Genomic DNA, 57,671 nt, shown 5'->3' with positions numbered 1-57,671 from the left:
AGCTACGCGCACTCACCCGAATCACTGACCAGTGTCAGTTCATCGGGATGCGTTTGCTTGCTGCCTACCTGCAACGCCAATGGCTTTGGGTATACGCACTCAGTTTGCTGAGAAATAACGATAAAAAAAAGGGGCGCTGAAATTAATCTTCAGCGCCCCTTTTTGTTGGCTTGCGTTTACGCCATTAGTGCGCGCCGCCGCCGCCCCCACCGGATGTAAATGGTGGTCTTGCGAACCAAACTAGTGCCAGTAGTAGCAGGAACACCCCCGCAGAGAGCCAGAAGATCTCGTTTGCTGAGATAATCAACCCCTGATTGGTGATCTCCCGCGCCAGATAAGCCGAGGCTTGCTGCTGATTCATCCCCAGTTTTTCCAACTCCTGATAAGCCTGCGTCGCATTCGGGTTAAACGGGTTAACAAACTCCGTTAGCTGCGAATGGTGCATCGACTCTCTTTGCGTCCACAGGGTGGTGGTGATTGAAGTACCAATCGACCCGGCCAATGTTCGCAAGAAGTTAGATAAACTGGATGCCGCTGCCATGCGCTCTGGCGGTAAGCCGGAGAGCGTAATGGCCGTCAGTGGCATAAAGAAGCAGGCAATGGCAAAACCTTGCACAAACTGCGGCCACGCCGAGGCGCCAAAATCCATCCCCGGTTCGAATGTATATGCTCGCCAGTAGAAACAAACCGCATACATGATGAAGCTGAATGTCACTAGCTGCCGCATATCAATTCGATGGGAGAAACGGCCAATAATCGGCGACAGCAGTACCGGCAATATCCCGACGGGTGCGGAGGCCAAACCGGCCCATGTGGCGGTGTAGCCATAGACCTCCTGTAGCAGCTGCGGCAGCAAAACAATGGCGCCGAAGTACAACATATAGGCGAGGCTGATACACAGGCAGCCAATGGTAAAGTTTCTCGATTTGAATAGTGACAAATCGATCACCGGATGGTCGTCGGTTAGCTCCCAAACGATCAGGAAGGTAATGGCAATCACCGCGATGACCGTCAAGACGATAATCTCGGTCGAGTTAAACCAATCCAGCTCCTTGCCCTGATCAAGCATGATTTGCAAGGCACCGATACCGACCACCAATAACACCAGCCCCACGGTATCGATGGGCTTGATTTCGGTTTTGGTCTCTCGCCCTTTCAGGGTGCTGCCCGCCATCAGAATTACCACCAACCCGATCGGGATGTTGATAAAGAAGATCCAGCCCCAATGATAGTTGTCGCTGATATAACCGCCGAGGATCGGCCCAAATATCGGGGCCACGACAATCGTCATCGACCACAATGCCAGGGCCATACTTCGCTTCGCTGGCGGGTAGTTATTTAGCAGCAAACTTTGTGATAGCGGGATCAATGGCCCGGCAACCAGGCCCTGGATCACCCGGAAGAAGATAAGCATCCCCAGACTGTTTGAGATGCCGCACAGCCATGAGGCTAGCGCAAACAACCCCGTCGCCCAGAGGAACAAGCGCACTTCACCGATGCGCTTGGCTAACCAGCCGGTAATGGGGATTGAGATAGCATTCGCCACCCCAAAAGAGGTAATCACCCAAGTGCCTTGCGAGTTGGACGAGCCAAGATCGCCAGCAATCGTCGGGATCGCCACGTTAGCAATGGTGGAGTCCAGCACCTGCATAAAGGTCGCTAATGATAGCGCAACCGTCATCCAGGCAAGTTGGGCACCTTCAAGCGGTTTTTGTGCCACAGCGGCCTCCGCACTTAACCTGCGTTTGCATGCACATTAACCTGCATTCGCATGAATAATGTCGCTAATCATTTGATTCACTGGCGCTAAATCCAGTGACAACGCATTGGTGACAAAGGCAGGATCTTTACGCACGATTTGCGCTAACACTTGACCATCGGGATTGGCGGTGTCCACTCTCACGGTGGTAGATAGGCCAATACGCAGCGGGTGCTCAGCCAGTTGCTGCTCATCCAGTGAGATACGAACCGGCAGGCGCTGAACCACTTTGATCCAGTTACCGGTGGCATTCTGTGCCGGTAACAGGGAGAAGGCGCTACCGGTTCCCATATCCAGGCCGACCACTCTCCCCTGATAAACCACATCATCACCGTAGAAATCGGTCACCACAGTCACGGATTGGCCGATGCGCATATTGGCTAACTGGGTCTCTTTAAAGTTGGCGTCAATCCACATCTGATTCGCCGGGATAACCGCCATCAATGGTGCACCATTCGCAATCTTGGCACCCACCTGCACACTGCGGCGTGAAACATAGCCAGTGATTGGGCTAACAACCTTGGTGCGTTGCAGCGCTAGCCAGGCATCACGTAGCTTGGCCGCAGACTGTTCGATCGCCGGTTGTTTTTCCAGCGGCGTATTTAGCACCAGCGCTTGATTGGCGTTGTATTGTTGAATAGCCACATCCAGCGATGCTTGTGCTGCATCTACCGCATCGCGCGCATGTTGCAGCTCTTCACGGCCAATCGCATTAACAGAACCCAACACCACACGGCGGCTCAGATCATTTTGTGCTTTGCTCAGCTCGGTTTTTTTCAGGGCAATATTGGCCTGATATTGTTTGCTATTAATGATGAGCTGGTGGGTTTGACGCACGCTGTTGGCCAGCGCGGTTTTTGCCTGCTCATAGGCTTGTTCGGCATCTGTTGGGTCTAGGGCGACCAGTACATCGCCGCTTTTGACCAGGTCAGTATTTTCAAAGTTGACACTGACCACGCTGCCAGACACTTGCGACATGATCTGCACCTGATTGCCTGAAACATAAGCATTATCAGTCTGTTGGTGATGACGCAGCACCAGGAACCAGTAGATCAGATAGGCCACGCCAATAATGATAAAAATCACCGTCAGTGAGAGCAGCACGCGTTTACGTTGCATCTTTTTATTCTGCGGTTGTGGCGGGGTTTGGTTTTCCGCGTTCGTACTCATGGTGTTCTCCAAGCCTTATACCCGTCATTTCTCAAGTCGCCTTATAGCGCATTGAAATCTATAGGGAAAAATTTAATTTATATTGTTTTATTTTGTGAACTATCCCTGACAGGGGCTTGAACGTCGCCACCTACCAGTAAAAGAGATGGCGAACAAGGGCGTGAGTCTCCAGCTATGTGGGGATGACATAGTTATTTACCTGGCTATCTGGATAGAAACGTTGGAGTTACTGTTCCGATATTTCCATTTGATCTAAACGGGACAGTAACTTACGCGTCAGCGTTTCAAGCTGCTGCTGCTCGTCAGCGTCGAGTGTTGACCAAAGAAAATGCAGACACTTATGTTGTGGGGGCAGCAGTTGATTGAGAAATTCAACGCCCGCCTCGGTCAGATGCAAGTGCAAGCAACGACGATCATTTTGGCTTTCGCGGCGTTCAATCCAGCCTTTTTTCTCCAGTTCGTCAGCGATGCGAGTTGCATTGGTGCGCGAAGATCCCAGTGCAGCACTTAATTCTGACGGTTGGATACTGCGACTTTCCTGTGCATCCAGCGTAATTAGCGCCATAAACAGGGTTTCGTTAATTCCTTGCGCTTTTAGCATTTTGTTGCGGTTTTCGAGTAATTTACTGTGCATATGCATACACAATCGCGTCAGTAGGATCTCCTGATAAGGGAAATCTTTCTGGCGTTTGGCACGAAAATTAAGCATCTGTTCTATGGGACTAAATGAACTTTCCATTATGAGGAGCCTCATTAATTTCAAATGGTACAGTAACGATAGTTACTAATAATGTAAACGGTATAATTCGATAAAAATTTAGCAATTAGTGTTATTCAGTCACTATTTGTTAGTAATTAGCACCACTAATTGTAATGGTATTGTGTTTCAGCTCACAATTCAGGCAAATGGTTACACCAAAATCATGAGTAGCTTGAATGTCAGACCGTAGCTGAGAGCGCCAAGTAAGGTGGCGAAGATAATACTGTTGGTTTTATAAAAGCATCCACAGATCACTAAAAAACCAATAAGAGTGGGCACTAACTTCTGCGGATTATGCATGATTTCCGGAGTACTGGAGACCACTAACAAGGCGCAAATAGAGGCGATACCGATGCTGTCGAGCAGCAGTGAGACTCTCCCTCGTTGCAAGCCCGCTTGTTTGCGCGCTGGCCCTAAGCGCAGAGGCAAATACCGAAACAGGTAGTTTACCGTTCCCACCACTAACCCAATGATCAGAACATCCGTATTCATGGTGCTGACTCCTGTTGGCTACTCTCGGGCAGTTCGCTGACCACTTCGGGGGCGGGTTGAAGCAGGGCAGCCAGACAGCCGCCGCCAATGCCCGCCAAAATGGCGACCGGAATGGAGAATAGCAATGCGCCCAGTAATGCCCCGCTCAGAGAGGCGATCACAGTCAAACTGTATTGGCGCTTAAATGAGGCCAGCAGAAAACTGAGGAACAGCGCCGGTAACATAAAGGAGAGCGAAGCTTCAATTGCCGGGAAATTCTCCAGCGGGCCATTGCCAAACATCGCCCCGATAGCGGTTCCCGCCACCCATGAGAGCCAGGAGGTAAAGGCGATACCGAGCATCCAATTTTCGCTCCAGCGCCGTTGCTCTTTCATCAGTTTGGTGGTGGCAGCAGCAAAGACTTCATCGGTCAAACCAAAGGCCCACAGGGCGGTCTTCTTACCGGAGAGTTTTGCTAAAATGCGGTGTTTAAGTGCGGGGCCATACAAGAGGTGGCGAATATCCATTGCCATCACGGTCAGTGCTGAAACCCACAATGACATTCCGGCGCTCAATAGCGCGGTGATAACAAATTGGCTGGCTCCGGCATATATGATGCAAGAAAAGAAAATAGCTTCCCACGGGGTAAAGCCAAGTTTTACCGAACTGAGACCAAAGGCGAATGCCACGGGCAGATAGCCGATAACGATGGGCAGACTATCAGTAATCCCTTCGGTAAAGGTGGCGGTCGACTGAGTCGCCGGCGGGGCGTCGGTGATTTGGCTTGGCATAACTATGGGCCACAAAGTAAAAAAACATGTTATGTAACATTAACAGAGTGGGAATTGTCTTAATACCCTATAACCCAAATTTATATCTGCATTGATTATTAGTTGGCTAACTAATAGTGATCACTCGACCCGCTGATCAGCTGGCGGATCAAATCGTTTACCGGCCAGCCAAGTGGTGATATTCAAGATGCACAGCACCAAACCGGCGGTGGCCACTCCATACCAGCCGGCGTGTTGATAGGCTGCGGCGGAGATCAGAGAACCCAAAGCCCCACCAATAAAGTAAGTGGTCATATAGCCCGCAGTTAACCGATTTCTGGCTTCCGGCATCATGCGATAGATCACGCTTTGGTTGGTAACATGCACCCCTTGCACCGCCAAATCCAGCACCACAATCCCGATAATCAGCGCGATGATAGAGTGTTGCCCCAAGGCGATCGGTATCCACGATAGCAGCAGTAATCCCAAACCGACGCTGGTGGTAATGCGAGCTTTTCCCTTATCGGCCAACTGTCCTGCTTTGGTGGCCATCAATGCGCCAGCCGCGCCCACCAAACCAAATAGCCCAATGGTCGCCTCGGAATAACCGAAGGGTGGTGCGGCCAACAGGAAGGCCATTGAGGTCCACAACACACTAAAGTTGGCAAACGACAATGCGCCGAGTAGCGCACGGGTGCGCAGAACTGGAGTACGGATAAATAAGGAGAAAATGGAACCGAGCAACTGACCATAATTCAGGCCGGAGTGCTGCTTATAGCGTGGCAAGTAGCGCCACAATACCAACGCCATGATAAACATCAGGGCGCTGGCGACCCAATAGATCGTGCGCCAGCCGCCAATTGAGGCCAACGCGCCCGCCACAGTCCGTGCCAGCAAAATCCCCAGCAATAGGCCGCTCATGATAATGCCGACCACTTTGCCACGTTTTTCTGGTGCCGCCAGTGTCGCCGCCAACGGCACCAATAGTTGTGCCACCACCGAGAACAAGCCGGTGAGGGCGGTGCCGACAATCATCATGGTGAGATTTTGCGACAGTGCGGTAATCAACATGCCGCCAGCAGCCAGCAGGGTCATGCCGACAATCAGTCCACGGCGTTCAAACATATCCCCTAGTGGGACCAGGAACATTAACCCAACGGCGTAACCGAGCTGAGCTGCCGTGACGATAAACCCCGCCTGATTGACCGAGAGATTAAAGGCTTGCGCAATGGTTTCCAGCAGTGGCTGGGCATAATAGTTGCTGGCAACCGCCAGTCCGGTGGCGACCGACATCAACACTATCAATGCGGGGCTTAAACCGGCGTTTTCGGTTTTTTGTGTCATGAGGAATTATTTTTAAATTGAGAAGGCGAACAGTATTAGATAATTAAGAATGATAAACCAAGAGATAATTACTATTTGAGTAATTTCATTTCTGGATAGCGCATTTCGCATTGTTGTTAAGTGAAATATTGTTGTTAAGTGAGATATTGTTGTTGCTGATGAGTGGGATGATTTGAGGCCGATTTTTATGTCAGAAATAGAGCTGCGTTCAGAGCAACAGATTTCATTGCGCAGTAAAAAATTACCGCAGTAAAAATTTGTCGGTATCGCGCCAGGCGGGGAATGCCTCGCGATAGGCTTGCAAGGCCTCCAAAGACAATTCAGCATCTAATTGCGCAGCTTGCTCAGGTTCTGCATATGCCAGAGCCTCACCCTGCATATCCAGAATCACACTGTCGCCCTGATAGTGATGGCCGTTGTTGTCATCACCGACGCGATTACAGCCCGCGACGTAAGCCTGATTTTCTATCGCCCGGGCCGCCAGCAAGGTTTGCCACTGTTTGGTGCGGGCGGCTGGCCAGTTCGCCACATAGAGTGCTAAATCATAATCTTGCTGATTGCGAGCCCACACCGGAAAGCGCAGGTCATAACAGATTTGCGGCAGAATTCGCCAGCCGCGCCACTCCACCACTTTGCGTTCGGTGCCCGCCTGATAATAGTGGTGTTCACCAGCCATGCGAAATAGATGGCGCTTATCGTAGTGATGAACCCTGCCACTCGGCTCGACCAGCAAGAAACGGTTAACGGCACCGCCAGCTATTTTCAGCGCTACACTACCGCCGATCAACGCCTCGGTTTGGCTGGCCCAGTGAGCTAACCAGGTGACGATTTCGGCCTCCGGTAGCGTATTGTCAGCCGCATTCATGGCAAAACCGCTGGTAAACATCTCTGGTAGCACAATCACATCGCGCTGGCGCAGTGGCTCCAGCAGCAGCTCAAAGTGTCGCAGATTCGCCTGCGCATCCAGCCATACCAGTGGCTGTTGCAGCAGCGTCAGTTTTAAAGTTGACATAATCGCTCCGCGGCGGCGTCCAGCGTAGCCTCCTGTTTGGCGAAGCACAGCCGGATCAGTTTGTGGGGGAAGGGGGCTTCGCAGAATACCGATAAGGGGATCGCGGCCACACCCACCTGTTCAGTTAACCATATGCAGAATTCAACATCATTGAGGTCTGAAATCGCGCTGTAATCGGCCAACAGGAAGTAGGTTCCCTCGCCTGGCAATATCTTCAGGCGGCTGGTGGACAGGGCGTTGATAAAGCGGTCACGACGGGCGCGGTAGAACTCGGGCAGTTGTTGCCAGTGTTCAGGCTCGGCATTCAGCATATCGGCCAGCGCAAGCTGCACTGGCGTGCAAACTGAGAAGGTCAGATATTGGTGAATTTTGCGTACTTCAGCACTGATGGCGGCGGGGGCGACGCAATAGCCCACCTTCCAACCGGTCATATGGAAGGTTTTACCGAACGATGAAACGGCGATCGCCCGCTGGCGCAATTGCGGATGCGCCAGGACACTGGCATGGCCCGAGGCGCTAAAGCAGATGTGCTCATACACTTCATCGCTCAGCACATAAATATTGCGCTGTGCAATCACTTGCCACAGCTGCTCAAAATCGGCTGCGCGCCATACGGTCGCCGACGGGTTATGCGGTGTATTGACGATAACCAACCGCGTGCGTTCAGAAATCAGATCAGCAAACTCAGCCCAATCAGTGGTAAACGCCGGAGGCTTGAGCGCAATGCGCTTGAGGATGCCGCCCGCCAGTTTCACCACTGGCGCATAGCTGTCGTAGCTCGGATCAAAGCAGATAACTTCATCGCCGGGGCGAACCAACGCGGTAATGGCGGCAAACAGCGCTTCGCTGGCACCGGTGGTAATGGTGACTTCGCTGTCAGCATCGGGCCGCCAGCCATAGAGGTGAGCCGTTTTTTCAGTGATAGCACTGCGTAGCGGTGCCACGCCGGTCATGGGGGCATATTGGTTGGCACCTTGGTTAACATGATAGGCCAATCGCTGTTTTAGATAGTCTGGGCCATCAAAATCAGGGAACCCCTGCGACAAGTTAATTGCCTGATGTTTTTGCGCCAAGGCACTCATTTGCGTGAAGATTGTGGTGCTTTGTGCAGGCAATTTACTGTCTGGAATAAAAGATAAGTTGCTCATGGCAGGGGACGACTCCTGATGCGGTATGTTGCTGTCAGCTGTATGTTGCCGTAAATATAGCACGATGTTAAGATTTGGCAATCAAGACGCTTAGATGTATAAACGGCTAAATGATGTAATTTGCTAAGCATAGATAAAAATGTGCTTAGCATTATCGTCGGGCTGATTGCCGTGGCAACATAGCACGGCACACCAACATCAAAACAGGGATATGCAATGACAGAAAATGTACAACTTGGCGCGCTGTTAGCCACCTGCCACTGGATCGGCGAAAAGGGCTGGTGCCCGGCGACTGGCGGTAATATGTCCCTGCGGCTGGATTTAGCTCAATGTTTGGTGACGGAGTCGGGTAAAGATAAAGGTAGCCTGACCGCTGACGATTTTTTGCTGGTAGAAACCGCGAACAACCATGTTCCCAGTGGTCGCCCCCCCTCGGCGGAGACCGGCCTGCATACCTTGCTTTATCGTCTGTACCCTGAAATCAATGCAGTGCTACATACTCACTCGGTGAATGCCACTGTGCTATCACGGGTCGAGCGCAGCAATGAATTGGTGCTGCAAGGCTACGAAATGCAAAAATCGCTATCGGGTCAGCGCAGCCACTTGGATAGCGTGGTGATCCCGATTTTTGATAATGACCAGGATATTTCCGCCCTGGCGCAACGGGTTGCAGCGCTGGCAGACAACCGCCCGCTGCAATATGGTTTTTTGGTCCGTGGTCATGGCCTCTATTGCTGGGGGGCGAGTGTGGCTGAGGCTCGCCGCCATTTGGAAGGGCTGGAGTTTCTGTTCCAGTGTGAACTGCAACGTCGGTTGCTAGAAGTCAACGTGCAAAAAGTGGAGGCAAAATGATTCAGGCGATTGTGACCGATATTGAAGGCACCACCACTGACATCCGTTTTGTCCATCAAGTGCTGTTCCCCTATGCCCGCCAACGGCTGACACCCTTTTTGCTTGAGCATCAGCAGGATGTAGATATTGCTGCGGCGCTGGCGGATTTACGCCGCGAATTGGCGCAGCCGGAGGCTGATATTGAAACACTGGCTGTCGCCTTACACGGTTTTATGGATGAAGATCGCAAGTCTACCGCGCTGAAAGCCATTCAGGGCATCATCTGGCGCACCGGTTATCTGCAAGGGGATTTTCGCGGTCATCTCTATCCGGAGGTCGCTCAGCAATTGGCTGATTGGCAACAGCAGGGCGTGGGGCTGTATGTCTACTCCTCCGGCTCGGTCGCGGCGCAGAAATTGCTGTTTGGTTACAGTGATGCGGGGGATTTACGCCCACTGTTCAGCGGCTATTTTGATACCCATGTCGGGGCCAAGCGTGAGATCGGATCTTATCAGAATATCGCCAGTCAGTTAGCTATCGCGCCGCAAGCTTTGCTGTTCTTGTCCGATATTCGTCAGGAGCTGGATGCGGCACAACTGGCGGGCTGGCACACCTGCCAGTTAATTCGTGACCTCCCCGATAGCGAGAGCCATCACCCCCAAGTAAACCGTTTCGATCAGATTGATTTAACGACTTTAAATCGCGAGCAGAGGATATGACAGCATGAGCGGATTAACGATTTTCAGTGATCAACAGCCCGACCAGCCGCTATGGCAGAGTTGTGATGCGGATGAAATTCAGCAGCAATTGACGGCGATTGGTGTGCGCTTTGAGCGCTGGCAGGCGGATCGTGAACTGGGTGAGAACCCGCAGCCTGAGGCCGTGATCGCGGCTTATCAACATGAAATTGACCGGCTGGTGGCGGAAAAGGGCTATCAGAGCTGGGATGTGATCAGCATGCGGCCCGACAATGCGCAGCGCGAACTGTTGCGCGAGAAGTTTTTGTCCGAGCATACCCACGGCGAAGATGAAGTGCGTTTCTTCGTTGAGGGCTGTGGGCTATTTTGCTTGCATCTGAATGGCAAAATTTACCAAATTCTATGTGAAAAGAGTGATTTGCTGTCAGTGCCAGCGGATACTCGCCACTGGTTTGATATGGGGTCAGCACCGAATTTTACCGCGATTCGGGTATTTGATAATCCAGAAGGTTGGGTGGCACATTTTACTGGCGATAAGATAGCCGATGCTTATCCCCATTTAGCATAAAGAGATAAAATCCACTTAATCGCCCCGGGATCTGGCGGGGCGACGGCCCCGATGGGCGCTCCGACGGTTCACTCACTGGCATGGTAAACCCGCAGGGTCCATTCGGCATATCTCCCCGCCTATCCGCTCTCTTATCAACCAGAGAGCGATAATGGCTAGTTAGCGCTGAGGCTGGAAGAAGCCTGCGGCTACTTGTTCTGGCGTGATAACGCCGCTGTCTAATACCCAACCACTGATTAATGCCGCCGGAGTGACATCAAATGCCGGATTGTACACGGGGGCACTCTCTGGAGCCCATTGGCAACTGCCAAAGCTCCCGGTAACACCCATCACTTCACTGGCAGCACGTTGCTCAATGGGGATCGCCGCGCCATTAGGACAGGCGGGATCATGGGTGGTGTGGGGGGCGGCCACATAGAAAGGAATGCGGTGGTAGTGAGCCAATACTGCCAGACTGTAAGTACCGATTTTATTCGCCACATCACCATTGGCGGCGATACGATCCGCACCCACCCAAACTGCATCCACTCTGCCCTGAGCCATCAGGCTGGCGGCCATCGAATCACAAATTAATTGATACGGAATGCCCAGCTGACCCAACTCCCAGGCGGTTAAGCGCCCGCCTTGCAATAAAGGTCGGGTTTCATCAACCCATACCTGACGAATATTGCCTTGCTGATGTGCGCGTAGTAATACGCCAATAGCGGTGCCGATGCCCGCAGTTGCTAGCCCGCCAGTGTTACAGTGGGTGAGCAGTTTGCTGCCCGATTTAACCAATGTCGCGCCATGTTGAGCAATGCGCTCACACAATTCGCGGTCTTCATCCACCAGACGCAATGCCTCGTGGGTCATGGCCTCGACCCAATTTGGTTGTAATAGCGCCTGTTGCATCCGCGCCAGATTATTCATCAAATTAACGGCGGTCGGGCGCGACTCCCGCAGTGCAATCAATGCCTGTTCAAGTTGCGCCTGCGATAAGCCGCGCTCGGCCAGTAAAGCCAGCAATAGGCTGGCGGAGAGGCCAATCAGGGGAGCGCCACGGACCCGTAGCGCTTGAATATGCTCAATCAGCAACTCTAGGGTATCGGCTGACAGCCACACCTGACGTTGGGGCAGTGCTTGCTGGTCAAGTATCCAAAGTTGGCTATCAACAATTCTTAAGCTGGTTGTTTGTAAATCAAGCTTGTTAAGCATCTGCATTGTCAGTTAAATCCATGTTGCGTTATTGCATCTGGGTTCTTATTCTGCCAACATGCCATACGGATGTATAGACGTCTATACCCTTCTTTCTTGAAGTTACAGTGTTGTTAGCCGCTCTCATTCACCCGCAGCACTGACTTGAGTCAGCTCCGCGGGATCCATTCGTTTGCTGCCTGGCTGTATCACCAATAAATGTGGGTAAATTTTTTTACGCCTAAATAAAGAGTAATTTTGCTTTAACACAGAATAATTTCACGGCTCAGCAAATGGTTGGCGGTGAGTGGATCAGAATCAGGATAGAACAAGAGGTTAAAGATGTCGCGCTACTATACCTTTACTGCTACGGATGCCGTTGAATATGCTCGCCAATTTGGTCAAGTGGCTGATCCACTGACCTTGGTCACTGCGGATGAAATTGGCGATGGTAACCTCAATCTGGTGTTTAAAATCCGTGATGCTGCGGGCGTCAGTCGGGTGATTGTCAAGCAGGCGCTGCCCTATGTGCGCTGTGTCGGTGAGTCCTGGCCCCTAACCTTGGATCGCGCGCGTATTGAAGCCGAAACCCTGCTGACACATCGCCAATTTTGCCCACAACACACGGTTAATGTGCTGCATCACGATGCGGAACTGGCGGTCATGGTGCAGGAAGATCTATCCGACCACGAAATCTGGCGTAGTGAACTGATTCAGGGAAAATATTACCCGCAGGCGGCTTCGCAACTGGGCGAGTATCTGGCGCAAACCCTCTTCCATACCTCAGATTTTTATCAGTCGGCGCCAGCCAAAAAAGCGGCAGTGAGTCGCTATACCAACCCTGAGCTATGCCAAATCACTGAAGATCTCTTCTTTACCGACCCCTATATTGACCATGAGCGTAATCATTTCGATCCTGCACTATTAGCGGATGTGCTGGCGCTGCGGCAGGATAATGCGCTCAAATTGGCAGTGGCGTCGCTCAAACATCGTTTCCTTAGCAAGGCTGAGGCGTTGCTGCATGGTGATATTCACAGCGGTTCCATTTTCGTTGCTGATGGTCGCCTAAAAACCATTGATGCTGAATTTGGTTTCTATGGCCCTATCGGGTTTGATATCGGCACTGCGCTGGGGAATTTACTGCTCAATTACTGCGGATTACCTGGGTTAGCAGGACCGCGGGATGCGGCGGCGGGACGTGAGCAGCGGCTGAGGGATATCCATTTGATTTGGCAAACCTTCGCTCACCGTTTTGTGGCGTTAAGTGAGGAAAAAACCCAGGACTCAGCACTGGCGATACAAGGGTATGCACAGCAGTTTCTACAGCAGGTATGGCAAGATGCGGTGGGGTATTGCGGCAGTGAATTAATCAGGCGCACCATCGGCTTGGCCCATGTGGCTGATCTGGATAGCATTATTGATGATGAGATGCGCAGAGCATGTCAACGCCATGCGCTGAATCTGGGGTCTACCTTGATATTGGCCGCACCACACATTGTTAGCATTGATGATTTAATTGCTCGCATTAGGCAGAATGGATAATGAAAATACTTTCCTGAGCAATATTATCGTCATCTTCATTATAATATAAATACCCTGCATAATAATGCGGGTTTTTATATTATGGTGACTTAAGTTAAAGTTAATATAGCTCTCTCCTTATTTGTAAAAACAATAATTTTGTTTTTTAATATTATTTCCCTCTGTTTGTTTTTTTTAATAACTTATTCGCATATAAAAATTGCCTGGCTTTTTATAACCTAATTTAAATCTAACCTGTATTTTAATTATATCAATATGTTATGTGATTTTCTTGATGGATAAAATAGGAAGCATATATTTCAATATTCATTTAAAATCATAACTTATTATTTTTCTATATTAATAATTATATATCTAACTCAAATAACTGTTTGTGATAAATAAGTTTGGTCCATTAGTCTTAAACAGCAAGATATAAACCATATTTTTGTAATGATTTATCATAATTGAGTTGTTTTTATTTCTATGGTTTAACTATGTTGCTTAATATGTTTGCTAATTAAAAATAACACACCCTGTGGGCCAGTGCTAAATAATTATGAGTGTTATTATTTTTGCTGGTGTTGTTCTTATTTTAAATGGGCTTATTTTATGCAATATTTTCACTTTACAGAAAAATCATTAAGTCAGGCAAAGCTCACTGTTTTTTTGTTTATTGTTGTTTTTTTTTGCTTATCATTTTTTATTATCTCACCACTGGTCGCCGCACCTAAAATAATCAATGTACCGAATGCGGGTGCAATCGGGAATGAAATTAGGCAAACGACAGTAGAGCCACAACTTGCTCCACATGAAGCCGAGATCCAATTACCGCCATTAACGCCAACCTCACCATCAGATCGTCTTGTTGTATCGGGCCAGATCATGTTGCGTGAGGTTAAGCTTGAAGGCGAAACACCGTTAATGAGCTCCAGTGATAAGGATTTACAAGCCGTCGTTAGCCCTTGGCTAGGCCGAAAATTAACATTTTCTGATTTACAGAATATGGCATTGGCGATAACGCGTTTTTATCGCCAAAAAGGATGGGTTGCCGCCCTGGCAATATTACCGCCCCAAACTGTTCGTGACGGAACTGTTTTAGTTCGCATTATTTCAGGTCGGTTAGATAATCCTGAGGTGAATAATCAGAGTCGATTAAATACCCAATTTGCAACGGCTGTGATTGAAAGTAATAGTTGTAGCAAAGAAATGGGTTTTTTCGGTGGAAAAGATTGTGCCGCATCTCCGGCAGAATTATCCCGCCTAGAGCGTACTGCGCTTATTTTAAATGAAATACCTGGCGTTGATGCTTCTTTGTCATTAAAACCAGGGACTCAGTCGGGAACCACACGAATTTATGCCGATATTATACCAGGCCAGCTAGCAAACGGATATTTTGGTGTTGATAATCAAGGTAATGATTATTCTGGTCATAATCGGTTATTAGCGGGAGGTGCACTCAATAACCTGACAGGTTGGGGGGACCAATTACGGGCCGATTTAATTTTATCCAGCTCTGCTGATGTTTTTAATGGTTTGCTGGATTACAGTTTTCCTATTAATACTTATGGGTCCCGTGCGGCAATAAATTATAGCTATCTGGATTATACATTGAAGGGGCCTTTTGAGATATTGGATGCACGTGGACACTCTAATACTTGGGGCATCAACTTGCTCCATCCGTGGATACGAGCATCTACTGCCCGTATTGATGCGAACGCCGGTTATTACCAAGCCAGAATGCGTGATTCACTTATTCTACTGCCGGAACAAAAACGCAATATTAATGCGGGTGAGTTTGGTATTAATGGCACATTTAGCGCATTACCCCATGGGTTGAGTAATTTCTATTTACTCGGCACCGCCGGGCATCTATCACTGGATGATGAATTTAGTCAAAGTATAAATTCTCTTACCGGAATTAGCGGTACTTTTGCCCGCTTTAATTATCGTGTTGGTCATGATCAGGGTTTTGGTGCTTATTTTTCATTCTTTAACCAATTTACCGGACAAATGGCCAGTAAGAATCTCGATAGCTCCCAAAAACTCTTGTTGGGAGGGCCATTGGCTGTTCGCGCCTATGGTATTGGTGAGGGCGCCGTGGATAAAGGCACCCTGTTTACGACTGAATTACGCGCTCACTGGCAGCCTCCACTTCCCTCATGGGCTGGCGCGGGGAACCAAGTCACGTTTGCAGCATTCTTTGATCAAGGATGGGGCTCTTATTATCGCCAGCCTGTCGAGGGTATTTCTGAGAATAACATCAACTTATCTGGTTTTGGTGCCTATATCACCCTTGCTCGCCCGGTAGATTACTCCTTAAACCTAACCTGGGCACATCGAACTGGCCAGGCTGCGACGAGTCATCCGGATAACCACCAACTTTGGCTTAGCGCTTACAAGATGTTTTAGCGCTTATCGGCATCTTTGTCAGATTTAATGGACGTGAATAATGAACAGTAAATTATACAAACTTGTTTTTTGTCGTCGGTTGGGATGCTTGATTGCTGTCGGAGAGTTTACCCGTTCCTATGGCAAATCATTTTCGTCTACAGGTGGGCGATCAATTAAAGATAAAAATGCCAGGGCCGGAATATTAAGTCGCTTGGCCATCATGACGGGGTTAGCGCTCGGCACTTTCCCTATATTGGTCTTGGCACATCCCTCATTGCCTGTTAACGGCCAAATTGTTATCGGTCAAGGGGGGATAGATGTAAATAACACCACTCTTACCGTGGTTCAGCAAAGCGATAAACTGGCGATCAATTGGGGCAGTTTTGATATTGCACAAGGGAATAGTGTTATTTATAACCAGCCGGGGCAGCAGAGTATTGCACTGAACCGAGTACTGGGTCGGGATGCATCACAAATATATGGCAACTTAAAAGCAAATGGTCAGGTCTTTTTACTTAATCCAAATGGAATTCTATTTGGTAAAGGCGCACAAGTTGATGTTGGTGGGTTAGTCGCCAGTACTAAATCCATGTCTAATCATGATTTTATTCGCGGATGCTATACGCTGACCAGCGAAAAAAATGAAGGTCAGGTAATTAATCAGGCCAATCTGCGTACCACACCAGGAGGCTATATCGCGCTGGTGGGGCAGAGGGTTGATAATCAATCTTCAGGTGTTATCAACTCGCCGCAAGGGAAAGTGGTCGTCGCAAGCGGAAGTCGCGTCACACTTAATCTGGATCACGGGAACTTGCTCGGTGTGCAAATTCAGGGTGAACAGGTCAGTACTTTGCTACGCAATGGTGGGCTGATTCAAGCTGATGGCGGGGTTATCCAATTGACCGCTCGCGGCAGAGAGATGGTTATGGATACCGTAATTGACCATACCGGTATTCTACAGGCGCGCAGTTTGTCTGAAAAAAATGGTGCCATTTATCTTGATGGTGACAGTGAGGGGGTGGTGAGTCAGAAGGGGCTGATAGATGTCAGTAGCCCACAAGGGCGTGGAGGGAGTGTTGTTTTGCAAGGAGAAAACATTCATTTGGCTGCTGGTAGCAAGATTGCAGCCCATGGAGCCGAGGGCGGTGGGAAAGTGCTGGTCGGGGGCGATTGGCAGGGAAAAAGTCATCGGATAAAGAAAGCCCACTCAGTTGCCATGGATAAAGGTGCAGATATTGATGTTGCAGCCACCGGCAAGGGGCCTGGCGGCACCACCGTGCTATGGTCAGAATATTACACCGGTTTTTATGGTGATATTAATGCGCGCGGTGGGCCACAATCAGGTGATGGTGGTCGGGTCGAAACCTCCAGTCGACGTAATTTGCAAGCCTTTGGTCAGGTTGACGCCAGCGCTATTAATGGCGGTCGGGGCCGTTGGTTACTCGATCCGGCGGAGGTGAGCATTGTCGGCAATGGCGCTGAAAGTGGTTCATCGATGCGGATGGGGGATATTCCTGCTGGGTATGTCACCAATGCGCAGGTTTTCGTCCCGACGACTAATGTTGCCCAAATATTAAACACCAGTATCAATTCTCAACTTAATGCTGGCACCAATGTGACTATTACCACCAGTAATAGTAGTTTACTAAGCTGCCGATGGTGCAATATTACGTTAAGTGCTGATATTAATAAAACTGCTGGTGCCGATAGTACACTGACACTGCATGCTGATGGTAATATTGAAGTTTATAATAATATCACTTCAAATATGGGTAAGTTAAATGTTAACTTATTATCAGGTAATTCTACAGTAGACTCGGTTATCACATTAAATAATAGTCATGTCTTATTAAATGGCGGGGATTTGTTGGCAAAACATGCTGATCAAAATCACACAGCACGTATCTCCATTTTGGGGGGGAGATATGAGGTCGGCAACCTAACCCTTGATGGGAATACTGGGGTGGCATCCCAGGTTGGTGTTAACATCAGTAATAGTGCTACTGTTTTTGCAACAGGGAAAATAGATATCATCGGTGAAAGTAGTAATACTAATGGGCAAGGGTGGCGTGGCATTGATATATCTGGTGGTTCAACCCTAACGGGTGCCAGTAATATGGCATTTAATTTTAAGTCTAATTCTAAGACTTCGTGGATGGGATCATTCTCTAATGCAACTATTACCAGTGATAAAGATATCACATTCCAGGTGAATGGTAGTGCAATAGGTGGCGTGGATATCATTAATTCAAATATTTCTTCCAGGTCTGGCAATATTTCATTTAATGTAACGGGTAATATTATTACTTCTGGCTTGGATGGACTTAGGATTAATGGTTCACAGGTTAGTGGAAAAAACATTAAATTTGAAAGCAATATCACAGGCGCTGATGGGGTTTTACTCAAAAATAGTAATATCACAGCAACCTCCGGTGATATTAGTGCTAATGTTACCACTAACAATAAAGGGGTTTTTATATTAGGTAACACTAATATCAATGCCAGTAACAATATCAATCTGACAGCAAAAACCAGTAACTCTACGTTTGCGGGTGCAGATGCAATAAAAATAATCGGCAATTCCAATGGTGAGTATGTAAATATTACTTCCGGCGGTCATATATCTATGGTGGCGGTTAATACAGGAAAAGAGATCGGCAGTACAATTGCTGCAGATTATGCCAATATAAAGGCTCAGGGAGGAGACTTTAATTTAAATATTAGTGGTGTCAAAGGTAGTCCTATTACTAATGTCAGTATCAGTGCCAACAATATTTCACTTAGCGGCAACATCAGTGATAATGATGCGGTAGTGATGACCAACACATTTCTTACCGCTAAAGGTGATATTAAGAGTAACTTGAGTGCCCCTGCTAATAAAGCATTGTATTTTAAAGGTAATGGCGGGATGGTGGCTGACCAGAATATATTATTAGTGGTCAAAAGCGCTAAAGAAACTGTGGAGACAGTAACAATCAATGGGACTCCATCTAATCGAATGAATGTCACTGCGGGAAAAGATATATCAATAATCTCCAGTGATTATGGAAATGCTTCAGGGGGCGGAATTGGTATTGCGTATGTTAATGTTGAAACGAAAAGTGGAAACTTTACCGCAGAGAATAATGGCTCAAAAAGCATAGGGGTGGCCAACACAAATATTACAGCAAATGAAATTAATTTTGTGTCCAACTCGACTGATTTTACCGGATTGCTGGTGCGGGAGTCTAATGTTACAGCAACAACAGGTAACATTAATGCCAATGGAACATCACAACGGGAGGGTGTTCGGATTAACTCTAATACCATTTTTAATGCTAAAAAAGATATTAATCTGACGGGGATAGCCAACGGTAATGGTGAAGGGATTGACATTCAAGGGAGCTCTAATTCTTCACGCAATAATCTTATTGCACAAGGAAATGTTACCTTAAACGGTAAGACGGGTTCTGGTGCTTCTATACGACCATCAATCTCTCTATTAAATACGAATCTGACATCAACTGAGAATAACATTGATATCAATGGTTCATCAGAGGGGGCGAGAAATGTTTATTTTACTGATGTGGATCTGAATGCTACCGCAGGTAATATTTCGGTTTATTCTGAAACAATGTCCGCTTTACCGGCTACAGCAAGTACGGCATTAAGCTTTGGGGGTAATATCAGCATAAAAGCCAAAAATAGCACGGTGATCGGCAAAGCATTAAATACGGTATTGGGCTCAGGCGTTGGTTTTAGAGCAAATAACAGCTTATCTGTTGAAGGGAATGTTACTTTTCAAGGTGAGACAGAAGGCATCGGTGCGACACACAATGGCATTGCTTTTTATGGTGAAAATACCCTTAATGTTGCTAAAGGCAGTCAATTATCTTTCTTCGGTGAAAATAAAGGTGCACAAAATACCGCAGACGGAAATGGCATAACCTATTTAAATCCCCAAAAACTAACTGTTAATAATAATGGCTCTTTAATCATTAATGGGCGATCAACCAGTGGTTCGGGCGTTAGCTTCCCAACTAGTAATAATACACTGATATTAAGTGGTGACGGTGACACGCTAATTAAAGGTAGCAGCGTTACTGGCGGCGGAGCCGTTATTTCCGGTGTGGTCAATAATAGTACTGGTTCCGTCACTATTGAAGGAGCCAGTACCGAGGGTGTTGGGGTTCACCTTTTTAGTGGGGAACACCAAATTAATCGTATTAATGTGACTGGGTGTTCAACCCAGGCCGAAGGTCTGCGCATCAGTGGTAATGCAACTATTATCGATACCGTATTAACCGGAAAATCAGTTAATGGTAGTGGTGTGATAATTGATTCACTGCCGGGATCTAGTGTTGCTACCCATACCGTCTTGAATAATGCCGCGCTCAATGGCAGCAGCACCAACGATAAAGGGGTGGAGGTAACCAGCAATATAAACGGTGTTAACCACAGTCGAATTAATGGAACTGTTGATGGATTGGGTTATGGCATTGATATTGGCGAGAACTTATCAGTCACTGGCACCAGTGAGGCAGATTTACTGATGTTGCAAGGTGTGGCGACAACAATAGCCGGTACTGGGATAAAACTTAATGGTAATAATGACTTAAGTAACACCAGCTTAAATGGCTCGGCGGTTGATGGTATTGCCTTAGATATCATAGGTCCATTTACTAACAGTAGGAATACGGAGCTAAAGGGTATGGCTTCCGGTTCTGGTATCGGTGTGCAGATCAATGGTTTGCTTAGTGACAGTGTTGTCAATGGTGCTTCTGCAAGCGGCGTTGGTATACAACTTAATGGCTCGCTCGACAATAGTCGTATCAATGGCAAATCGTCCAGTGGCAGTGGGGTGAAAATCAGTGGCAACAGTGTGCTTAACAACACTGCGCTAATAGGCAATAGCGCGGATGGCAAGGGGGTAGACGTCACTGCCAATTTAACGGGCAGCAATGGCAGCTCAGTGCAGGGAAATGTGGTCAATGGCACGGGCGTGATAATTGATATCGATGCCATTCTCACTGGTGGTGGCTCAGACGATCTGCTGGCTGTCAGCGGCAATGCGACTGGCGAACAAGGCCACGGTGTGAGATTGGGCGGCAATAATACGCTGGACAACACCACATTGAGTGGTAACGCCACCAATGGCTCGGGGGTCAATATCACCGGGCCGCTGACCAATAATGGCACGACCGCGATTACTGGCCTGGCGGAGAACGGTAGCGGTGTGCGGTTGGATGGCATCATTAATGGCGTCACCGTCAACGGCACCTCCACTAATGGTCGCGGCATCTACGTGGATAGCGACACCATACTGGATAACGCCACCCTCAACGGTAACAGCGCCAACGGCACCGGGGTGGCGATCGCCGGTGATCTGGCGGGCAGCAATGGCAGCGCGGTGCGGGGCGAGACCACTGACGGCACGGGAGTTTATGTGGTCAGTGATGTGGCAGTCACGGGCGGCGGTGAAGATGACCCACTGGTGGTGAGCGGCAATGCCACCGGTAACAGCGGCATAGGGGTGCAGTTGGACGGCAATAATACGCTGGATAACACCACACTGGCGGGGAGTGCCACCAACGGCACGGGGGTGGATATTGACGGCCCGCTAACCAACAAAGGTAATAGCACGGTCGATGGTAATGCCACCAATGGCGATGGGGTGGAACTGAACGGCACTCTCACCGGCGGCATGGTTAACGGCACTTCCGACAGTGGTCTCGGCATCAACGTGGATGGCGATACCACACTGGATAACACCATCCTCAACGGCAACAGCGCCAACGGCACCGGGGTGGCGTTCGCCGGTGATCTGGCGGGCAGCAATGGCAGCGCGGTGCGGGGCGAGACCACTGACGGCACGGGAGTTTATGTGGTCAGTGATGTGGCAGTCACGGGCGGCGGTGAAGATGACCCACTGGTGGTGAGCGGCAATGCCACCGGTAACAGCGGCATAGGGGTGCAGTTGGACGGTAATAATACGCTGGATAACACCACACTGGCGGGGAGTGCCACCAACGGCACGGGGGTGGATATTGACGGCCCACTAACCAACAAAGGTAATAGCACGGTCGATGGTAATGCCACCAATGGCGATGGGGTGGAACTGAACGGCACTCTCACCGGCGGCACGGTCAACGGCACTTCCGACAGTGGTCGCGGCATTAAAGTAGATGGCGACACCACACTGGATAACGCCACCCTCAACGGCAACAGTCCCAATGGCAGCGGGGTGGTGATCGCCGGTAATCTCACGGGCAGCAATGGCAGCGCGGTGCGGGGGGAGACTACTGACGGCACGGGAGTTTATGTGGTCAGGGATGTGGCGGTCACGGGCGGCGGTGAAGATGACCCACTGGCGGTGAGCGGCAACGCCACCGGTAACAGCGGCATAGGGGTGCTGTTGGACGGCAATAATACGCTGGATAACACCTCACTGGCGGGGAGTGCCACGGATGGGCATGGTGTGGAAATTACCGACCCGTTAGTGAATAAAGGCAATACGACTATTGAGGGGAGTGCGTCGAATAACGGTCACGGCGTGCATATTAATGGCCCAGTCAGTGGTGGCGTGATAAATGGCACCTCAGGTAATAATCACGGTATTTTCCTCGATGAGTTTGCGCAGATAAATAACATTGATCTTGGTGGGAACACTAACTCAGATAAGTCATCGGTGCAGATTACGTCACCGGAACTTATCGGAGAGAATGTGACAATTAATGGTAAGGCGGTCGATAAGAATAGTATTGGCGGCAGAACACTATCTGGGCCTACCACTGTCAGCGGCAGTATCATTGTCAGCGATAGTAGCAACGGTAGTGTAGAGAAAGTACTACCTCAGGGCAGTGTGATATCTGGCCCGCTACTGATGATGCGGCAACAGATCCTCACTTCTCTCGAGGAGCAGCAACTCCCCCCCTCTGTAGTCACCGAATCTGAGCAGGATATTGCCGAAAATATCAGTATCGCGGTCTGTATACCCAGCCATGTTTCTACCGGGCAGCAGCCTTGTGACGAGCATGTATTGGGCCGCAGGAAACCAATCGCCTCAACCAAAGGGCCAAAATAGCAATATGCCATTAAGGTTGATGATTTTGATGGGCCACTCATTAGTTTCATGCGGGTGGAAAGATCAAATTGCAGGGAGAGTTGTCAATGGTGGAAAAAACAGTTGAGGTTGCGCCAGCGGTTGATGAGTCAACGTTATTTTCATTATCCTATTTTGAGTTTTTAGTCTGTACCCGACGCTATGAAGATGCGGGGCGACGACTGATTCTAATGCTGGAACAATTAGATAGCCACTATGGTCGTTGGGATGTTTTTTCCCTGAATAAGCAGTCGTTAGCGCAGCAGGAGCATTATTGCAGTCGTTTGGCGGCAGCCATTGGAACGCTATTTTCTGATCCCGGATTTGTGCTATCAGAAAAGGGCTTCTTGCAGCTCATTAATTTTCACCGCTGGATTGCATTGATTTTTGCTGCCTCGCCGTTTGGTCACGCGGATCATGTCATTACTAATCTTAATCAGGCGGGGGAGGGGTGTGCGCATCCTCTGCGGTTCGAGCAGCATAATTTTCTGAAATTTTGTCTGATGTATCTGCCTGAGTCGGGTGTGCCTCTTCAGCCGGATATATTGTGGCAATTCAATCCGCAGGCGGCGGCGGCGCTGTTTCTGGCGCTATTATCCCCCCGGATTTTACCCAGCGCGGGAGGACATGCAAAACGTGAGCTTTTACTGGATTGGTTACCTGAAAAACTCCTAACACTGGAGAGTCTTGAGCACTTACCTGAACGTATCCTGCACGATGTTTACATGCATTGCAGCTATGCGGATAGGGCAGAAAAGCACCGCATAAAACGCAGTATCAATTTTCATCTACGTCACGCACTGCTCCACAATGGTCTATCGGATAGTGACTTAGCTCCACCATCACGGGACAAACCATTGATGCTGGTTATTTTAGAATGGTTTAACAGCGGCCATTCTATCTATCGAACCCACTCCAGTACATTGCGTGCTGCCCGTGCACAGTTCTCTACCCATGGTGTCACCATTGTTGAGGCCACAGATGCCATAACTCAGCAGGTATTTGATGATTTCACCGAAGTTAGCCGGGTGGGGGCGGTCGAGGCAATTGTGGTATTGGCAAAAAAATTGCAGCCGGATGTGATCTACTTCCCCAGTGTCGGCATGTTCCCGCTCACCGTTGCGCTGACCAATTTACGGCTAGCTCCCCTACAGGTGATGGCGTTAGGCCACCCTGCGACGACACATTCAGACTATATTGATGCGGTGTTAGTGGAAGAGGATTATTTGGGGGATACCGCCTGTTTCTCCGAAAAAGTGGTTTCGTTACCCAAAGACTGCCTACCTTATGTGCCACCTGCCAATGTGAGTCAGCCTGAACCTATTCAGCATTTCGCTGAGCGACCTGAGGTGCATATTGCTGTTTGTGCCTCCGCCATGAAAATTAACCCTCGCTTTTTAGCCACTTGTGCAGAAATTACCCAGCGAACCTCAACGCCAGTGGTGTTTCATTTTCTGGTAGGTTTTTGCTGGGGGATTAGCCATCGCGTCATGGAAAAAGCGGTTAATTACATTGTTCCGCAAGCCATCGTTTATGAACATTTGGGGTATTTGGATTATTTACAGGTGATTAATCAGTGCGACCTATTTATTAACCCGTTTCCCTTCGGCAATACCAATGGCATCGTCGATACTGTGCGGCAGGGGCTACCGGGCGTTTGTCTAAGTGGAGCTGAAGTTCATGAGCATATAGATGAGGGGCTATTTCGCCGTTTGGGGTTGGCTGAAGCACTGATAACTCATAATGTGGCCGACTATATCGCGGTTGCCGTGCGGCTGATTACGGATAACCAGTGGCGTAATAGCTTGCGCCGCCAACTGTTGCAGGTTCAGCCCGATAATGTGCTGTTTACCGGTAAGCCTGAGCAGTTTGGGTTGATCGTCCGTGATTTACTTGATGACTGTCGTGCTGAATAGGGGGATAAAAAAGCCCCCAGTGAGAAATTGGGGGCTTGAGTAGACATAGATATCAATAAGGTAAATCTATTACGCCGCTTCAGTGTGCCGCTGCTTCGCTGGCTGCTTTACCGCGGGTTTGGCCGCCAACTCATCAGCTTCAAATTCGTCGACATTAATTGAGCGCAGACGGCTAGCTTCCGCTTTGGTCAGAATAGCCGCTTCCTCAGCACTGATTTTCCCTTCCGCCAGTGCCTGTTTCGCCAGCACATCCAGGCGAGTAAATGGCAGGCTCCTGCCCGCTTCCTTACTCAGGCGCTTATGAATAGGCTCTGCGGCAATCACATCCTGCAATGCGGCTTCCAGCAGACCGACCGGATTAAACTCGCTCGGCGTCAGGTATTGACCGCGACCAATACGGCTACGGGTGGCAGATGGCACTTGCAGCAATTGCGCAATCTGGTGATCCAGTTGGTCGGATGGTGCCTGATGCACGCGGCCCAATGGGAAGACCACAAATCGCATTAACCCAGCAATCAAGCCATTTGGGAAGTTGCGTAACAGATCGTCCAGCGCTTGCTCCGCTTGGTTCAACGCATCCTGAACGCCCCAATGTACCAGTGGCAAATCCTCTTTCTGGCGGCCTTCATCTTCATAGCGTTTCAGTGTGGCCGATGCCAGATACAGTTGGCTGAGAATATCCCCCAGGCGGGCAGAAATACGCTCACGACGTTTCAGACTGCCACCCAGCACACCCATCGAGACATCAGACAGCAGTGCCAGATTGGCGCTCAGTCGGTTCATTTGTTGGTAGTAACGGCGAGTGCTGTCTTTCACCGGCGCGGCGCTGGTACGGCCATTGGTCAGGCCGAGCCAGAAACTGCGCACCTTGGCACTGCCGACATGGCCCAGATGCCCAAACAGGGCTTTATCGAAAGCGGCGACATCGTTGGATTGTGCCGCCGCCATCTCATCAAGTACAAACGGATGGCAACGAATTGCTCCCTGACCGAAGATAATCATACTGCGAGTCAGGATATTCGCCCCCTCAACGGTGATACCGATAGGGGCCCCCTGATAACTGCGCGCGATAAAGTTGGTTGGCCCCAGACAGATGCCTTTACCGCCGGCGATATCCATCGCATCCATCACGGCGCGCTGACCACGGTGGGTACAGTGATACTTAACAATGGCTGATAACACCGCCGGTTTCTCACCCAGCATGATACCGCTGGTGACCAAAGTGGCGGCGGCGTCCATCACATAGGCGTTACCTGCAATACGCGCCAATGGCTCTTCAATTCCCTCCATTTTACCGATGGAAATTTTGAACTGGCGGCGAATATAGGCGTAAGCACCAATACCCATGGCCACACTTTTCAAGCTGCCCGTGGCGTTGGACGGCAGGGTAATACCACGCCCGACCGACAGACACTCCACCAGCATCCGCCAGCCTTGCCCAGCCATTTTTGGCCCGCCGATAATGTAATCAATCGGGACAAAGATATCGTTACCGCGCGTCGGGCCATTTTGGAAGGGCACGTTCAGCGGGAAGTGACGGTGACCAATCTCTACCCCAGGGGTATTGGTTGGGATCAGGGCGCAGGTAATCCCCAAATCAACGGTCTCTCCCAGCAGATGTTCAGGGTCAGATAATTTGAATGCTAAACCGAGCACCGTGGCGATAGGCGCGAGGGTAATATAGCGTTTGTTCCAGGTCAGGCGCATACCCAGCACCTGTTTACCTTGCCACTCACCCATGCAGACGGTGCCAGTATCTGGGATGGCACCGGCATCAGAACCGGCTTCCGGACTGGTCAGAGCGAAACAAGGGATCTCGTCACCTCGGGCCAAACCGGGCAGATAATGGTTTTTTTGCTCTTCAGTACCATAATGTTGCAGTAATTCTCCGGGGCCGAGGGAGTTAGGCACGCCCACGGTGATAGCCAGAATACCTGATACGCCAGAGAGCTTTTGCAGCACACGGGCCTGAGCATAGGCTGAGAATTCAAGACCGCCGTACTCTTTCTTAATGATCATCGCAAAGAAGCGATTCTCTTTCAGATAGGCCCACAGTTCTGGCGGCAAGTCAGCCAGTTCATGGGTAATCTGGAAATCGTTCGCCAGACGACAGGCCTCTTCAACTGGCCCATCGATAAAAGCTTGCTCTTCTGCGGTTAACTGCGGTTTTGGGTAGTTATGCAGTTTTTTCCAGTCGGGTTGCCCCTGGAACAGATCACCTTCCCACCAAGTCGTACCGGCATCTATCGCCTCTTTTTCGGTGCGTGACATCGCTGGCATGACTTTGCGGAACATGCGCAATGCAGGTGCAGAAAATAGTGACCGGCGCAGTGACGTGAGTAGCAATGGCAGTAAAACAATCACCAGCGGCAATAATGCCCAGTATGACCATAACTGCGACGCGCCCATTGCGGCGGTGTAAACCAGTAGAATCAAACTACTGAGATAGAGGTTCACCCGGTGATAGAACAGCACACCAATAAGAACCAGCAAGGCAACAACGCTAAGAACCATCATGATAAAGCTCCTGAGATGTAGGAGGTCTGACCTGTTGAGTGATACATTTGTTTTAGTTCATCTCATTATTTTTATCAATACCATTACATGTTATTTACAACTCACCTCACAGATTGTTCGCAATCCTTGCGAAAACTCTTACGCCTAATTCATTACAGTGCTTCTCGCTGTTTATGCGATCCGGTACACTGGCGCAGGAAGATATTGATGCCATCTACCCGGCATACTTCAAGTTGCACGTGCGTTGGCTGCCTTCGTTCACCCCAGTCACTTACTGATGTAAGCTCTTGGGGATTTGCTCAATTGCCGCCTTCCTGCAACTCGAATTATTTAGGTATAGGACTATAAAGAGGCTCCCATGTACCACGATTTAATCCGCAGTGAATTGAACGAAGCAGCAGATACGTTGGCAAATTTTCTGAAAGATGATGCGAATATCGATGCCATTCAGCGTGCAGCCATCCTATTAGCTGACTCTTTTAAGGCTGGCGGCAAAGTATTGTCATGCGGTAATGGTGGCTCCCATTGTGATGCCATGCATTTTGCCGAAGAGTTGACCGGCCGATATCGCGAAAATCGCCCTGGTTATCCGGCGATTGCGATTTCAGATGTCAGCCATCTCTCTTGCGTTAGCAATGATTTTGGTTATGACTATGTTTTCTCTCGCTATGTTGAAGCCGTAGGCCGCGAAGGGGATGTATTGCTTGGCATTTCCACGTCAGGTAATTCAGGTAATATCATTAAAGCGATTGAGGCTGCTCGAGCCAAAGGCATGAAGGTCATCACCCTGACAGGCAAAGATGGCGGTAAAATGGCGGGCACTGCGGATATTGAAATTCGGGTTCCCCATTTCGGCTATGCCGATCGTATTCAGGAAATTCATATCAAAGCGATTCATATCTTGATTCAGTTGATTGAAAAAGAGATGGTAAAAGCTTGATGTGCCGAGGTGATCAACTGTGATGTTAATGGCGTTGATTACCTCAAATATTCATCAAAGATATCGCAGTCTAGTGAGTCCAAAGCGCAGCTAACACCGCTGCAACACCAAGAGTGAAGGGTATACGCGGGAGGTTGGTTATGTGCGAATTGCTCGGGATGAGCGCAAATGTTCCCACGGATATTTGTTTTAGCTTTACCGGCCTGGTGCAACGAGGCGGGGGGACTGGCCCACATAAAGATGGTTGGGGCATCACTTTCTATGAAGGTAATGGCTGCCGCACGTTTAAAGATCCCAAACCTAGCTTTAATTCACCGATTGCCCGCCTGGTGCAAGATTATCCGATCAAATCCTGCGCAGTGGTTTCGCATATCCGTCAGGCCAATCGCGGTGAAGTGGCGTTAGAAAATACTCACCCATTCACCCGTGAAATGTGGGGGCGAAACTGGACTTACGCCCACAACGGCCAGCTTAAGGGTTATCGTCAGCTAGATACTGGCACTTTTCGGCCCATCGGCCAGACCGATAGCGAATACGCTTTCTGCTGGTTGCTGAATCAATTGGCAAAACGCTATCCTCGCACCCCTAGTAACTGGCCAGCGGTATTCCGCTATATCGCCACTTTATGTGAGCAATTGCGCGCTAAAGGGGTGTTTAATATGCTGCTCTCGGATGGGCGTTTTGTGATGGCGTTCTGTTCGACCAATTTATATTGGATAACCCGCCGTGCACCTTTCGGCAAAGCGACGTTGCTGGATCAAGATGTGGAGATCGATTTTCAGCGGCAGACCACACCTAACGATGTGGTCACGGTGATAGCGACTCAACCACTGACAGTCAATGAAACCTGGCACAAAATTGCACCAGGTGAGTTTTCATTATTCTGCTTTGGTGAGCAAATTTGATTTGGTCAGTGCGTACTGCGATTCCGGTGCGCTGGAGATAGGCGGGCGGCTCAGTACATACTGCCCGTTGATCACAGAAACCGCAGGCGGCATCCGGTTCTTGGCAAAGTAGCTATATCCCGGCTGCAATTGACGCCAAAAACTGTAATCCGAAGAGTTACGATGGCGCTGCATGTTTTGCTCAGTCATGCGGAATGGATAAATACTGATATCGACCTTTTCCTGACCAAAGATAAATGCCGTTTGCACGTAGTTAAATATCTCGTCCATATAGGCATCGGTCATTGCATAACAGCCGATTGATTTGCAAGCGCCATGGATCATCAGATATTTCCCTGAATAGCCCTGTGACTTGTCATAATCATTTGGGAAGCCAATATTGATTGCCCGATAAAATTTACTGTCGGGTTTTAAATGGCGCATATCAATACTGTAAAACCCTTCCGGACTTTTGAAATCACCCTCACGGCGTTTCGGGCCAAGCCCCCCTGAGAATTCACAAATACGATAGCTTTGTACCAGCCGATACTCGCCTTGTAATCGGGCATATAATTCCAGAGTACGTTCTTCTTTGAAGATCTGAATATAGACCGATGACCCGAGTAATTGCTGTTTTAGCTCTTTGGACACTGCCACTGGCTCACTGGCTGAGCTGGTGAAGGATACCGCAGGCAAACAAATTATTACCGCAAACATTATCGTCGCAAACAACGGCGCGATTTTGCTCATTTATTATTCCTACTTATATTATGTAAATTATGCCACTGCATCTTTTGATTTATAGGCGCAGATTATCAGTCGGAGCTTTTTTAGCAATATATGTTTTGTATAAAATAAGTACCAATTCGGTAAAATTGAGTCGATGAAACGATTTTACCGAATGTATTGAGAATTTAACTGGAAATTATTTGTGTTTGCTTGACTCAAGTCACTGCATTTGTCAGACAGTGCAAGTTGTAAATGCTAAAATCGACCACTGCTAATCCGCTCGCCGAATGGCTATTTCATCAGTGACATTCACGTGAGAGGATATAGCGCTTATTTTCAGAGATTCTTTCAGTAAGCATTCATGTTTGTCCAATTGACTCGGCATTAAGCCGCCGTTTAAATGAGTCGTGAAAGTATCTTCCCTTTTTGTGGCTGTACACTCTGGGTTCAAGTACAGCATTTGATATCACTAATAAAGTTGTCCAACCTTATGATTAAAATAAAGAAAGGACTCGATCTCCCCATCGCTGGCGCACCTTTGCAGGTGATAGAAGATGGTCCTGCTATTCGTCATGTCGCGCTGCTTGGTGAGGAGTATGTGGGCATGCGTCCCTCAATGTTGGTGCAAGAAGGCGATTGGGTTAAGAAAGGTCAGGTTCTGTTTGAAGACAAAAAAAATCCGGGCGTGATGTATACCGCACCGGCCAGCGGCAAGGTCAGCGCCATCAACCGGGGTGAGCGTCGTGTGCTGCAATCTGTCGTGATTGAAGTTGAAGGGGATGAGCAAATTCCTTTCGAGCCTTACCCTGAGGCGTCCCTCAATCAATTGAGCTATGAACAAGTACAAAACTCTTTGCTGGCTTCTGGTTTATGGACAGCATTGCGAACTCGCCCTTTCAGCAAAACACCACTGCCTGGTAGTCACCCACGGGCTATCTTCGTCAGCGCGATGGATACCCAGCCGCTAGCGGCCGATCCGCAGGTGATTATCGCCACTGAACCTGACGCTTTTAAGCATGGCTTAACCGTGCTGACGCGCTTAACTGAAGGTAAAGTGCATGTTTGTCATGCGCCGGGGCCGGTGATTACCAGTCATCCGAACGCGCAGGTCACTTATAATGAGTTCTCCGGCCCGCATCCGGCAGGTCTGGTTGGCACCCACATTCACTTCCTTGAACCCGTCAGTGCGCGCAAAACAGTTTGGCATGTGGGTTATCAGGATGTCATTGCTATCGGTAAACTGTTTACCCGTGGTGAGTTGTGCAGTGACCGCATCGTCGCATTAGCTGGCCCGCAAGTGAATCAACCTATTTTACTGCGCACCTGTTTGGGTGCCAGTTTGTCTGAATTGACAGCCGATAGGCTGAAAGAGGATGACAACCGCATTATTTCTGGCTCAGTCCTCAGTGGTACTGCTTTCTCCGCCACCCATGGCTATCTTGGGCGTTTCCATCAGCAAGTGTCGGTTATCCGCGAAGGGCGAGAAAAAGAGCTATTCGGCTGGGTGATGCCAGGTCGCGATAAATACTCTATTACTCGCACGACACTGGGCCATTTCTTCAAACACAAATTGTTTGCCTTCTCCACCAATATGCAGGGCGGAGAGCGCGCCATGGTGCCCATTGGTAACTATGAGCGGGTGATGCCACTGGATATTTTGGCGACCCATCTGCTGCGTGACTTGCTATCTGGTGATACCGATAGCGCGCAGGCGCTAGGTTGCCTGGAACTGGATGAAGAAGATCTGGCCTTATGCACATTTGTCTGCCCCGGGAAGTACGAATACGGTCCGGTACTGCGCGACATACTGACCAAGATTGAGCAGGAAGGATAACCTATGGGCCTGAAAAATTTTCTTGAGAAGATAGAGCACCACTTTGAAGCGGGTGGCAAATTAGAGAAGTACTATCCGCTGTATGAAGCTGCTGCCACCATTTTCTATACTCAGGGCAAAGTCACGCCGGGTGCTTCTCATGTGCGAGATGCCATCGATCTGAAACGGATGATGATTCTGGTCTGGCTGGCGGTCTTCCCGACCATGTTCTGGGGGATGTACAACGTCGGCGCTCAGGCGATCCCGGCGCTGAACCAACTCTACAGTGGCGCGGAGCTGCAACAGATTATTGCCAGTGACTGGCATTACCAACTGGCACAGATGCTGGGGGTCTCCTTTGCTCCTGATGCTGGCTGGATAAGTAAGATGGTGCTGGGTGCCGCCTATTTCCTGCCAATTTATGCGGTGGTATTTTTGGTGGGCGGTTTCTGGGAGGTGGTTTTTTCCATTGTCCGCAAACATGAAATCAACGAAGGCTTCTTCGTTACCTCAATCTTATTCTCTCTGATTGTGCCCCCGACACTGCCACTTTGGCAGGCGGCGCTGGGGATCTCCTTCGGCGTGGTTATCGGCAAAGAGATCTTCGGTGGCACGGGGCGCAACTTCCTCAACCCCGCTTTGGCTGGGCGTGCTTTCCTGTTCTTTGCTTATCCTGCACAGATATCTGGTGACCTGGTGTGGACAGCTGCGGATGGTTTTTCCGGTGCCACCCCATTGTCACAATGGACTGTTAACGGCAGCCACAGCTTGCTCAACACAGTGACCCAGCAACCTATCACTTGGATGGATGCCTTCCTCGGTAATATTCCCGGCTCTATTGGTGAAGTCTCTACGTTGATGATTCTGATTGGCGGGGCCATTATTCTGTTTGCCCGCGTGGCCTCCTGGCAGATTGTGGCTGGTGTGATGCTCGGCATGATTGCGACCGCGTGCTTATTTAACTGGATAGGGTCGACTACCAACCCGCTATTTGCGATGCCATGGTATTGGCATCTGGTCCTTGGCGGTTTTGCTTTCGGCATGGTCTTTATGGCGACTGATCCTGTCTCGGCCTCCTTTACCAATACCGGTAAGTGGTGGTATGGCGGCTTGATTGGCGCCATGTGTGTGTTAATCCGCGTGATCAATCCGGCTTATCCGGAGGGAATGATGCTGGCTATCCTGTTTGCCAACCTGTTTGCGCCACTGTTCGATTATGTGGTTGTTCAGGCCAATATCAAGCGGAGGAGAGCCCGTGGCGAGTGATAAACCAAGGAATAATGACAGTATCGGCAAAACGTTGCTGGTGGTCATCGTGCTGTGTTTGGTCTGTTCCGTGATTGTTGCAGGAGCGGCTGTTGGTTTGAAAGCTAAGCAGCAAGAGCAGCGCCTGTTGGATAAGCAGCGCAATATTCTGGCGGTGACCGGTTTACTGCAACCGAGAATGCCGGCGGAAGAAGTGCAGCGTGAGTTTGCTGAACGCATTGAACCCCGCCTGCTGGATTTACAAAGCGGCGAATTTATCAAACAAGATCCCGCTACATTTGACCGCACTCAGGCGCTGCGAGATAACCAAATGAGTGTTGCACTGACTGCGGCACAAGATATCGCCGGTATCCGTCGTCGAGCTAACGTGGTTGAAATCTATTTGGTGCGCGGTGAAAACGGGCAGATCAATAAGATTGTCCTGCCGGTCTATGGTTCTGGTCTCTGGTCAATGATGTATGCCTTTGTGGCCATTGATAGCGACGGCAAAACAGTTCGCGGTATTACCTATTACGATCATGGTGAGACGCCGGGGCTGGGCGGTGAGATTGAAAACCAAAACTGGCGTAACCAGTGGATTGGCAAGCGGCTATTTGACGATCAGGGGCAGCCCGCTATCCGTATCGTGAAAGGGCGTGCCCCAGCTAACGATCCCCATGCGATAGATGGTTTATCAGGGGCGACGCTGACCTCGAACGGGGTACAACACAGCTTCGATTTTTGGCTTGGTGAAAACGGCTTTGGCCCGTTCCTGAAAAAAGTGCGCGAAGGAGCGTTAAAAAATGGCTGATACCAAAGAGATTAAGCGGGTCTTATTCGGGCCGCTATTTGATAACAATCCCATTGCGTTACAGATCCTTGGGGTTTGTTCAGCGCTGGCGGTGACAACCAAGTTGGAGACTGCCTTAGTGATGACACTGGCGGTGACCTTGGTGACGGCCTTCTCCAGTTTCTTCATCTCATTGATTCGCAATCATATTCCAAACAGTGTGCGTATCATTGTTCAGATGGTAATTATTGCCTCGTTGGTTATTGTGGTGGATCAGATCCTACGCGCCTATGCCTATGAGATATCCAAACAGCTGTCGGTATTTGTCGGCCTGATAATCACCAACTGCATTGTGATGGGGCGTGCTGAGGCTTACGCGATGAAATCCCCACCGATTGAAAGCTTTATGGATGGCATCGGTAACGGTTTGGGTTATGGCGTGGTGTTAGTGCTGGTGGGCTTTGTCCGCGAACTGATTGGCTCCGGTAAACTATTTGGTGTGACGGTGCTTGAAACGGTTCAGAACGGCGGGTGGTATCAGCCAAATGGATTGTTCCTACTAGCACCTAGCGCATTCTTTATCATTGGTTTGCTGATTTGGGGTCTGCGAACCCTGAAACCTGCGCAGATTGAGAAGGAGTAATTGACGATGGAACATTACATCAGTCTGTTTGTCCGCGCAGTGTTTGTGGAAAATATGGCTTTAGCGTTCTTCTTGGGGATGTGTACTTTCCTGGCCGTTTCCAAGAAAGTATCCACTGCTTTTGGCCTTGGTATTGCGGTCACGGTTGTTTTGGGTATCTCAGTACCAGCGAACAATCTGGTTTACAACCTGGTGTTGCGGGATGGCGCATTGGTAGAGGGTGTTGACCTCAGCTTTCTGAATTTCATCACTTTTATTGGTGTTATCGCCGCCATTGTGCAGGTGCTGGAGATGATCCTCGATCGTTATTTCCCAGCTTTGTACAACGCGCTGGGGATTTTCTTGCCCCTAATTACCGTCAACTGCGCCATCTTCGGCGGCGTCTCCTTTATGGCACAACGTGATTACAACTTCCCTGAATCGATTGTTTATGGTTTTGGTTCCGGTCTCGGTTGGATGTTGGCGATTGTGGCGTTAGCGGGTATTCGAGAAAAAATGAAATATGCCAATGTGCCTGCGGGTTTACAGGGGTTAGGGATCACCTTTATCACGACCGGATTGATGGCATTGGGGTTTATGTCTTTCGCCGGTGTGAGCCTATAAAAGCAGGAATAATTCATGGAAATAATTCTGGGCGTAGTGATGTTTACCCTCATCGTGTTGGCGTTGACGGTGATGATTTTATTTGCCAAATCAAAATTGGTAAATACCGGCGATATTACCGTCGATATCAATGATGATGCGGAAAAAAGTTTTGTTGGTCCGGCGGGGGATAAGCTGCTCAATATGCTGTCCAGCCACGGTATTTTCGTCTCTTCAGCTTGCGGCGGCGGTGGTTCTTGTGGGCAGTGCCGTGTAAAGATTAAAGAGGGCGGCGGGGATATTCTGCCAACAGAGCTTTCTCATATCTCAAAGCGAGAAGCCAAAGAGGGGTGTCGGTTGGCATGTCAGGTTAGCGTGAAGCAAAATCTGAAAATTGAATTGCCGGAAGAGATCTTTGGTGTAAAAAAATGGGAGTGCGAAGTTATCTCTAATGATAATAAGGCTACTTTTATCAAAGAGTTAAAGCTGAAAATACCTGATGGTGAGGTAGTCCCGTTCCGCGCGGGTGGTTTTATTCAGATAGAGGCTGAGCCGCATACCGTCAAATACGCTGATTTTGATGTGCCAGAGGAGTATCGCGGCGACTGGGATAAATTCAATTTGTTCCGATATGAGTCAGTTGCCACCGAGCAGACTGTACGCGCTTACTCCATGGCAAACTATCCGGAAGAGCGCGGTATTATCATGCTTAACGTGCGTATTGCGGCGCCACCCCCTTCACAACCTGATGCGCCTCCGGGGATTATGTCTTCGTATATCTGGTCACTGAAACCGGGTGATAAAGTGGTTATTTCCGGGCCATTTGGCGAGTTTTTCGCTAAAGATACTGATGCAGAGATGGTCTTTATTGGCGGTGGTGCGGGTATGGCACCGATGCGCTCGCATATCTTTGATCAGCTCAAGCGACTGCATTCGAAGCGTAAAATCAGTTTTTGGTATGGTGCCCGTTCACGGCGTGAAATGTTCTATGAAGAAGATTTTGACCAGTTACAGGCCGAGAATGATAATTTCCGTTGGCATGTAGCGCTCTCGGACCCACAACCAGAGGATAACTGGACGGGATATACCGGGTTCATTCATAACGTTTTATTGGAAAATTATCTTAAAAACCATCCAGCACCAGAAGATTGCGAATTCTATATGTGTGGTCCGCCAATGATGAATTCAGCAGTCATCAAGATGCTGAAAGATCTCGGCGTGGAAGACGATAATATTATGCTTGATGATTTCGGTGGCTAATTTTTACCATCCGGCTTCAAGTACAAAGGGAATACAGCTATTGGGGATATCGTGCAAAAACAGTTAATACATTGGCTAATGGTGGTGGTGGGGGTTTTTCTGCTGACGGGATGTGGTCCTGAGCAAATCAATCTCGAAGGTAAAACGATGGGAACCTCATACTCAATTAAGTATGTGAGTGACTCATCTACACCCAGTCCAGAGAAGTTAAAGCAGGAGATTGACCGCGAGCTGGAAGCCGTTAATGACCAGATGTCGACTTATCGACCTGACTCTGAATTGAGCCGTTTCAACAAAAGTCGCGAGGTGAATACACCTTTCCCAGTTTCAGATGCGACGGCGAAAGTTGTACGGGAAGCTATCCGAATTAACCGCCTGACTGATGGCGCGTTGGATGTGACTGTCGGGCCATTGGTGAACTTATGGGGTTTCGGCCCAGAAGGGCGGCCTGATGTGGTGCCTACCGAGGCTGAAATTGCCAAACGACGGGCATGGGTCGGCATTGATAAACTGGCTGTAGAAAATGGTGCTTTAGTAAAACGAATCCCCGAGTTGTATGTCGATCTCTCCTCTATTGCTAAAGGCTATGGGGTCGATGTGGTTGCTGAATATCTGGAAGCTAATAATATCACCAATTATATGGTTGATATCGGTGGCGAAGTGCGGACCCGTGGCAATAATGGAGAGAGCAAACCATGGCGTATTGCTATTGAAAAGCCAGTGTCTGGCCTGGCACAAAGTGCTCAAGAGATTATTGAGCCAGGCCGTATGGCAATCGCCACTTCCGGGGATTATCGTAATTATTTCGAGCAGAATGGTGTACGTTATTCTCACACCATTGATCCCGACACCGGTCGACCAATCAATCATCGATTAGTGTCGATCACCGTTTTAGACCCGAGCTGTATGACCGCTGATGGACTATCTACTGGGTTAGATGTCCTTGGACCAGAGCGGGGAATGGCATTAGCTAATTTGCTCGGTATTCCGGTACTTATGATAGTCAAAACCGATGAGGGCTTTGAGGAGCGCTATTCCGATGCATTCCAGCCTTATCGACAAAAACGGCCTTAATCGGAGGGGATATGTTGACTGTTTTTATCGCGTCCTTTGTCTTTTTCCTATTGGTTATCGCTGGGATGTCACTAGGCTATATCGTAAAACGTAAAACCTTACAGGGCAGTTGTGGCGGCATTGGGGCGTTGGGGATGGAAAAAGTATGTGATTGCCCTGAACCTTGTGATGCGCGTAAGAAACGTTTGGCGAAAGAGGCTGCTCGCCAGAAGGCGCTGGATCAATATCGTATTCTATAGCCAGTGCTCAGATAGATAAAAATAGAGCCGATACGATAAATAAGTAGAGAAGGCAAAGCCCCAGTCAGCTATCTGTTGGCTGGGGCTTTATCATTTAGATTAAGCTAAAGAGATATTTAATTACTTGTCGTCACTCACAATTTTTTTAAACATGGCTGGTGAATCAACCATGACACCATCCGCGCCTAACTCTTTTGCTTTCTTATAATCTTCTGGGGTATTAATGCCGAAGAATATAATATGTGCATTAGTGTTTTTACGGAAACAATCAACCGCTTCTTTATCCCAGCTTAATACGGCGTTCGAACGCCCTTCTCCTAGGGTATATTTCTCCACGACTTCAACATTTCGGTGTAATTCCAATCCATACCACCGCTCTTTATTATCTATGGGTAAATTGCATTTATGATCCATGGTGATATTGGCTAGCTGAGTCCGCGTAAAGTCGCGACTTTCGAAACGTTTTATCTGATGTGATTGATCATTTGTCTTATTCACTGTGTCCAGCGCAGTTAAATAAGTATCATCGGTGGAGTAGACTCGGGTGCGGGATAGGCGGTTTTCCTCACCTTTAGTTGTCGCCTCAAGTGTTTTTTGCAATGCTTTGGCGAAGGTTGCCGGATTTGCATCTGGAGACTTGATATCAAGGTAAAATGTCGTGGTAGGAAATAGTTTTAATACCTCATCAAGTGTGGGAATGCCAATGTGAACGTTTGGTTTAGGCGTAATATTATGTTTTTTATCATAAGTAACATTGGCGTCAACTTGTGCAAGTTGTTGGGCGGTGTAAGCAGATACTTTTCCCGATTTGTTGGTTAATTCCTTAAGGTCAGAGGGGCGATACAATACGGGAATATTATCTTTTGATAGTTGCAAGGTGATCCAAATTGCATTGGCACCATTATCTAACGCTTTTTTGATTGCTGGCAGTGTATTTTCCGGCGCATCCGCCGTTCCCCCACGGTGAGCAATAATTTGTGGTGTCAGGGGTAATGCCGATGATGTAACGGATTGAGCATTTACTGCAAAACCAGAAGATAATAGTAAAGTAGCCATTATATAATTTCGCATGATATTTAGTTTCCATCCATTAGTTAATAATGAATCTTTCTGAGGTGAATGTTAATCATATAACTAACATTTTTCGACCTTGTCGAATTTAATGGTTTTTTTATAAAAATAAATAACAAAACACTTAAAAACCTCAATAACAGAATTCAATTCTGTTATATGAGAAATTGGTTGGCACTTTGATTAGGACAATTACTATCGCTTTTCAACTGAAGGATCGGGGAGGTGCTGCGGGTTAGGATAATCTTGAGTTTTCCCCATTTAACTGTATTCTTATACAGTGGTCTGCTTGGGGGGATAACATGAGGAAAATTATTCATGTGGATATGGATTGCTTCTTCGCGGCAGTAGAAATGCGCGACGATCCTAGTCTGCGCGATATTCCCATCGCGATTGGTGGCAGTCGGGATCGGCGTGGTGTTATCAGCACTGCCAATTACCCGGCAAGGCGTTATGGCGTCCGCAGTGCTATGCCAACGGCAATGGCACTGAAACTGTGCCCGCAGCTTAAAGTTATTCCTGGCCGAATGGCGGCATATAAAGAGGCCTCACTGCATATCCGTGAGATTTTCGCCCGCTATACCTCACTGATTGAACCGCTATCCTTGGATGAAGCCTATCTGGATGTGTCGGATTGCCTTGCGTGCAGTGGCTCCGCCACCTTAATTGCACAAGAAATTCGCCAGTCGATTGCTGATGAACTGAATCTGACCGCCTCGGCTGGCATTGCCCCCATAAAGTTTCTGGCTAAGATCGCATCTGACTTAAATAAGCCCAATGGGCAATATGTGATAACACCCGATCAGGTCTTGCCCTTCTTGCATGATTTGCCGCTGAGCAAAATTCCTGGCGTCGGGAAAGTGACCGCTAAACGTTTACAAGAAGTGGGGTTGGTCACCTGTGGTGAGGTACAAAACTATCCGCAAGCTGAATTATTAAAGCGTTTTGGTAAGTTTGGTCATGTGCTGTGGGAGCGCAGCCACGGTATTGATGAGCGACATGTATCACCGGATCGCTTACGTAAATCAGTGGGTGTCGAAAGAACGTTGGCAGAAGATATTCATGATTGGGATAGCTGTGAGTCATTGATTGAGCAGCTATATATTGAGTTGGAAACTCGCTTACGCAAGGTGAGGCCAGATCTGCATATTGCCCGACAAGGGGTTAAGCTAAAATTTCATGATTTTCAGCAAACGACGCAGGAACATGTCTGGCCGCAACTGAATAAAGCTGATTTGCTACAAGTGGCGCGAACCGCCTGGAACGAGCGGCGTGGGGGGCGGGGAGTGCGCTTGGTGGGGTTGCATGTCACTCTGCTTGACCCACAACTTGAGCGGCAGCTACTGCTTAGCTGGGAATAGTACGACATAAAAAACGGCAGACCCGTCAGGCCCGCCGTTATCTTATCAATAGGTTAGCTAAACCTATTTACGCACGTTCTGGAATCGCTTTTAGCAGCGCAGTCAGCAGTTGCCAATATTGACCCACACTCTCAATGTGAACTTGTTCATCCGGCGAATGAGGGCCGGTCATGGTTGGTCCAATCGACACCATATCCATATTTGGGTAAGGTTTTTTGAACAAACCACACTCAAGACCGGCATGGATCACCATGATATTGGGCGTTTTGTTGAATAACTTCTGGTAGGTTTCCCGCACTAACGCCATTACCGGTGAGCTAGGGTCTGGCTGCCAGCCAGGGTAGCCGCCTTTTGGCGAGGTTTTAGCCCCTGCCAACTGACCAATTGCCGTCAGCATACTCACCACGTAATCTTTGCCGCTGTCGATCAGAGAACGAATCAGGCAAATGATCTCTGCTTCATTCTCATTCATGGTCACCACACCCACATTTAGTGAGGTTTCTACCACGCCTTTAACCGCATCGCTCATACGAATCACCCCATTTGGGGTCGCATTTAACAATGCTACCAAACGCTGTTGGGTATCTTTCGTCAGGGCTTGCGCATCGGTAGTGACAGGTTCTAGCAGCACAGTTAGATTTTTTTCCACTGCGGCCAATTCGTTTTTCAACGTCGCCAGATAGTCTTGACTCAAACTTTTCAGTTGATCGATTTTATCTGCGGCGATAGCTAGCGTCACAGAGCCTTCACGTGGAATTGCGTTACGCAATGTACCGCCATTCAGATCCAATACTCGCAGATCTAAATCTTTTGCCTGTTCAAACAGGAAGCGGGCCAGCAGCTTATTGGCATTGCCTAAACCTAAATGGATATCCGCCCCAGAGTGACCCCCTTTCAGGCCCTTTAAGGTCAGTTTTAAGGTTTGGTAACCGGCGGGGATAGCTTCACGCTTCAGCGCCAAGGTAGTGATGAAATCAATACCACCAGCGCAACCCATATAGATTTCACCCTCCTGCTCGGAGTCGGTGTTAATCAGAATATCTGCTTTCAACCAGTTAGGTTGCAGGCCAAATGCGCCGTCCATCCCGGCTTCTTCGGTCATGGTCAGTAGCACTTCCAGTGGGCCATGCTCGACACTGTCGTCAGACAACACCGCCAGCGCGGAGGCCATACCAATGCCATTATCTGCCCCTAATGTGGTGCCACGGGCTTTAACCCATTCACCATCGATATAAGGCTGGATTGGGTCTTTGGTGAAGTCATGTACCGTATCATTATTCTTCTGCGGAACCATATCCAAATGGGCTTGCAGTGCCACGGGCTTACGGTTCTCCATCCCTTTGGTAGCAGGCTTACGCAGCAGGATATTACCGACTTGATCACGTTCGGCGTGCAGACCTTTTTCTTTGGCCCACGTCATAATGTGCTGTGCTAGCGCTTCTTCATGGTAAGACGGGTGTGGGATCGAGCAGATTTTTGCAAAAATATCCCACAACGGCTGAGGCGAAAGTTGAGACAGTTCAGACACTGTAAGTCTCCTGTAATAGCATTCTCATATCGGCAGCCTCGCAATGGAGATGCCAGAGATGCTATTGGGTTGATGACTAAAGATTTTAGGGGTAGTGACAAACCGCCATCAAGATGGCGAGATAGATTGAGAATATCACTTTCATTGGCATTGCGCGCGTATCGCTGCACAATTACCGTATCCGATCCGATTAATTAGCCAGATAATTGCTGGTTTTTATCCGGCTGGCTCACTATAATCTCGCGCAACCTTTTTTCCCCTTCTGATACATGGCAAGCCACTTCTTATACTGGCTGGGATTACATTTTATGAGCGAAAAATACGTCGTTACCTGGGATATGTTGCAAATTCACGCCCGCAAACTGGCACAACGTTTACTGCCAGCCGAGCAATGGAAAGGTATCATCGCGGTGAGCCGTGGTGGGTTAGTACCGGCTGGTATTCTGGCGCGTGAGCTGGGTATTCGTTATGTAGACACCGTGTGCATTTCTAGCTATGACCATGATAATCAACGTGATCTTAAAGTCTTAAAACGCGCTGAAGGCGATGGTGAAGGCTTTATCGTGATTGATGATTTGGTTGATACCGGTGGCACCGCGAAAGCCATTCGCGATATGTATCCTAAAGCACACTTTGTCACTATCTTCGCCAAACCCGCGGGTCGCCCATTAGTCGATGACTATGTGGTTGATATCCCGCAGGATACATGGATTGAACAGCCGTGGGATATGGCGGTGACCTTTGTTGCCCCCTTAAGCGGCAAGTAATTTAGCCAACTTTAAACGCTCGGTATTGACCGGGCGTTCCATTTTCCTCGCAGTATGAGTACACTTGACTCCATCTGAGCAGCCCTTACCGGGCCTGAATCACGGCTTATGGAGGCTATTGTTACCATGGCACAAGCCAACCTTTCTGAAATTCTGTTCAAACCCAAATTTAAGCACCCTGAAACCTCGACCTTAGTTCGGCATGCCCATTGCAATCAGGCCATGAATGTTCATTCAGCATTGGATGGCGACACTGCCAGCCATTGGTATCGAATGATAAACCGCCTGATGTGGACCTGGCGTGGTGTCGATCCCCTTGAGATAGAAGAGGTTTTATCGCGCATTGCCTGCTCAAAAGCGGAACATAGCGATAACGAACTGCTGGATACTGTGGTGGGTTATCGTAACGGCAACTGGATTTATGAGTGGGCCCATCAAGCGATGCAGTGGCAGCAAAAAGCGATGGAAGAAGCTGACCCGATGAATGCAGGTCAATATTGGTTAAATGCGGCCAATCTCTACAGCATCGCCAGTTACCCGCACCTGAAAGGTGATGAGCTGGCCGAGCAGGTCGAAGTGCTGTCTAACCGCGCATATGAAGCCGCCGCTGAACATCTGCCCTACACGCTGAAAAAACTTGATTTCGCTATTTCCGATGGTGGCACCCTTTCCGGCTTCCTGCATATGCCAACCGTCGGCAGTGCGCCATTTCCGACGGTGCTGATATGTGGCGGGCTGGATACCTTGCAAAGTGATTATCACCGCCTGTTCCGCGACTATCTGGCACCCAAAGGGATAGCTATGTTGACCATCGACATGCCATCCGTGGGGGCATCATCACGCTGGAAATTAACCCAGGACACCAGTTATCTGCATCAACAAGTGCTACATGCATTGCCGAATATTCCTTGGGTGGATCATCAGCGAGTCACTGTTTTCGGCTTACGGTTCGGTGCCAATGTGGCGGTGCGCTTAGGTTATCTGGAACCTCAGCGGGTTCGCGCGGTGGCATGTCTTGGGCCGATTGTTCATCATCTGTTGTGCAACAGTGATAGCCAGCGCAAAGTGCCGGACATGTATATGGATGTGATGGCCAGTCGCTTGGGCATGGCAGATGCTTCTGATGAAACACTGAAAACAGAAATGAACCGCTATTCTTTGAAAACGCAGGGGTTATTAGGGCGGCGCTGCCAAACGCCAATGCTGGCCGGTTTCTGGGAAAATGATCCCTTCAGCCCGAAAGAGGAGTCGAAACTTATTTGCTCTTCGTCCTCGGACGGCAAATTATTGGCTATATCATCAACGCCACTGTATGACAATTTCCATCGCGCATTATTGCAAACCAGCCAATGGTTAGAAGATAAAATGCGTTAATGAGTTGCTAATTTTTAACAGTTTGCTAAAAAGGTGCGTCTACATAAGGAGATTTAAGAATGACGTCAACCAGTGCTCATCCTAAAAGTAAGCTTATGAAACGTTTTGCCGCTTTGGGACCATACCTACGTGAAGGGCAGTGCCAGAATGACCGTTTTTTCTTTGACTGTTTAGCTGTTTGCGTCAATGTGAAGCTTGCTCCAGAGAAGCGTGAGTTCTGGGGGTGGTGGATAGAGCTGGAGCCTGCGGCGGACCATTTTACCTATGTTTACCAGCTTGGCCTGTTTAATAAAGAGGGCAACTGGAAAGCAGAAAACATTAAAGATCCTGAAGTACAGGAGAAGCTGGAGACCACATTACGCGGTTTTCACAAGCGCCTGGCCGAAATGCTGACCTCTATTGAAATGAGATTGGTGCCAGCGCAAGATTTTAGCGAACAGCCCGTTAAGCTGTCCGCGTAAGAAATGCGTTGTTAATCCCTAAATAAGAAGAGCACTCCCCCTTTTGCACAATAAAAGGGGGAATATATTGTCATGCCTGTTGGCATAATGCTTCGCGCCTGCTACAACATTTGATCTATCATCACTTTTTTTAATTATCCCAACGGCAGAAAAATTATGAGTGGCAGCCAGACATTGGTTGTGAAATTGGGGACAAGTGTGCTGACTGGCGGTTCCCGTCGTCTTAACCGTGCCCATATTGTTGAATTGGTGCGCCAGTGCGCCCAGCAACACGCCAAAGGTCATCGTATTGTTATTGTCACCTCCGGGGCTATTGCCGCTGGGCGTGAACACCTGGGTTACCCAGAATTACCCGCCACAATTGCCTCAAAGCAACTGTTGGCCGCAGTCGGGCAAAGCCGGCTGATTCAGCTCTGGGAACAGCTATTTTCTATCTATGGCATCCATGTGGGTCAGATGCTGCTGACCCGTGCTGATTTAGAAGATCGTGAGCGTTTTTTAAATGCGCGCGACACCATGAATGCCCTGCTGGATAACCGCATCGTTCCGGTCATCAATGAGAATGACGCCGTTGCTACCGCTGAAATTAAAGTGGGCGACAACGATAATCTCTCCGCATTGGCGGCCATTCTGGCCGGTGCGGATAAGTTGCTGTTATTGACCGACCAGGCGGGCTTATACACCGCCGATCCGCGGAATAACCCAGCAGCAGAACTGATCCGCGAAGTACATGGTATTGATGATGCCTTGCGTGAAATTGCCGGTGATAGCGTCTCTGGTCTCGGCACTGGTGGTATGGCGACAAAACTGCAAGCTGCCGATGTTGCGTGTCGCGCGGGTATTGATGTGGTCATTGCCGCGGGGAGCCAGGTGGGTGTGATTGCCGATGTGATTGACGGCACCCCCGTCGGCACCCGCTTCCACGCACTGGAAACACCGCTGGAAAACCGCAAACGCTGGATTTTTGGTGCACCACCCGCCGGTGAGATCACCGTCGACGATGGGGCGGTCTCTGCCATTATGGAGCGGGGAAGCTCGCTGTTGCCAAAAGGTATTCGCAGCGTTAAAGGGAACTTCTCCCGTGGTGAAGTGATCCGCATCCGCAATCTCAGCGGGCGAGATTTGGCCCACGGCGTATCACGTTATAACAGTGACGCCTTGCGCCTGTTAGCGGGGCACCACTCGCAACAAATTAGTGAAATCCTCGGATATGAATATGGCCCGGTGGCTGTTCACCGTGACGATATGATTGTCAGTTAAGGAGCAAGCATGAGTATGCTGGAACAGATGGGAAAGGCCGCTAAACAGGCCTCCTGGCAATTGGCGCTACTAAGCACGGCCAAAAAGAATCAGGCACTTGCGGTCATCGCCAACCTGCTGGAGTCTGAAAGTCAGGCCATTTTGCAGGCTAATGAACAAGATATGAAAGCCGCCCGTGACAGTGGCATGAGTGAAGCGCTGCTCGATCGGCTGCTATTATCACCCGCCCGATTAGCCGGCATTGCGAATGATGTGCGGCAGGTATGCCGCCTAAATGACCCTGTGGGCCGCGTGATTGATGGTAGCCTGCTCGACAGCGGCTTGAAGCTCGAACGCCGCCGTGTACCACTGGGGGTGATTGGTGTCATTTATGAAGCCCGTCCGAATGTCACCATTGATGTGGCCAGCTTATGTCTGAAGACCGGTAATGCGGTTATTTTGCGCGGTGGGAAAGAGACTCATCACACCAATCAGGCGACGGTGAAAGTGATCCAACAGGCGCTGGAGCAGTGCGGTTTACCCGCAGCCGCAGTGCAGGCGATTGAAAGTCCGGATCGCGAGTTGGTGAATGAGTTACTGCGCATGGATCGCTATGTTGATATGTTGATTCCACGTGGTGGCGCTGGTCTACATAAACTGTGCCGTGAGCAATCGACCATTCCGGTAATTACTGGCGGAATTGGTGTTTGCCATACTTTTGTCGATGAAAGCGCCGATGTTGAGAAGGCGCTATTGGTCATTGAAAATGCAAAAATCCAGCGACCAAGTGCCTGTAACTCACTGGAAACTCTGCTGGTTCATCAGGCCATCGCTGCGAGCTTCCTACCTATATTGAGTGCCAGAATGCATGTCTTTGGTGTGACGCTACATGCCAGCCCGCAGGCCATGCCATATCTGGTGGAAGGTAAGGCCAAAGTGGTGGCGGTGGAAGCCGCAGATTACGATGATGAGTGGCTCTCACTGGATCTGAATGTCGATATTGTGGCTGATATTGATGCTGCCATTAATCATATCCGCGAACATGGCACCAGCCATTCCGATGCCATTTTGACGCGCTCACTCAGCAGCGCTGAACATTTTGTCCGCGCGGTAGATTCATCGGCGGTCTATGTCAATGCCAGCACGCGCTTCACTGATGGTGGTCAATTCGGTTTAGGGGCAGAAGTTGCCGTCAGCACGCAAAAACTCCATGCCCGTGGCCCTATGGGGCTGGATGCATTGACAACCTATAAGTGGATTGGCTACGGCGACGATTTAGTTCGCAGCTGATTGACCGCAAATTGTTGTATGCAGATTAAAGCGATATTTGGCTCCCGCCGACGTCGCTTTATTTTTAACTCCCCTGACTCCCGTCGAAAATAAAAAAATACAAAAAATAACCGCTAAAGTTATTCCGATATCTGCCGATATCCATCTTGATAGTTATAGGCTTTTAATAATCTGGGTAGCCAGAGCGATAAATTAAAGATGGGGAATGGCAGGTGAGCGAAACATCTAAAGAGAATTTTGTCAAAACAAATAAATTAGCGATCTGTGCAATTCTTCGGGACTTAAAGAAGAACGATACCGCCGTGATGGTGACCCATGCGCGCGGACAATTTATTAGCCGTATTCTGGATGTGATACCCGAGACAAACCAGTTTATTTTTGATTTTGGCAGCGTAGAGCATGAAAACATTTCAGCCTTGGCTGCTAATCAAATAACCATCATTGCGGAACCTACCGGCGCAAAAATCGAATTCACCTGTAGTCCATTGAAAGAAATAAAGTATTTATCACTACCAGCTTTTAGCACCGCTCTCCCTGAGCAACTTTACTTCATTCAACGACGGGAGTATTTTCGCGTCAATATTCCTCAGTGGCCTGCTTATTACTGCTCAGGAAAATTCGCTGATGGTAGTAAATTCTCCTATACGCTGGCAGATGTCTCCTTGGGTGGAATGGGTCTATATGCACTGAAAGGCAGTGCGTTCCCTCTGCAAGGATGTGGTATTTTGCGCGATGTTTCGGTTGATTTATGCGGTTTTGGTATTTTTAAATTAGACCTGCAATTTATCCGAGCTATTGATAAAAAGGTTGTAAATAACAAAGGCGAAACACTTACGATGCAGCGCCTGAGTTTTAAATTCCCTCGCTTAAGCCCAATTCAAGAAAAAGGGCTGCAACGCGCCATTTTTGAACTGGAAAAGCAGCAAACTGCCAAAGCACGAAAATTTCAGGATGGTATGTAATTGAGGGATTTCACACTCATATGAACACAATCGAGATAGTCAATCAGTGCTATCTCAACTGAATAAAATAAAAACTGAAAAATATGTTGAATTATCATGCAACTGGCCCAATATTATAAGCTGGCTATTAAGGAGGATTAAGCATGGGGATCAGCGAAGAAGAGAGTATCCGCCGTTTGACTGATGAGAAAAACTCGATTGGTCATTCGGCTAAATGGGTAGCAATAATTTCTGCTGTCTATTTTATTATTATGTTGTTTTATCAGCATGAACTAGGCGTATTAACCCTGGCGGGTAGCATTTTTGTCGTGTCATTCTCCATCTGGATGAAGAAGCGTCAAAAAGTGAAATCTTATCGAAATCAGTTGCAACAGATGGATGAAGACAAAGCGCTTTAACGCCAAATAATAGTTATATCGAGCCTGATAAACTGATTATCCAGTTTTCAGACCGTTATTTTCTTTTGTTTGCAGTTATACCTGCACCAACAGATTATTACTGCCCGCTATCCATGATGGTATGTACTTACCGCTACTACTTTCTTACCAGCGATTTGGACATATTAAATCCGGTCACGGCAAATGCCATCTGTTCATACAATCTTTTCGCTTGTGGATTATCAGCCGCTACCCGCAGTTTTATCTCAAATACACCCTGAGCAATTAATTGGTTTTCTAATGCTGCTAAGCACGCCGAGCCATAACCTTGACGTTGACACGGTGGTAGTACGTAGAAATCCTTAATAAAGGCTGCACTATCCTCTTTACCTAGTCCGTACCATAAATAACCCACCAGTTGTTCTTCACCGCTGATACTATCTCTATTCTCGATGCAAAAAAGATGATCACTTGGGCTATTAACACCTTCCGGCAAATAGTTATCAAAGCTATGTGTTGCATAAGCCAAAGCTTGCTCAGCGCTATAGTCACTATTAGACACTAAATCTTGCGCATACTCGGTAATAAATAAATTCCTATAGTCGCCAAGCTCCTCTGCCAGCATTGCTCTAAGCGTAACCATAATATCTCCCGTGCTATTGTGATGCTGCAATTCACCCACTATAGTGGATTTAGTTTGATAAAAGCATATTAGCGCTTTACAGGAAATAAGATAGATAAATTAAATCAGTGAGTTAAACCATAAGCGGGGGGCTCACATGTACAGAATTACTCTCCAGGTGAATGGCTGGCGCTGTTTACTGATGCCGGATTGGTGATTAATAAAGTGACCTCCGATCGATTATATTTGGAGTTCAGCAGCTGGATTGCCAGAATGCGCACCCCCGACTATTTTGCTACTGCCATTCGTGAGCTACAAAAATCGGCATCTGAAAGTGTAATTAATCATTATCAGATTGAAACTGACGGTTCATTTACCAGTGATATTATGATGATTGTTGCAAAGCGCAACTAATACCCGTCATCTTTCAAGTTGCTGGTGTATTGGCTACGTTTGCCTACCCGAATCACTGATCTGCCGCCTTACTGCATCTTGATAATCTATAAAGTATAAATCTGGGTAGTGGCCAAATATATTGGCGTCTGCCCTTAATTATGTATTTTCTTGTCTCCAGTGACATAAAATATTTTATTTCCTCCTTATTCTCCTCACAATGATTGATGTTCTTTACAGAGCATTACGTCTCCTTGCAGTGGAGCGCTCATAATTAATCTCACAAAGACGTTACATACAACCTGTCTGTTGGAGAATTTTATGAAACTATTACCTATTATCGCAGCCGCATTTATTGCCACCGCTTCATTCGCCACTATGGCTGCGCAAGAAGTGAGTCCGGAACAAGCGACGAAGTTGCAGAGCATGGGGGTTATTTCTATTTCTAATGTTAGCGGTTCACCGATGGATGTGGAGTCAGCATTGAATGAGAAAGCAACCGCAGATGGTGCCAGTCACTACCGGGTCATTGGCATGAGCAATCCAGGTGACTCCAGTAATTACAGTGCTAGTGCTGAGATTTATCATTAATTATTCACAATAAGTTATAATTAATGAAATGGTTAGATATGCGATCGGTATTGCAATCACCATCGTGCTCTCTGCTGCGAGCAAGCCCAAGTTAACAATGGCGAGTTATTGTTAATTTGGGCTTACTTATTTCATTATCATCTCTATTTCGCCTAATGGCGTTTTCTATTTGCCGACTAAAAATAATTAATTATTAGAGCAATCTTAATGATAACTTAAGGAATATAAGGTGTTATTGTGGTGTATCTAGGGCTCCGAGGAGAGGCTATGCTAAACACCGTTCGGCGTAATTTTAAAAGTCAATTTTCCTATTTACAGCGCTTTATTGCCTCACCACGTACGGTTGGCACGTTGGCTCCTTCTTCACCTTGGTTATGTCAGGCGATGTTGAATCAGGTGGATTGGAAGCAACATCTTAATATTGCTGAACTAGGTGCCGCTGATGGTGTGCTGACAAAGCGGATCTTGTCACATATGTCAGCAAACTCTCGCTTACAGGCTTACGAAATTCTGCCCCACTTTGTGCACGCATTACATCAGATAAGCGACTCGCGTTTGCAGGTTGTTGATCGCTCGGCCGAACAGTTAGATCAAAATTACGATGTTGTATTTTGTTGCCTACCATTGCTCTCGATCCCAACCAAGATCAGCATCAGAATATTGCAACAGACTCAGCAGCGCTTACGCACAAACAATGGGATGTTGGTTTTGTTCCAATACAGCCACCTTTCCGAGCCCTTGTTATCCCGCTACTTCACGTGGAAAAAGATACGGGTAGTGCGTAATTTCCCTCCCGCAATAGTTTACATTTGTCAGCCTCGTTAGAACCCCCAATTTACAGCCTCTGATATTCCCTGCGCCATGATCTCTGATTTCTCAGAGAATCATCAGGCGAAAGCACCGCTAAATGACTTAAAAAATAGGACCAAAGAGGGCTTTTAGCGGTTCCTCTCTTTTATCTAAACGAAAACCGCATTCCATTTGAAACACCACAATGATAATGATTATCATGCGCATTCATTTATCTGGTTATGTGACGTGTATGCGCTATTTTCAGGCTCTTTTGGTTTTTTGTCTGCTAAGTGGGGCTCTTAACGGGCAGGCAAAGAGTGTTACCGATATTCTAGGCCGCCAGGTGGAAGTACCTGATAATCCACAGCGTATTATTGTGGGTGAAAGCCGGATGCTCTATACACTGGCGTTATTGGAGCCAGGAAATCCTGCGCAACGAGTAATTGCTTGGCCCGCCGACCTGGAACGTTACGATGCGCAAAGCTGGCAACTTTATACACAAAAATTTCCTGAAATTGCTCAAATCCCAATAATTAAAAGTGGCAACATTCGCCAGATAAATGTTGAGAGCCTGATCCTATTACAACCCGATCTGGTTATTTTGTCGCGGCTTGGAGGGGGAGAGGGCGATGACGGAACATTGCTTCGTTTAACCAAAGCCGGTATTCCTGTGATCTTTGTAGATCTGAGGATCGATCTGCTAAATCAAACGATCCCCAGTATTAAGTTGTTAGGTGAGGTGCTTAATCGTCAAGGGCGCGCCGAGAGATTTATCATTTTTTATCAGCAACATATGCATGTTATCCAACAGAGGCTGGCCCAGTATCAAGGGCGAAAACCGACGGTTATGCTGCATTTGCATCTAGGGCGACGTGAAAGTTGCTGTACCACGGCCTCTAAAGGCAATCTCGGTGACCTGATTGCTTTTGCTGGCGGCGACAATATTGCTGCCTCCCATATTAATACCTTGTATGGAGAACTGAATCCGGAAACTGTGCTGCAAGCCAATCCAGATATCTATATTGCTACCGGTATGGCCGGGCTGACTGGTAAACGTTTTTCTCACTTAAAACTGGGGCCGCTAGTGAATGCTGAGCTGGCACAGCACAGCTTCCAACAAGCGTTGTCAGACCAACCTATCCTTTCCCATCTTCGTGCCGTGACTCAGGGCCATGCCTACAGTATTTGGCATAACTTTTACCTCAGCCCTTATCACGTTGTGGCAGTTGAAATGTTTGCCAAAGCGTTCTATCCCGATTTATTTGCTGATATCTGCCCACAGCAAACATTCCAACAGCTCTATAAACAATTTTTACCGCTACCTTTCTCAGGGATTTATTGGAGTTCGTCAAAATATGGAAATACTTAAGCGTCAACATTGGTATTGGTGCGGTTTGCCGCTACTTGCGATGGGGTCAGTCGCCCAATCAGCAGACAATCGTACTGAAGAAAAAAAGAGCGAAGCTAAAACCAAAATGGTGGTTGTTGGGCAGCAAAGTGAAGCTGATACACAAAGCTATCAACCCATCATCAGTGTCACAGGGACTCGCACGAATACCAATTTGCTGAATGTACCGCAGGCGGTGAGTGTAGTGCCACAACAGGTGCTGCGTGATCAAGCGGTAAGAAATATTGATGAGGCATTACATAACGTTAGTGGTATTACTCAAACAAATACATTAGGGGGTACACAAGATGCCGTGATGAAGCGTGGATTTGGTTTTAACCGTGATGGTTCAATCCTGCGCGATGGTGTTCGTTCGGTACTCGCACGTAATTTCACCCCAACAACTGAGCGGGTCGAGGTACTTAAAGGCCCGGCATCAATGTTATATGGCATGGGGGAGCCGGGAGGTGTCATCAATATGATTACCAAGAAACCACAGTTGCTGCAGCAAGTGCATATTGACAGCTGGGGAAGTAGTCTCAAAGGGGGGGGGGGCCAGTTGGATTTCACGGGCCCATTAGGCCAATCTGGTTTTGCTTATCGGATGATTGTGGATCATGGTGAAGTGGATTACTGGCGTAATTTTGGTCGCCATCGTCAGACGGTCGCTGCACCCTCGATAATGTGGTTTGGTGAAATGACGACGCTCCGTGTTGCTTACGAACATATGGAGTATCTCACTCCTTTTGATCGCGGCACAATTATTGATAACCGTACCGGTAAACCAGTCGATACGTCACGGGATCGCCGATTTGATGAGAGCTATAACGCGACTCGTGGCGATCAGGACAATATCACCCTGCAAATTGACCAGGTGCTGAATTTGCATTGGAAAAGCACATTGACATATGCGTATGGACGCAATCGCTACAGTGATAATCAAGCGCGGGCTATCTTGCTCAATCCTATTACTGGCGTTCTGAGCCGGCAAGCCGATGCTACCGCCAGTGCCGTCAGCCAGGCTCAGGCGGTGCAAATCACAGTGAATGGCGATCTGGATATAGCAGGGATGGGCCATCAGATGCTATTTGGTTTCGATTACGAAGATAACCGTACCTATCGTGGTGATATGATCCGTGACAAAAAGAACGAGGATTTTAATATTTATCATCCGGTGTATGGTGTGATGCCACTCTCTACGAAGGTGAGTGTTAAAAACAGTGATCACCGCAGAAACTTAAAAAGTTTTGGCTGGTTTATGCAGGATGCTATTGAGCTGACTGATAAATGGATTGTACTGGCAGGTTTACGTTACGACTATTTTGATGCTCTCTCCGGTAAAGGGCGGCCCTTTAGCACCAATACTGACAGTTCAGGCAGTAAATTTATCCCACGCACCGGTGTAGTCTACAAATTAACGCCAGAACTCTCTTTTTACGGCAGTTACAGTGAATCTTTCAAACCTAATTCGTCGATCGCAAAACAGATAAGTTCACTGCCACCAGAGCAGGGACAATCTTGGGAAATCGGTAGTAAAGCTGAATTACTTAATGGTGTGACCGGTACTCTGGCGCTGTTTGATATTGCTAAACGCCATGTCATGGTCAATGAGCTAATTGATGGTGAAACAGTTACCCGCACCGCTGGCCGTATACGGTCACAAGGTGTTGAGTTAGATGTGGCGGGGGAGTTGACTGATGATCTAAGCGCCATTGCAACTTACGCTTATATTGATGCTAGAGTAACGGAAGACCCTGATAATAAAGGTAATCGGATGACGAATGTCGCCCGTCATAGTGCGTCTTTATTTCTGGCCAAGGCATTAGGTTCTACCGGCTGGCAGAGCGGCGATGATCTACGGGTTGGTGCGGGTGCGCGCTATATTGGGTCGCGGGCGGGTGACGCAGCAAATCGTTTTATTTTAGATGATTACACTGTAGTTGATGCTTTTGTTTCATACTCATTACCGATTAATCATTATCGGGTGAAATGGCAGCTAAATGTAAAAAACCTGTTTGATAAAACCTATTACCCTTCAAGTGGTGGCAATTTGCGGATTGCTGTTGGTGAGCCTCGGCAGTTTGTTTTACGTGCCAGTATCGATTTCTGATTATGTTAATCACCTGGTAGGGATTAATGATTCCTATCAGGTGTACTAAAATATCATTTGTAATCTGTGTATCGTTAGTTTTACGAATTTGTAAAGTTTGCACTACTCTCAATTATCGGTATGATTTGCATCTACAGCATATAGCTGAGTGTTAATCTAATTTAGTCGGTTAACAATAGCGGCCAGTTTTTAGATGACGAGAATTTATCCTCAGAAGTTGATATGAAAGGACTTTCAAGTAATGACACAAACTATCTTCATGGTTGGTGCGCGTGGTGCAGGTAAGACAACGGTAGGGAAGGCGCTGGCAGAAGCGCTGGGATATCGGTTTATTGATACTGACCTGTTTATGCAACAAACTTTACAGTTGAGTGTTGCCGAAGTCGTCGCTCGCGAGGGTTGGGATGGCTTTCGTTTACGAGAAAGTATGGCCCTGGAGACCGTCACTGCCCCTAAAACGGTGGTTGCTACCGGTGGTGGCGCGGTATTGACCCCTAAAAATCGTACATTTATGCGCAATCACGGATTGGTCATCTATCTGCGTGCCTCTGCTAATGTGCTGGTAGAGCGCTTAACCGAAGATCCAGAAGATGCTCAACGACCAAGCCTTACCGGCAAACCGATCGTTGAGGAAATGTTGGATGTATTAGCCAGCCGGGAAGCACTCTATCAGGAGGTTGCCCATCATGTGCTGGATGCAACTCAATCACCGCAAGAGGTTGTCGACCACATTTTGCAGATTTTAGCGAATGAAACAGTGAAGTAGTGAGGGGGGAGGTTAGATCAATTTGTGATATAAATAATTAGCCCATCTGATTGCCTGATAATTATACGAAGCGTACAATTATCACCTACGTAATCATTTCGACGTAAATCATTTGCGCTGATTAATGCCACTTAAGGCAAGGCCAATCAAGGCGGGCCGATGAAAACCCTCAAATTTTTTATTCATCAACACACCAATTTTATGCCTGCGTTCTGGTCAATATTGATTGTGGTCTTTGAAACCTCGCTGGCGCTGTATATCTTACGAAACCTCTGATGCCACTCTCTTTTGCTAAAAATAGACTCTCACTTATGTTGTATATTATTTGCGGCTGCTCTGTTTTAGCTAAATAACCGCTTTCCTCTAGGGAAAACAGTAAAATCCAGCAGCAATTTGTGCGTTTTCTCCGCAACCTTGGTTGTGAATTCGGTAATGATCCCATTTCGTTATAATAATCAGTGACAGAGCGTTTATAGAGACTCTAATATGAAAGCTCAATTCTGATTAAGACGCGGGTGCAAAACTATGCTGAAATTTAATGAGTATTTTACCGGGAAAGTGAAATCTATTGGTTTTGACAGTGACAGCATTGGGCCAGCTAGCGTTGGGGTGATGGAGAAAGGTGAGTACACTTTCAGTACAGCTAAACCGGAAGAGATGACGGTTATTACTGGCAGTTTAAAAGTACTGATTCCAGGTTCGTCAGGTTGGGAAGTTTTCAAGCCGGGTGAAACCTTTTATATCCCAGGGGAAAGTGAATTTAACCTGCAAGTTGCTGAAGCATCATCGTATTTGTGCAAATATTTGAGCTAATTTACCTTTTAATTTAGCGAATATTTCAGCCCTCTCCATGCCAGAGAGGGCAATACTCTTTGTCGTTGAGTTACAGCGGTATTAGCGCTGAGCCTCACCACCCAAAGCTTCAATCAGATTTTTAATCAAAGCAGCCAGTTCACTGGTCATCAGAATAAAATCAGCATCGAAACGCTGAGCAAAATCTTCCCGATCAATATCATCGTTCTGCTCACGCAAGGTGTCAGAGAATTTCAGGCGTTTCAGTGATCCGTCATCGGACAGCACCAACTGAACACGCTCTTGCCAATCCAGTGCCAGTTTAGTTACCAACTTGCCTGCTTCAATATGCACCGCGATTTCATCACTGAACAGATCCTGTTTCTTACAGCGGATCACGCCGCCGTCTTCCAGAATGGCCTTCAGTTCAGCTTCATCCATCAGTGTAAAACCAGCAGGTAATTCTTTACTACGCACCCACTCAGTTAGCGTTAACTCAATCGGATTTTCCAATGTCAGCGGCACTACCGGCAAGGAACCCAGACTTTTTCGCAGCAATGCTAAAGTGTCTTCAGCCCGTTTGGCACTGGCTGCATCGACCATAATCAAGTCATTGACCGTATCAATCCACAGGAAGGTTTGGTTAAATCGACTGAATGCTCGTGGTAATAAACTGTGCAGAACTTCATCTTTTAATGAGTCTTTTTCAGTTTTTTTCAGTTTGCGATGTTGTTCACCTTCCAGACGTTCAATTTTGGCTTGTAACTCTTGCTTAATCACCGGAGATGGCAAGATTTTCTCTTCTTTACGCGCACAAATCACAATCTGACCATCAACCGTATGCGTTAAGGCATCGCTGTGTGAACCCATCGGTGATACCCAACCGGTTTTTGCCATATCCTGGCTACCACAGGGGGTGAAACTAAGGGCGCTTAACTGTTTCTCCATTTCATCCGCAGACAGCGAGACTTCCCGGCTCAAACGGTAAACCATTAAATTCTTAAACCACAGCATAGTGTTATCCCTGGCTCGGGCGCGCCTGGAGCGCGCAAGTTAATCAAACGCAGGGCGGCATGATAACGAATTGATGCCTTGACCCCTAGTAAAGAATAAGAAAAAAGAGCGCCAGCCAATCATTTTCTGAATGCAATTTTAACCCGATGGGACTTAAACACGGCGTAATGCAAAATTACGGGTAACAAAGATTGTGTCACCGCGACCTATTGTCCACACTGAAAAGATAAGATTTTTATTATCGCCATTGCCTTGTCATATCGGGCATATTTATTGGTCACAATACAACGAACAATTCCGTCAACGAGGTGGAGCGCTATGCGCATCGGTATCGATCTGGGTGGCACCAAAATAGAGGTCATTGCATTGAGCAATGATGGGCTGGAACTTTTCCGTAAGCGGGTTGATACCCCACGCCATGATTATCAAAAAACGTTGCAAGCGATTGCTGCTTTAGTCGCTGATGCTGAGCAGGCTACGGGGGAGCGGGGCAGTGTCGGCGTGGGTATCCCGGGGACACTCTCTCCTTTTACCGGCAAAGTAAAAAATGCCAATTCGGTATGGCTGAATGGTCAGTTTGTCGATAAAGATCTGTCAGATCTCCTCTCTCGCCCGGTGCGCCTGGCAAATGATGCGAACTGTTTGGCTGTTTCCGAGGCAACCGATGGTGCCGGCGCAGGGAAGCATCTGGTATTTGCTGCCATTATTGGTACTGGCTGTGGGTCAGGTATTGCTATTGATGGGCGAGTCCATGCTGGTGGTAATGGCATTGCCGGTGAGTGGGGCCATAATCCCTTGCCGTGGCAGGATGACGAAGAGCGGCAATATCAGCAGGAAGTTGCTTGTTATTGCGGCAAAAAAGGGTGTATCGAGACGTTTGTCTCCGGCACTGGTTTTGCCACTGATTACTTTCGCCTGAGTGGAAAACCACTTAAAGGCCATGAGATCATTATGCTGGCTGAACAAGGGGATGCAGTAGCAGAGCAGGCCATGAGCAATTATGAGCAACGTTTTGCCAAGTCATTAGCTCAGGTCATTAACCTATTTGACCCAGATGTGGTGGTCTTAGGTGGAGGGATGAGTAATGTTGAACGCCTCTATAAAACATTACCTGCGTTAATCAGCCCATGGGTCTTTGGTGGTGAGTGTGAAACCCCAATTCGTAAGGCGGTGCACGGTGATTCGAGTGGGGTGCGAGGTGCGGCTTGGTTGTGGCCAGCTGCCCTTCGCCCTTGACGCTACAGAGTTGTTAGCTGCACTCGCGCACCCGAATCACTTACTTGAGTAAGCTCATCGGGACTTGCTCGCTTGCTGCCTAGCTGTAACGCCAATGGCTTTGGGCATGTCCTTGGTCCCTTGACGCTACAGAGTTGTTAGCTGCACTCGTGCACCCGAATCACTTACTTGAGTAAGCTCATCGGGACTTGCTCGCTTGCTGCCTA

At 48.3% G+C, this 57,671-nt stretch carries 47 protein-coding genes and 1 pseudogene; 33 read left to right on the top strand and 15 right to left on the bottom strand.

Annotated features, from left to right (window positions below):
• Positions 1 to 184: 184 nt before the first annotated feature.
• The 8 genes from emrB to AACW11_RS11530 all read right to left on the bottom strand — a co-directional run bounded on the left by emrB (position 185) and on the right by AACW11_RS11530 (position 8,434).
• A complete protein-coding gene (gene emrB / locus AACW11_RS11565; protein WP_212584391.1) occupies positions 185 to 1,720 on the bottom strand; it encodes a multidrug efflux MFS transporter permease subunit EmrB in 1,536 nt (511 codons plus the stop codon).
• A 36-nt stretch (positions 1,721 to 1,756) separates the two neighbouring features.
• Positions 1,757 to 2,929, bottom strand: coding sequence for a multidrug efflux MFS transporter periplasmic adaptor subunit EmrA (gene emrA / locus AACW11_RS11560; RefSeq protein WP_212584390.1), 1,173 nt, complete (start codon positions 2,927 to 2,929; stop codon positions 1,757 to 1,759).
• Between the two features lie 226 nt (positions 2,930 to 3,155).
• A complete protein-coding gene (gene mprA, locus AACW11_RS11555) occupies positions 3,156 to 3,668 on the bottom strand; it encodes a transcriptional repressor MprA (RefSeq protein ID WP_212584389.1) in 513 nt (170 codons plus the stop codon).
• Between the two features lie 171 nt (positions 3,669 to 3,839).
• Positions 3,840 to 4,181: an L-valine transporter subunit YgaH gene (gene ygaH, locus AACW11_RS11550; RefSeq protein ID WP_212584388.1), complete on the bottom strand. Its 342-nt coding sequence runs from the start codon at positions 4,179 to 4,181 to the stop codon at positions 3,840 to 3,842.
• Positions 4,178 to 4,951: an AzlC family ABC transporter permease gene (locus tag AACW11_RS11545; protein ID WP_212584387.1), complete on the bottom strand. Its 774-nt coding sequence runs from the start codon at positions 4,949 to 4,951 to the stop codon at positions 4,178 to 4,180. Before AACW11_RS11545 ends, ygaH begins: the two co-directional genes overlap by 4 nt.
• 120 nt (positions 4,952 to 5,071) lie before the next feature.
• Positions 5,072 to 6,274 (bottom strand): MFS transporter, encoded by a 1,203-nt coding sequence (locus AACW11_RS11540; RefSeq protein WP_212584386.1) that lies wholly within the window; start codon positions 6,272 to 6,274, stop codon positions 5,072 to 5,074.
• Positions 6,275 to 6,515: 241 nt separating this feature from the next.
• Complete coding sequence (locus AACW11_RS11535; RefSeq protein ID WP_212584385.1) at positions 6,516 to 7,286, bottom strand: amidohydrolase; 771 nt, start codon at positions 7,284 to 7,286, stop codon at positions 6,516 to 6,518.
• A complete protein-coding gene (locus tag AACW11_RS11530; protein WP_212584384.1) occupies positions 7,274 to 8,434 on the bottom strand; it encodes a pyridoxal phosphate-dependent aminotransferase in 1,161 nt (386 codons plus the stop codon). Before AACW11_RS11530 ends, AACW11_RS11535 begins: the two co-directional genes overlap by 13 nt.
• 216 nt (positions 8,435 to 8,650) lie before the next feature.
• Here AACW11_RS11530 and AACW11_RS11525 point away from each other — a divergent pair, with 216 nt between their 5' ends.
• Genes AACW11_RS11525 through AACW11_RS11515 form a run of 3 tightly spaced genes read left to right on the top strand, consistent with a single transcriptional unit; the run spans position 8,651 to position 10,531 of the window.
• Positions 8,651 to 9,286: a methylthioribulose 1-phosphate dehydratase gene (locus AACW11_RS11525; protein WP_212584383.1), complete on the top strand. Its 636-nt coding sequence runs from the start codon at positions 8,651 to 8,653 to the stop codon at positions 9,284 to 9,286.
• Complete coding sequence (gene mtnC / locus AACW11_RS11520; protein ID WP_054872712.1) at positions 9,283 to 9,984, top strand: acireductone synthase; 702 nt, start codon at positions 9,283 to 9,285, stop codon at positions 9,982 to 9,984. The genes AACW11_RS11525 and mtnC overlap by 4 nt, the downstream gene beginning before the upstream one ends.
• A 4-nt stretch (positions 9,985 to 9,988) precedes the next feature.
• Entirely contained in the window at positions 9,989 to 10,531 is a 543-nt protein-coding gene (locus tag AACW11_RS11515) for a 1,2-dihydroxy-3-keto-5-methylthiopentene dioxygenase (protein WP_212584382.1), read from the top strand.
• Between the two features lie 159 nt (positions 10,532 to 10,690).
• On the opposite strand, the gene mtnA is transcribed toward AACW11_RS11515, so the two are convergent.
• A complete protein-coding gene (gene mtnA / locus AACW11_RS11510) occupies positions 10,691 to 11,731 on the bottom strand; it encodes an S-methyl-5-thioribose-1-phosphate isomerase (protein WP_212584381.1) in 1,041 nt (346 codons plus the stop codon).
• A 315-nt stretch (positions 11,732 to 12,046) separates the two neighbouring features.
• Between mtnA and mtnK the strand changes: the two genes are divergently transcribed.
• The 4 genes from mtnK (at position 12,047) to AACW11_RS11490 (ending at position 24,616) form a co-directional block, all read left to right on the top strand.
• Positions 12,047 to 13,246, top strand: a complete 1,200-nt coding sequence (gene mtnK, locus AACW11_RS11505; protein WP_212584380.1) for an S-methyl-5-thioribose kinase — start codon at positions 12,047 to 12,049, stop codon at positions 13,244 to 13,246.
• A 591-nt stretch (positions 13,247 to 13,837) separates the two neighbouring features.
• Positions 13,838 to 15,637: a ShlB/FhaC/HecB family hemolysin secretion/activation protein gene (locus AACW11_RS11500; RefSeq protein ID WP_212584379.1), complete on the top strand. Its 1,800-nt coding sequence runs from the start codon at positions 13,838 to 13,840 to the stop codon at positions 15,635 to 15,637.
• Between the two features lie 40 nt (positions 15,638 to 15,677).
• Positions 15,678 to 22,682 (top strand): two-partner secretion domain-containing protein, encoded by a 7,005-nt coding sequence (locus tag AACW11_RS11495; RefSeq protein ID WP_212584378.1) that lies wholly within the window; start codon positions 15,678 to 15,680, stop codon positions 22,680 to 22,682.
• An 86-nt stretch (positions 22,683 to 22,768) separates the two neighbouring features.
• On the top strand, positions 22,769 to 24,616 hold the full coding sequence (locus tag AACW11_RS11490) for a glycosyltransferase (protein WP_212584377.1): 1,848 nt from the start codon (positions 22,769 to 22,771) through the stop codon (positions 24,614 to 24,616).
• A 69-nt stretch (positions 24,617 to 24,685) separates the two neighbouring features.
• Here AACW11_RS11490 and fadE read toward each other — a convergent pair whose 3' ends face one another.
• On the bottom strand, positions 24,686 to 27,133 hold the full coding sequence (fadE, locus tag AACW11_RS11485; RefSeq protein WP_212584376.1) for an acyl-CoA dehydrogenase FadE: 2,448 nt from the start codon (positions 27,131 to 27,133) through the stop codon (positions 24,686 to 24,688).
• A gap of 358 nt (positions 27,134 to 27,491) precedes the next feature.
• On the opposite strand from fadE, the gene lpcA reads away from it, so the two are divergent.
• Together lpcA and AACW11_RS11475 are read left to right on the top strand one after the other, a co-directional pair.
• The gene (gene lpcA, locus AACW11_RS11480; protein ID WP_212584375.1) at positions 27,492 to 28,073 is read left to right on the top strand and encodes a D-sedoheptulose 7-phosphate isomerase; all 582 of its coding nucleotides are present in this window, start codon (positions 27,492 to 27,494) and stop codon (positions 28,071 to 28,073) included.
• Between the two features lie 140 nt (positions 28,074 to 28,213).
• On the top strand, positions 28,214 to 28,978 hold the full coding sequence (locus AACW11_RS11475; RefSeq protein WP_212584374.1) for a class II glutamine amidotransferase: 765 nt from the start codon (positions 28,214 to 28,216) through the stop codon (positions 28,976 to 28,978).
• Here the strand turns inward: AACW11_RS11475 and dpaA are convergent.
• Positions 28,952 to 29,707 (bottom strand): peptidoglycan meso-diaminopimelic acid protein amidase, encoded by a 756-nt coding sequence (dpaA, locus tag AACW11_RS11470; protein ID WP_212584373.1) that lies wholly within the window; start codon positions 29,705 to 29,707, stop codon positions 28,952 to 28,954. The genes AACW11_RS11475 and dpaA overlap by 27 nt on opposite strands.
• Positions 29,708 to 30,176: 469 nt before the next feature.
• On the opposite strand from dpaA, the gene AACW11_RS11465 reads away from it, so the two are divergent.
• From AACW11_RS11465 to nqrM, 8 genes are all read left to right on the top strand, one after another.
• The gene (locus AACW11_RS11465) at positions 30,177 to 31,520 is read left to right on the top strand and encodes a Na(+)-translocating NADH-quinone reductase subunit A (protein ID WP_212584372.1); all 1,344 of its coding nucleotides are present in this window, start codon (positions 30,177 to 30,179) and stop codon (positions 31,518 to 31,520) included.
• 3 nt (positions 31,521 to 31,523) lie between these two features.
• Positions 31,524 to 32,765, top strand: a complete 1,242-nt coding sequence (locus AACW11_RS11460) for an NADH:ubiquinone reductase (Na(+)-transporting) subunit B (RefSeq protein ID WP_212584371.1) — start codon at positions 31,524 to 31,526, stop codon at positions 32,763 to 32,765.
• Entirely contained in the window at positions 32,755 to 33,555 is an 801-nt protein-coding gene (locus AACW11_RS11455) for a Na(+)-translocating NADH-quinone reductase subunit C (RefSeq protein ID WP_212584370.1), read from the top strand. The genes AACW11_RS11460 and AACW11_RS11455 overlap by 11 nt, the downstream gene beginning before the upstream one ends.
• Positions 33,548 to 34,177 carry an NADH:ubiquinone reductase (Na(+)-transporting) subunit D gene (locus tag AACW11_RS11450; protein WP_032898036.1) on the top strand — a complete coding sequence of 210 codons (630 nt, stop codon included), beginning with the start codon at positions 33,548 to 33,550 and terminating at the stop codon, positions 34,175 to 34,177. Before AACW11_RS11455 ends, AACW11_RS11450 begins: the two co-directional genes overlap by 8 nt.
• 6 nt (positions 34,178 to 34,183) lie before the next feature.
• Positions 34,184 to 34,780: an NADH:ubiquinone reductase (Na(+)-transporting) subunit E gene (gene nqrE, locus AACW11_RS11445; RefSeq protein WP_005274947.1), complete on the top strand. Its 597-nt coding sequence runs from the start codon at positions 34,184 to 34,186 to the stop codon at positions 34,778 to 34,780.
• 15 nt (positions 34,781 to 34,795) lie between these two features.
• Entirely contained in the window at positions 34,796 to 36,019 is a 1,224-nt protein-coding gene (gene nqrF, locus AACW11_RS11440; protein ID WP_212584369.1) for an NADH:ubiquinone reductase (Na(+)-transporting) subunit F, read from the top strand.
• A gap of 78 nt (positions 36,020 to 36,097) precedes the next feature.
• The gene (locus tag AACW11_RS11435; protein WP_249192727.1) at positions 36,098 to 37,093 is read left to right on the top strand and encodes an FAD:protein FMN transferase; all 996 of its coding nucleotides are present in this window, start codon (positions 36,098 to 36,100) and stop codon (positions 37,091 to 37,093) included.
• 11 nt (positions 37,094 to 37,104) lie between these two features.
• Complete coding sequence (nqrM, locus tag AACW11_RS11430; protein WP_005274941.1) at positions 37,105 to 37,332, top strand: (Na+)-NQR maturation NqrM; 228 nt, start codon at positions 37,105 to 37,107, stop codon at positions 37,330 to 37,332.
• A 120-nt stretch (positions 37,333 to 37,452) separates the two neighbouring features.
• On the opposite strand, the gene AACW11_RS11425 is transcribed toward nqrM, so the two are convergent.
• The gene (locus AACW11_RS11425; protein WP_212584367.1) at positions 37,453 to 38,403 is read right to left on the bottom strand and encodes a glycerophosphodiester phosphodiesterase family protein; all 951 of its coding nucleotides are present in this window, start codon (positions 38,401 to 38,403) and stop codon (positions 37,453 to 37,455) included.
• Positions 38,404 to 38,705: 302 nt separating this feature from the next.
• Between AACW11_RS11425 and dinB the strand changes: the two genes are divergently transcribed.
• Positions 38,706 to 39,764 carry a DNA polymerase IV gene (gene dinB, locus AACW11_RS11420; protein WP_212584366.1) on the top strand — a complete coding sequence of 353 codons (1,059 nt, stop codon included), beginning with the start codon at positions 38,706 to 38,708 and terminating at the stop codon, positions 39,762 to 39,764.
• A 67-nt stretch (positions 39,765 to 39,831) separates the two neighbouring features.
• On the opposite strand, the gene pepD is transcribed toward dinB, so the two are convergent.
• Positions 39,832 to 41,292 carry a beta-Ala-His dipeptidase gene (pepD, locus tag AACW11_RS11415; RefSeq protein WP_212584365.1) on the bottom strand — a complete coding sequence of 487 codons (1,461 nt, stop codon included), beginning with the start codon at positions 41,290 to 41,292 and terminating at the stop codon, positions 39,832 to 39,834.
• Positions 41,293 to 41,600: 308 nt separating this feature from the next.
• On the opposite strand from pepD, the gene gpt reads away from it, so the two are divergent.
• The 7 genes from gpt (at position 41,601) to AACW11_RS11380 (ending at position 47,783) form a co-directional block, all read left to right on the top strand.
• Complete coding sequence (gene gpt, locus AACW11_RS11410) at positions 41,601 to 42,059, top strand: xanthine phosphoribosyltransferase (RefSeq protein WP_004873509.1); 459 nt, start codon at positions 41,601 to 41,603, stop codon at positions 42,057 to 42,059.
• 126 nt (positions 42,060 to 42,185) lie between these two features.
• Entirely contained in the window at positions 42,186 to 43,433 is a 1,248-nt protein-coding gene (frsA, locus tag AACW11_RS11405; protein WP_212584364.1) for an esterase FrsA, read from the top strand.
• A gap of 59 nt (positions 43,434 to 43,492) precedes the next feature.
• Positions 43,493 to 43,894, top strand: coding sequence for a sigma factor-binding protein Crl (gene crl, locus AACW11_RS11400; RefSeq protein ID WP_212584363.1), 402 nt, complete (start codon positions 43,493 to 43,495; stop codon positions 43,892 to 43,894).
• A 156-nt stretch (positions 43,895 to 44,050) separates the two neighbouring features.
• Positions 44,051 to 45,154: a glutamate 5-kinase gene (proB, locus tag AACW11_RS11395; protein ID WP_212584362.1), complete on the top strand. Its 1,104-nt coding sequence runs from the start codon at positions 44,051 to 44,053 to the stop codon at positions 45,152 to 45,154.
• 15 nt (positions 45,155 to 45,169) lie between these two features.
• On the top strand, positions 45,170 to 46,423 hold the full coding sequence (gene proA, locus AACW11_RS11390) for a glutamate-5-semialdehyde dehydrogenase (protein ID WP_212584410.1): 1,254 nt from the start codon (positions 45,170 to 45,172) through the stop codon (positions 46,421 to 46,423).
• Between the two features lie 212 nt (positions 46,424 to 46,635).
• Positions 46,636 to 47,385 (top strand): flagellar brake protein, encoded by a 750-nt coding sequence (locus AACW11_RS11385; RefSeq protein WP_212584361.1) that lies wholly within the window; start codon positions 46,636 to 46,638, stop codon positions 47,383 to 47,385.
• Between the two features lie 143 nt (positions 47,386 to 47,528).
• Entirely contained in the window at positions 47,529 to 47,783 is a 255-nt protein-coding gene (locus tag AACW11_RS11380) for an ABC transporter ATP-binding protein (protein ID WP_212584360.1), read from the top strand.
• Between the two features lie 136 nt (positions 47,784 to 47,919).
• Here AACW11_RS11380 and AACW11_RS11375 read toward each other — a convergent pair whose 3' ends face one another.
• Positions 47,920 to 48,405 (bottom strand): GNAT family N-acetyltransferase, encoded by a 486-nt coding sequence (locus AACW11_RS11375; protein WP_212584359.1) that lies wholly within the window; start codon positions 48,403 to 48,405, stop codon positions 47,920 to 47,922.
• Positions 48,406 to 48,537: 132 nt separating this feature from the next.
• Here AACW11_RS11375 and AACW11_RS11370 point away from each other — a divergent pair.
• The 7 genes and pseudogenes from AACW11_RS11370 to ppnP form a co-directional block, all read left to right on the top strand.
• Positions 48,538 to 48,798, top strand: a pseudogene (locus AACW11_RS11370) (SAM-dependent methyltransferase); the annotation flags it as partial.
• A 300-nt stretch (positions 48,799 to 49,098) separates the two neighbouring features.
• On the top strand, positions 49,099 to 49,368 hold the full coding sequence (locus AACW11_RS11365) for a YdgH/BhsA/McbA-like domain containing protein (protein ID WP_049602064.1): 270 nt from the start codon (positions 49,099 to 49,101) through the stop codon (positions 49,366 to 49,368).
• Positions 49,369 to 49,635: 267 nt separating this feature from the next.
• Positions 49,636 to 50,193 carry a class I SAM-dependent methyltransferase gene (locus AACW11_RS11360; protein ID WP_212584358.1) on the top strand — a complete coding sequence of 186 codons (558 nt, stop codon included), beginning with the start codon at positions 49,636 to 49,638 and terminating at the stop codon, positions 50,191 to 50,193.
• A gap of 217 nt (positions 50,194 to 50,410) precedes the next feature.
• A complete protein-coding gene (locus tag AACW11_RS11355) occupies positions 50,411 to 51,529 on the top strand; it encodes an ABC transporter substrate-binding protein (RefSeq protein ID WP_212584409.1) in 1,119 nt (372 codons plus the stop codon).
• Positions 51,516 to 53,657, top strand: a complete 2,142-nt coding sequence (locus AACW11_RS11350) for a TonB-dependent siderophore receptor (protein ID WP_212584357.1) — start codon at positions 51,516 to 51,518, stop codon at positions 53,655 to 53,657. Before AACW11_RS11355 ends, AACW11_RS11350 begins: the two co-directional genes overlap by 14 nt.
• A gap of 241 nt (positions 53,658 to 53,898) precedes the next feature.
• Complete coding sequence (aroL, locus tag AACW11_RS11345) at positions 53,899 to 54,423, top strand: shikimate kinase AroL (RefSeq protein ID WP_212584356.1); 525 nt, start codon at positions 53,899 to 53,901, stop codon at positions 54,421 to 54,423.
• A gap of 525 nt (positions 54,424 to 54,948) precedes the next feature.
• Positions 54,949 to 55,236, top strand: a complete 288-nt coding sequence (gene ppnP / locus AACW11_RS11340) for a pyrimidine/purine nucleoside phosphorylase (protein ID WP_004873495.1) — start codon at positions 54,949 to 54,951, stop codon at positions 55,234 to 55,236.
• A gap of 81 nt (positions 55,237 to 55,317) precedes the next feature.
• Here the strand turns inward: ppnP and rdgC are convergent, their stop codons facing one another.
• A complete protein-coding gene (gene rdgC / locus AACW11_RS11335) occupies positions 55,318 to 56,229 on the bottom strand; it encodes a recombination-associated protein RdgC (protein ID WP_212584355.1) in 912 nt (303 codons plus the stop codon).
• A gap of 318 nt (positions 56,230 to 56,547) precedes the next feature.
• Here rdgC and mak point away from each other — a divergent pair, with 318 nt between their 5' ends.
• Positions 56,548 to 57,465: a fructokinase gene (mak, locus tag AACW11_RS11330; protein WP_212584354.1), complete on the top strand. Its 918-nt coding sequence runs from the start codon at positions 56,548 to 56,550 to the stop codon at positions 57,463 to 57,465.
• Positions 57,466 to 57,671 lie beyond the last annotated feature (206 nt).

This window comes from Yersinia sp. Marseille-Q3913 (assembly GCF_963892745.1).
GTDB classification, from domain to species: Bacteria; Pseudomonadota; Gammaproteobacteria; order Enterobacterales; family Enterobacteriaceae; genus Yersinia; species Yersinia bercovieri.
The sequence above is the reverse complement of the archived record's forward strand: the minus strand, read 5'-3'. Positions and strand labels throughout refer to the sequence as shown.

Excerpts from the sequence above, each read along its gene's own strand:
- emrA (WP_212584390.1), bottom strand. The coding sequence starts at position 2,929 with ATGAGTACGAACGCGGAAAACCAAACCCCGCCACAACCGCAGAATAAA.
- mprA (WP_212584389.1), bottom strand. The coding sequence starts at position 3,668 with ATGGAAAGTTCATTTAGTCCCATAGAACAGATGCTTAATTTTCGTGCC.
- ygaH (WP_212584388.1), bottom strand. The coding sequence starts at position 4,181 with ATGAATACGGATGTTCTGATCATTGGGTTAGTGGTGGGAACGGTAAAC.
- AACW11_RS11545 (WP_212584387.1), bottom strand. The coding sequence starts at position 4,951 with ATGCCAAGCCAAATCACCGACGCCCCGCCGGCGACTCAGTCGACCGCC.
- AACW11_RS11540 (WP_212584386.1), bottom strand. The coding sequence starts at position 6,274 with ATGACACAAAAAACCGAAAACGCCGGTTTAAGCCCCGCATTGATAGTG.
- AACW11_RS11535 (WP_212584385.1), bottom strand. The coding sequence starts at position 7,286 with ATGTCAACTTTAAAACTGACGCTGCTGCAACAGCCACTGGTATGGCTG.
- AACW11_RS11530 (WP_212584384.1), bottom strand. The coding sequence starts at position 8,434 with ATGAGCAACTTATCTTTTATTCCAGACAGTAAATTGCCTGCACAAAGC.
- AACW11_RS11525 (WP_212584383.1), top strand. The coding sequence starts at position 8,651 with ATGACAGAAAATGTACAACTTGGCGCGCTGTTAGCCACCTGCCACTGG.
- mtnC (WP_054872712.1), top strand. The coding sequence starts at position 9,283 with ATGATTCAGGCGATTGTGACCGATATTGAAGGCACCACCACTGACATC.
- AACW11_RS11515 (WP_212584382.1), top strand. The coding sequence starts at position 9,989 with ATGAGCGGATTAACGATTTTCAGTGATCAACAGCCCGACCAGCCGCTA.
- mtnA (WP_212584381.1), bottom strand. The coding sequence starts at position 11,731 with ATGCAGATGCTTAACAAGCTTGATTTACAAACAACCAGCTTAAGAATT.
- mtnK (WP_212584380.1), top strand. The coding sequence starts at position 12,047 with ATGTCGCGCTACTATACCTTTACTGCTACGGATGCCGTTGAATATGCT.
- AACW11_RS11500 (WP_212584379.1), top strand. The coding sequence starts at position 13,838 with ATGCAATATTTTCACTTTACAGAAAAATCATTAAGTCAGGCAAAGCTC.
- AACW11_RS11495 (WP_212584378.1), top strand. The coding sequence starts at position 15,678 with ATGAACAGTAAATTATACAAACTTGTTTTTTGTCGTCGGTTGGGATGC.
- AACW11_RS11490 (WP_212584377.1), top strand. The coding sequence starts at position 22,769 with ATGGTGGAAAAAACAGTTGAGGTTGCGCCAGCGGTTGATGAGTCAACG.
- fadE (WP_212584376.1), bottom strand. The coding sequence starts at position 27,133 with ATGATGGTTCTTAGCGTTGTTGCCTTGCTGGTTCTTATTGGTGTGCTG.
- lpcA (WP_212584375.1), top strand. The coding sequence starts at position 27,492 with ATGTACCACGATTTAATCCGCAGTGAATTGAACGAAGCAGCAGATACG.
- AACW11_RS11475 (WP_212584374.1), top strand. The coding sequence starts at position 28,214 with ATGTGCGAATTGCTCGGGATGAGCGCAAATGTTCCCACGGATATTTGT.
- dpaA (WP_212584373.1), bottom strand. The coding sequence starts at position 29,707 with ATGAGCAAAATCGCGCCGTTGTTTGCGACGATAATGTTTGCGGTAATA.
- AACW11_RS11465 (WP_212584372.1), top strand. The coding sequence starts at position 30,177 with ATGATTAAAATAAAGAAAGGACTCGATCTCCCCATCGCTGGCGCACCT.
- AACW11_RS11460 (WP_212584371.1), top strand. The coding sequence starts at position 31,524 with ATGGGCCTGAAAAATTTTCTTGAGAAGATAGAGCACCACTTTGAAGCG.
- AACW11_RS11450 (WP_032898036.1), top strand. The coding sequence starts at position 33,548 with ATGGCTGATACCAAAGAGATTAAGCGGGTCTTATTCGGGCCGCTATTT.
- nqrE (WP_005274947.1), top strand. The coding sequence starts at position 34,184 with ATGGAACATTACATCAGTCTGTTTGTCCGCGCAGTGTTTGTGGAAAAT.
- nqrF (WP_212584369.1), top strand. The coding sequence starts at position 34,796 with ATGGAAATAATTCTGGGCGTAGTGATGTTTACCCTCATCGTGTTGGCG.
- AACW11_RS11435 (WP_249192727.1), top strand. The coding sequence starts at position 36,098 with ATGGTGGTGGTGGGGGTTTTTCTGCTGACGGGATGTGGTCCTGAGCAA.
- nqrM (WP_005274941.1), top strand. The coding sequence starts at position 37,105 with ATGTTGACTGTTTTTATCGCGTCCTTTGTCTTTTTCCTATTGGTTATC.
- AACW11_RS11425 (WP_212584367.1), bottom strand. The coding sequence starts at position 38,403 with ATGCGAAATTATATAATGGCTACTTTACTATTATCTTCTGGTTTTGCA.
- dinB (WP_212584366.1), top strand. The coding sequence starts at position 38,706 with ATGAGGAAAATTATTCATGTGGATATGGATTGCTTCTTCGCGGCAGTA.
- gpt (WP_004873509.1), top strand. The coding sequence starts at position 41,601 with ATGAGCGAAAAATACGTCGTTACCTGGGATATGTTGCAAATTCACGCC.
- frsA (WP_212584364.1), top strand. The coding sequence starts at position 42,186 with ATGGCACAAGCCAACCTTTCTGAAATTCTGTTCAAACCCAAATTTAAG.
- crl (WP_212584363.1), top strand. The coding sequence starts at position 43,493 with ATGACGTCAACCAGTGCTCATCCTAAAAGTAAGCTTATGAAACGTTTT.
- proB (WP_212584362.1), top strand. The coding sequence starts at position 44,051 with ATGAGTGGCAGCCAGACATTGGTTGTGAAATTGGGGACAAGTGTGCTG.
- proA (WP_212584410.1), top strand. The coding sequence starts at position 45,170 with ATGCTGGAACAGATGGGAAAGGCCGCTAAACAGGCCTCCTGGCAATTG.
- AACW11_RS11380 (WP_212584360.1), top strand. The coding sequence starts at position 47,529 with ATGGGGATCAGCGAAGAAGAGAGTATCCGCCGTTTGACTGATGAGAAA.
- AACW11_RS11375 (WP_212584359.1), bottom strand. The coding sequence starts at position 48,405 with ATGGTTACGCTTAGAGCAATGCTGGCAGAGGAGCTTGGCGACTATAGG.
- AACW11_RS11365 (WP_049602064.1), top strand. The coding sequence starts at position 49,099 with ATGAAACTATTACCTATTATCGCAGCCGCATTTATTGCCACCGCTTCA.
- AACW11_RS11360 (WP_212584358.1), top strand. The coding sequence starts at position 49,636 with ATGCTAAACACCGTTCGGCGTAATTTTAAAAGTCAATTTTCCTATTTA.
- AACW11_RS11355 (WP_212584409.1), top strand. The coding sequence starts at position 50,411 with ATGCGCTATTTTCAGGCTCTTTTGGTTTTTTGTCTGCTAAGTGGGGCT.
- AACW11_RS11350 (WP_212584357.1), top strand. The coding sequence starts at position 51,516 with ATGGAAATACTTAAGCGTCAACATTGGTATTGGTGCGGTTTGCCGCTA.
- aroL (WP_212584356.1), top strand. The coding sequence starts at position 53,899 with ATGACACAAACTATCTTCATGGTTGGTGCGCGTGGTGCAGGTAAGACA.
- ppnP (WP_004873495.1), top strand. The coding sequence starts at position 54,949 with ATGCTGAAATTTAATGAGTATTTTACCGGGAAAGTGAAATCTATTGGT.
- rdgC (WP_212584355.1), bottom strand. The coding sequence starts at position 56,229 with ATGCTGTGGTTTAAGAATTTAATGGTTTACCGTTTGAGCCGGGAAGTC.
- mak (WP_212584354.1), top strand. The coding sequence starts at position 56,548 with ATGCGCATCGGTATCGATCTGGGTGGCACCAAAATAGAGGTCATTGCA.